The 56,004-nt window shown below is 60.7% G+C and carries 48 protein-coding genes and 3 pseudogenes (1 of these 51 cut by a window edge); 23 read left to right on the top strand and 28 right to left on the bottom strand.

Going from position 1 to position 56,004, the window contains the following annotated elements:
- The 4 genes and pseudogenes from VW35_RS21880 to VW35_RS20320 all read right to left on the bottom strand — a co-directional run.
- A pseudogene (locus tag VW35_RS21880) lies at nt 1-174 on the bottom strand (IS5/IS1182 family transposase); the annotation flags it as partial.
- Between the two features lie 270 nt (nt 175-444).
- On the bottom strand, nt 445-987 hold the full coding sequence (locus VW35_RS00490; RefSeq protein WP_046141061.1) for a hypothetical protein: 543 nt from the start codon (nt 985-987) through the stop codon (nt 445-447).
- Nucleotides 988-1,486: 499 nt separating this feature from the next.
- Nucleotides 1,487-1,927: a hypothetical protein gene (locus VW35_RS00480; RefSeq protein WP_046141059.1), complete on the bottom strand. Its 441-nt coding sequence runs from the start codon at nt 1,925-1,927 to the stop codon at nt 1,487-1,489.
- A gap of 82 nt (nt 1,928-2,009) precedes the next feature.
- Nucleotides 2,010-5,642, bottom strand: a complete 3,633-nt coding sequence (locus tag VW35_RS20320) for a PIN domain-containing protein (RefSeq protein ID WP_161796830.1) — start codon at nt 5,640-5,642, stop codon at nt 2,010-2,012.
- Between VW35_RS20320 and VW35_RS21430 the strand changes: the two genes are divergently transcribed.
- A complete protein-coding gene (locus VW35_RS21430; protein ID WP_161796829.1) occupies nt 5,622-5,990 on the top strand; it encodes a hypothetical protein in 369 nt (122 codons plus the stop codon). The genes VW35_RS20320 and VW35_RS21430 overlap by 21 nt on opposite strands.
- Before the next feature lie 839 nt (nt 5,991-6,829).
- On the top strand, nt 6,830-7,036 hold the full coding sequence (locus tag VW35_RS00470) for an alpha/beta fold hydrolase (protein WP_046141058.1): 207 nt from the start codon (nt 6,830-6,832) through the stop codon (nt 7,034-7,036).
- Between the two features lie 258 nt (nt 7,037-7,294).
- On the opposite strand, the pseudogene VW35_RS20840 reads toward VW35_RS00470, so the two are convergent.
- The 3 genes and pseudogenes from VW35_RS20840 to VW35_RS00460 form a co-directional block, all read right to left on the bottom strand.
- Nucleotides 7,295-7,910 (bottom strand): annotated as a pseudogene (locus VW35_RS20840) (tyrosine-type recombinase/integrase).
- A 145-nt stretch (nt 7,911-8,055) separates the two neighbouring features.
- Nucleotides 8,056-9,360, bottom strand: a complete 1,305-nt coding sequence (gene nuoF, locus VW35_RS00465) for an NADH-quinone oxidoreductase subunit NuoF (protein WP_046141057.1) — start codon at nt 9,358-9,360, stop codon at nt 8,056-8,058.
- 48 nt (nt 9,361-9,408) lie between these two features.
- Nucleotides 9,409-10,293: a hypothetical protein gene (locus VW35_RS00460; protein WP_161796828.1), complete on the bottom strand. Its 885-nt coding sequence runs from the start codon at nt 10,291-10,293 to the stop codon at nt 9,409-9,411.
- A gap of 39 nt (nt 10,294-10,332) precedes the next feature.
- On the opposite strand from VW35_RS00460, the gene VW35_RS00455 reads away from it, so the two are divergent.
- From VW35_RS00455 to VW35_RS00410, 10 genes are all read left to right on the top strand, one after another.
- The gene (locus VW35_RS00455) at nt 10,333-11,448 is read left to right on the top strand and encodes a LysR family transcriptional regulator (protein ID WP_046141055.1); all 1,116 of its coding nucleotides are present in this window, start codon (nt 10,333-10,335) and stop codon (nt 11,446-11,448) included.
- 353 nt (nt 11,449-11,801) lie between these two features.
- Nucleotides 11,802-13,466, top strand: a complete 1,665-nt coding sequence (locus VW35_RS00450; RefSeq protein ID WP_200896851.1) for an ABC transporter substrate-binding protein — start codon at nt 11,802-11,804, stop codon at nt 13,464-13,466.
- Between the two features lie 178 nt (nt 13,467-13,644).
- A complete protein-coding gene (locus VW35_RS00445) occupies nt 13,645-14,472 on the top strand; it encodes a sugar phosphate isomerase/epimerase family protein (RefSeq protein ID WP_046141054.1) in 828 nt (275 codons plus the stop codon).
- Between the two features lie 44 nt (nt 14,473-14,516).
- A complete protein-coding gene (locus VW35_RS20315) occupies nt 14,517-15,821 on the top strand; it encodes an ABC transporter substrate-binding protein (RefSeq protein ID WP_052951399.1) in 1,305 nt (434 codons plus the stop codon).
- A 68-nt stretch (nt 15,822-15,889) separates the two neighbouring features.
- Nucleotides 15,890-16,750, top strand: a complete 861-nt coding sequence (locus tag VW35_RS00435) for a carbohydrate ABC transporter permease (RefSeq protein WP_046141053.1) — start codon at nt 15,890-15,892, stop codon at nt 16,748-16,750.
- The gene (locus VW35_RS00430; RefSeq protein ID WP_046141052.1) at nt 16,747-17,565 is read left to right on the top strand and encodes a carbohydrate ABC transporter permease; all 819 of its coding nucleotides are present in this window, start codon (nt 16,747-16,749) and stop codon (nt 17,563-17,565) included. The genes VW35_RS00435 and VW35_RS00430 overlap by 4 nt, the downstream gene beginning before the upstream one ends.
- Before the next feature lie 22 nt (nt 17,566-17,587).
- Entirely contained in the window at nt 17,588-18,610 is a 1,023-nt protein-coding gene (locus tag VW35_RS00425; protein WP_046141051.1) for a zinc-binding dehydrogenase, read from the top strand.
- 19 nt (nt 18,611-18,629) lie between these two features.
- Nucleotides 18,630-19,643: an ABC transporter ATP-binding protein gene (locus VW35_RS00420; RefSeq protein ID WP_046141050.1), complete on the top strand. Its 1,014-nt coding sequence runs from the start codon at nt 18,630-18,632 to the stop codon at nt 19,641-19,643.
- Nucleotides 19,644-19,954: 311 nt separating this feature from the next.
- Complete coding sequence (locus tag VW35_RS22230; protein WP_425283730.1) at nt 19,955-20,419, top strand: GAF domain-containing protein; 465 nt, start codon at nt 19,955-19,957, stop codon at nt 20,417-20,419.
- A gap of 723 nt (nt 20,420-21,142) precedes the next feature.
- Complete coding sequence (locus VW35_RS00410) at nt 21,143-21,994, top strand: alpha/beta fold hydrolase (protein ID WP_046141079.1); 852 nt, start codon at nt 21,143-21,145, stop codon at nt 21,992-21,994.
- Nucleotides 21,995-22,326: 332 nt separating this feature from the next.
- Here the strand turns inward: VW35_RS00410 and VW35_RS00405 are convergent.
- From VW35_RS00405 to VW35_RS00370, 8 genes and pseudogenes are all read right to left on the bottom strand, one after another.
- Nucleotides 22,327-23,195, bottom strand: a pseudogene (locus VW35_RS00405) (IS110 family RNA-guided transposase); the annotation flags it as partial.
- A gap of 218 nt (nt 23,196-23,413) precedes the next feature.
- Nucleotides 23,414-24,418 carry an ABC transporter ATP-binding protein gene (locus VW35_RS00400; RefSeq protein WP_046141049.1) on the bottom strand — a complete coding sequence of 335 codons (1,005 nt, stop codon included), beginning with the start codon at nt 24,416-24,418 and terminating at the stop codon, nt 23,414-23,416.
- Complete coding sequence (locus VW35_RS00395) at nt 24,411-25,790, bottom strand: glycoside hydrolase family protein (RefSeq protein WP_052951396.1); 1,380 nt, start codon at nt 25,788-25,790, stop codon at nt 24,411-24,413. The genes VW35_RS00400 and VW35_RS00395 overlap by 8 nt, the downstream gene beginning before the upstream one ends.
- Nucleotides 25,783-27,108 (bottom strand): glycoside hydrolase family 32 protein, encoded by a 1,326-nt coding sequence (locus VW35_RS00390; RefSeq protein ID WP_052951395.1) that lies wholly within the window; start codon nt 27,106-27,108, stop codon nt 25,783-25,785. The genes VW35_RS00395 and VW35_RS00390 overlap by 8 nt, the downstream gene beginning before the upstream one ends.
- A gap of 2 nt (nt 27,109-27,110) precedes the next feature.
- Nucleotides 27,111-27,950 (bottom strand): carbohydrate ABC transporter permease, encoded by an 840-nt coding sequence (locus VW35_RS00385; protein ID WP_046141048.1) that lies wholly within the window; start codon nt 27,948-27,950, stop codon nt 27,111-27,113.
- Nucleotides 27,950-28,837 carry a carbohydrate ABC transporter permease gene (locus VW35_RS00380; protein WP_046141047.1) on the bottom strand — a complete coding sequence of 296 codons (888 nt, stop codon included), beginning with the start codon at nt 28,835-28,837 and terminating at the stop codon, nt 27,950-27,952. The genes VW35_RS00385 and VW35_RS00380 overlap by 1 nt, the downstream gene beginning before the upstream one ends.
- Nucleotides 28,838-28,913: 76 nt before the next feature.
- Nucleotides 28,914-30,191 (bottom strand): extracellular solute-binding protein, encoded by a 1,278-nt coding sequence (locus tag VW35_RS00375; RefSeq protein WP_046141046.1) that lies wholly within the window; start codon nt 30,189-30,191, stop codon nt 28,914-28,916.
- A 110-nt stretch (nt 30,192-30,301) separates the two neighbouring features.
- The gene (locus VW35_RS00370) at nt 30,302-31,291 is read right to left on the bottom strand and encodes a LacI family DNA-binding transcriptional regulator (protein WP_046141045.1); all 990 of its coding nucleotides are present in this window, start codon (nt 31,289-31,291) and stop codon (nt 30,302-30,304) included.
- Nucleotides 31,292-31,638: 347 nt separating this feature from the next.
- On the opposite strand from VW35_RS00370, the gene VW35_RS21185 reads away from it, so the two are divergent.
- Nucleotides 31,639-31,821, top strand: coding sequence for an SDR family NAD(P)-dependent oxidoreductase (locus tag VW35_RS21185; protein WP_152662418.1), 183 nt, complete (start codon nt 31,639-31,641; stop codon nt 31,819-31,821).
- A gap of 301 nt (nt 31,822-32,122) precedes the next feature.
- A complete protein-coding gene (locus VW35_RS00365) occupies nt 32,123-35,842 on the top strand; it encodes an SIR2 family protein (protein WP_046141076.1) in 3,720 nt (1,239 codons plus the stop codon).
- A 409-nt stretch (nt 35,843-36,251) separates the two neighbouring features.
- On the opposite strand, the gene VW35_RS00360 is transcribed toward VW35_RS00365, so the two are convergent.
- The 6 genes from VW35_RS00360 to VW35_RS00325 form a co-directional block, all read right to left on the bottom strand.
- Nucleotides 36,252-36,521 carry a DUF2312 domain-containing protein gene (locus tag VW35_RS00360; protein WP_046141044.1) on the bottom strand — a complete coding sequence of 90 codons (270 nt, stop codon included), beginning with the start codon at nt 36,519-36,521 and terminating at the stop codon, nt 36,252-36,254.
- Between the two features lie 921 nt (nt 36,522-37,442).
- On the bottom strand, nt 37,443-38,534 hold the full coding sequence (gene dinB / locus VW35_RS00355) for a DNA polymerase IV (RefSeq protein WP_046141043.1): 1,092 nt from the start codon (nt 38,532-38,534) through the stop codon (nt 37,443-37,445).
- A gap of 34 nt (nt 38,535-38,568) precedes the next feature.
- The gene (locus tag VW35_RS00350) at nt 38,569-38,958 is read right to left on the bottom strand and encodes a hypothetical protein (protein WP_046141042.1); all 390 of its coding nucleotides are present in this window, start codon (nt 38,956-38,958) and stop codon (nt 38,569-38,571) included.
- Nucleotides 38,958-42,281: an error-prone DNA polymerase gene (locus VW35_RS00345; protein ID WP_046141041.1), complete on the bottom strand. Its 3,324-nt coding sequence runs from the start codon at nt 42,279-42,281 to the stop codon at nt 38,958-38,960. Before VW35_RS00345 ends, VW35_RS00350 begins: the two co-directional genes overlap by 1 nt.
- 345 nt (nt 42,282-42,626) lie before the next feature.
- A complete protein-coding gene (locus VW35_RS00335; protein ID WP_046141039.1) occupies nt 42,627-42,947 on the bottom strand; it encodes a hypothetical protein in 321 nt (106 codons plus the stop codon).
- Between the two features lie 312 nt (nt 42,948-43,259).
- Nucleotides 43,260-44,021 carry an SOS response-associated peptidase gene (locus VW35_RS00325; RefSeq protein WP_046141037.1) on the bottom strand — a complete coding sequence of 254 codons (762 nt, stop codon included), beginning with the start codon at nt 44,019-44,021 and terminating at the stop codon, nt 43,260-43,262.
- Between the two features lie 201 nt (nt 44,022-44,222).
- Between VW35_RS00325 and VW35_RS20835 the strand changes: the two genes are divergently transcribed.
- The 5 genes from VW35_RS20835 (at nt 44,223) to VW35_RS00300 (ending at nt 47,682) form a co-directional block, all read left to right on the top strand.
- Nucleotides 44,223-45,038, top strand: coding sequence for an ATP-dependent DNA ligase (locus tag VW35_RS20835; RefSeq protein WP_244465800.1), 816 nt, complete (start codon nt 44,223-44,225; stop codon nt 45,036-45,038).
- Nucleotides 44,932-45,279, top strand: a complete 348-nt coding sequence (locus VW35_RS22225; RefSeq protein WP_161796827.1) for an OmpA family protein — start codon at nt 44,932-44,934, stop codon at nt 45,277-45,279. The genes VW35_RS20835 and VW35_RS22225 overlap by 107 nt, the downstream gene beginning before the upstream one ends.
- Nucleotides 45,280-45,426: 147 nt before the next feature.
- The gene (locus tag VW35_RS00310) at nt 45,427-46,242 is read left to right on the top strand and encodes an AraC family transcriptional regulator (protein ID WP_152662417.1); all 816 of its coding nucleotides are present in this window, start codon (nt 45,427-45,429) and stop codon (nt 46,240-46,242) included.
- 10 nt (nt 46,243-46,252) lie between these two features.
- Nucleotides 46,253-47,068, top strand: a complete 816-nt coding sequence (locus VW35_RS00305) for an alpha/beta fold hydrolase (RefSeq protein WP_052951392.1) — start codon at nt 46,253-46,255, stop codon at nt 47,066-47,068.
- Nucleotides 47,065-47,682, top strand: coding sequence for an SMI1/KNR4 family protein (locus tag VW35_RS00300; protein ID WP_052951391.1), 618 nt, complete (start codon nt 47,065-47,067; stop codon nt 47,680-47,682). Before VW35_RS00305 ends, VW35_RS00300 begins: the two co-directional genes overlap by 4 nt.
- On the opposite strand, the gene VW35_RS00295 is transcribed toward VW35_RS00300, so the two are convergent.
- Nucleotides 47,676-48,293 (bottom strand): class I SAM-dependent methyltransferase, encoded by a 618-nt coding sequence (locus tag VW35_RS00295; protein WP_083982271.1) that lies wholly within the window; start codon nt 48,291-48,293, stop codon nt 47,676-47,678. The two genes, VW35_RS00300 and VW35_RS00295, sit on opposite strands and share 7 nt — an antisense overlap.
- 108 nt (nt 48,294-48,401) lie before the next feature.
- On the opposite strand from VW35_RS00295, the gene VW35_RS00290 reads away from it, so the two are divergent.
- Nucleotides 48,402-49,307 carry a phosphotransferase family protein gene (locus VW35_RS00290; protein ID WP_046141032.1) on the top strand — a complete coding sequence of 302 codons (906 nt, stop codon included), beginning with the start codon at nt 48,402-48,404 and terminating at the stop codon, nt 49,305-49,307.
- Here VW35_RS00290 and VW35_RS20305 read toward each other — a convergent pair.
- Both VW35_RS20305 and VW35_RS00280 read right to left on the bottom strand, forming a co-directional pair.
- Entirely contained in the window at nt 49,300-49,821 is a 522-nt protein-coding gene (locus tag VW35_RS20305; protein WP_152662416.1) for an SRPBCC family protein, read from the bottom strand. The genes VW35_RS00290 and VW35_RS20305 overlap by 8 nt on opposite strands.
- Nucleotides 49,818-50,123: an ArsR/SmtB family transcription factor gene (locus tag VW35_RS00280; RefSeq protein ID WP_342016356.1), complete on the bottom strand. Its 306-nt coding sequence runs from the start codon at nt 50,121-50,123 to the stop codon at nt 49,818-49,820. Before VW35_RS00280 ends, VW35_RS20305 begins: the two co-directional genes overlap by 4 nt.
- A 129-nt stretch (nt 50,124-50,252) precedes the next feature.
- On the opposite strand from VW35_RS00280, the gene VW35_RS21420 reads away from it, so the two are divergent.
- Nucleotides 50,253-50,615: a VOC family protein gene (locus tag VW35_RS21420; protein WP_161796826.1), complete on the top strand. Its 363-nt coding sequence runs from the start codon at nt 50,253-50,255 to the stop codon at nt 50,613-50,615.
- A gap of 1 nt (nt 50,616) precedes the next feature.
- Nucleotides 50,617-50,913, top strand: coding sequence for a YciI family protein (locus VW35_RS00270; RefSeq protein ID WP_046141029.1), 297 nt, complete (start codon nt 50,617-50,619; stop codon nt 50,911-50,913).
- 152 nt (nt 50,914-51,065) lie between these two features.
- Here VW35_RS00270 and VW35_RS00265 read toward each other — a convergent pair whose 3' ends face one another.
- From VW35_RS00265 to VW35_RS00255, 3 genes are all read right to left on the bottom strand, one after another.
- On the bottom strand, nt 51,066-51,677 hold the full coding sequence (locus tag VW35_RS00265; RefSeq protein WP_046141028.1) for a LysE family translocator: 612 nt from the start codon (nt 51,675-51,677) through the stop codon (nt 51,066-51,068).
- On the bottom strand, nt 51,674-52,183 hold the full coding sequence (locus tag VW35_RS00260; RefSeq protein ID WP_244465799.1) for a B3/B4 domain-containing protein: 510 nt from the start codon (nt 52,181-52,183) through the stop codon (nt 51,674-51,676). The genes VW35_RS00265 and VW35_RS00260 overlap by 4 nt, the downstream gene beginning before the upstream one ends.
- A 265-nt stretch (nt 52,184-52,448) precedes the next feature.
- The gene (locus VW35_RS00255) at nt 52,449-53,198 is read right to left on the bottom strand and encodes an AraC family transcriptional regulator (RefSeq protein WP_244465802.1); all 750 of its coding nucleotides are present in this window, start codon (nt 53,196-53,198) and stop codon (nt 52,449-52,451) included.
- A 222-nt stretch (nt 53,199-53,420) separates the two neighbouring features.
- Between VW35_RS00255 and VW35_RS00250 the strand changes: the two genes are divergently transcribed.
- Nucleotides 53,421-53,927, top strand: coding sequence for a hypothetical protein (locus tag VW35_RS00250; protein WP_161796825.1), 507 nt, complete (start codon nt 53,421-53,423; stop codon nt 53,925-53,927).
- A 632-nt stretch (nt 53,928-54,559) separates the two neighbouring features.
- Here the strand turns inward: VW35_RS00250 and VW35_RS00240 are convergent.
- Nucleotides 54,560-56,004, bottom strand: the 3' portion of a protein-coding gene (locus tag VW35_RS00240; protein WP_046141024.1) for a DUF6035 family protein. 13 nt of this gene lie beyond the right edge of the window; 1,445 of the gene's 1,458 nt are visible here — the last part of the coding sequence; its start codon lies off the right edge, out of view; it ends in the stop codon at nt 54,560-54,562.

Below are 56,004 nucleotides of genomic sequence, written 5' to 3'. Positions count from 1 at the left end.
AGGTCTGCCGGTCGCTGCGGGCTGAACACGCTCAAAGCCGAGCTTGGCCAGATCGAGTTCATCGACGAACGCATCGATGATGCGGACCGGATTATCCGCCTCGACATAGTCCTCAAGACACGCCGGCAGGAAGCTCGCCTGATGACGGTCAGCGCCTTCAACGAAACCGCCCATCTGGCACCTCCGAAGCAGTGCCAGATCATACCACAATCGGGGGTTTTCACACAGCCTCGGGCCGGTAGCGGACTGACGGCTTTTGGTGAGGCACATTCAGAAGCAGACACCAGTTCGTCGGCGATACAGGCCAGTGGAGGCCGATCTCCTTTCTGGATTAGTAAGGCAAATATCGTTTTACCCAAAAATTGCTGAACAATCACAAACTGGGCGTCTGAAACTCATTGACGTTAGGCTGCTCCGAACCCTCCGAGATTTTGGGTGGGCGCCCTACCCGAACTGGAGTTCGTCGAGCCTGCATGCGGCTCGGTATATCGCGCTTCTCACTGCCGACCCTTCCACTGTTCGGTCGAGCATCTCCAGCACCACAGGCTTGAGGGCCTCGGCGCGTTCGAACCCATTTGGCAATCCCATGATCGCGTTGCTAAGCGCTACCCTTTCGCTCGGGGTGCTGGCAGCGACGTCCTCGCCAGCCATGATCTTTGCAAGAAGAGCAACGGACTTGCCCGGATGGATCTTGTATGCCGTCGCTGTCTTACGCAGCCTATGGACGACGGCATTGCGACTCGACGGGTGCGTTGCCACCATAGACCGCAGATCTTCGACCAAGTGGTCCGTGGATATGCCGGTGCTGCGCGCATAGTACCAGATAGGCAGCCATTTGCGCTGGAAGTGCGCCTGCGCATGGACGTACTGCAATGGCTCCGCCACCTTCTCGCCCTTGAGGAAGTTTCGGACCACCGCGTCCGGCGTCACTGCGTCGCGAATGATGCGCGCCTTCTCCCTTGGCTTCCCTGTCAATGGGCTGAACATCGCCGACCAGTCGCAAAGCCGGCGCCCCAGGGACCTCGCTGAAGTCCCCTTCCCGTATGAACTGGAGCTGAGGCAATAAAGTCTCGTCGATTACGAAGGCGCCTGCCGATCCCTTCACCTCGCCCGTTTCGAGATCCAGGGTGGCCTGCGCACCCGTTGCTACGCCCATCATGCGTCTTGAGAATTCGGCGACGGCCCGCTGCTCGCGTATGGCGAGAGATGCCTCAACTCGCCCGGCTTGATGGTCCTGGTCTCCCCGACATAGCGATAGTAGATGCAGCCTTCCTTGACGTCCTGCCCTAACATCTTCAGTGCGATAATTGGGGCGTTGGCGTGAGGTTCGACAGTCAAGATGCCCACGTACTTTCCATCGATCCTGATAGCGGATTTCGTGATGTGAGGTACGGGATCAAGCGAACTTGCGAGCGCTCGATTGATGGCCGCGGGATCCGTCTTCTCGAACTCGTAGTCGACCAACCCCTCGACCAGCAGGCTGCCATCACGTACCCCGAAAAGGGATCATGCCGCCCTTGTTGTTGGCCATGCCGGCGATGGACTTTACCACTTCGGCGAAGCGATTGGGGTTCATGCGAAACGACAATTTGCATTCGACCGTGTCGGTCTCGCCGCCACGGACGCGAAAACCTCCACCACCATCGGCTTCGAACGTTTCGCCCCAATCCGGCCCTGACAGCCTGGCGGCCTTGGCGGGCGCACCAGATCGCTGCTGGGACTCTGCAAGAAATTGGTCGAGAGCGGTGTCGTTGGCGATGGCGACATCGCCCCCATACTTTCCGCTCTTGATCTGCGCGATGCGCCCCGGACTGATCAGCCGGTCCTGCCTATTGAAATGGAAATGCGCCTCGTCATTGCGCATACCTCGTTTCAGCATAGCCTTGATCAGGCCGATCTCCTCGTCGGTGATATTGCGCTTTCCCAACTCTGCCCCCGAAATCGCCCCCGAAGACAAAGCTCAGGCATTGAAGGAAATCAAGTTTCGTCAGGAGTTTGGGGCGACGCGATCACTTCCGTCGACGACGGCGGCTGTTGCCGCGGAAGGATCGGGGCGCCTGATTGTCTGGTCGTCCGTCCATTTGCGGAGACACTCGTCTCCGCCGCCGAGGGACGTTTCGAGCTGGCGGCGCGACAGACCTCAAGGCATCCCTGATGAAATGGCCTTCGATGAAATTCTCGGCGTAGTCCTTCCATATTCGAGACAGCAGCCCTTGGGGATATCCCATCGTCTCGATGTTGCGGGCAACCTTCCGAATTATGCCGCCGAAAGCCCGGAACCCGTCCCGTCGGCTGAGCGCCAGGTTCAAAAAGACGCTGGCAAATCTTGGGTCGGCGGGAACGCCGTCCAACCAGGGACGCGCGATGAAATCCGCAACGACCTGGACCAGCGAGACGATGTCGACATTGGGCCGCATCACACTTTCGCAAAGCGTCTGGAAATCGGCAGCGTCGACGCCCAACGCGGCGGCCTGCTCGACATCCTCGGTCCGGATCGCCACGAAACCGATCTTCTGCCGCACCATTCTGGCCAGAAGCTCGACGTACCTATCTCTCGAGAGCGAGCCGTCATGCTGGTATTTTAGCAGCAGCGGTTGCGTCCAGGTCGTCCTGGCCAATCCGATCGATTGCGCAATTTGGCGAGCACGCCGATCTTCCATGACCAACAACACATCCGTGGCCAAAGCGGTGGTCAACGTGTCCAGCGTTGAGTGCGACAATAGTTCGGTGGCAGCTGCCAAAAGCTCGTTCTTGAACGGCTCGGTGGGCACCAGATCCGCGTTCTGCCGAACCCAGTCAAGAACGGCCTGCTGCGCCGCGGCATACTCCTGTCGCTGGGCTCGGGTGGACTCGGTGAAGTAGATCTTGTCGTCCCTGGCCTCGAGGCTGCCACCGGTCTGACCAATGTTAATCTGTGCGTCCTGAACCCGCTGCGCCAAAGCGTCGATCGTCGACTGCACGACGCATGGCCGGACGCCCATGCGGACGAGGTCCTCCAGCACGCCGAGTTCCTCCCATATCGAAATAGTAAGAACGTCGACCAGTATGCGCCCGCCGGCCTCGACCGCGCGCAGAGCAATTTCCCTCTCCTCGAACTCTCCGATGCAGACGTCGAGATCCATGCCGGATCGGAACCTGAGGCCACGCGACGCATCGATTGCATCCGTGCCCAGCATGGCGGCGATGCCATCGATCGGCATGATCGTCGTCCGGTAGAGCTGAACGGCGTTGTCGACCTGCCTGCTTCGCGATCTCGCCTGCTCGAACACCGGCTCGAAGCTGTCCTGATCGTTCGGATCGACATGGAATTTGCCGATGGCCCGGCTGTTCGGAAACAGCGTTCCATGGAGCTCGAAGGCCTGATGGAAGAGATCCAGGTACTTGTGCTTGATCTCCACGATGGTCCAGGAGGTATCCTGTCCGATGCCGGCCTCGAGGACCACGGTGTCGCCGACCGCCTTGCCGAGCAGTTTCCTCGCAAAGGGGTGCTCGGGCGACAGAACCTCCTGCGAAGGGGCCGCACCGGCTTCGATGCGATAGCTTCGAGCGCCGCCATTGTCATCCTTGACGAAAACGACGCAGTCCTCGCCCACAATACTGGGCTGCAGAAACGCTTCCGAACGCGATCGGATTAGGAACAGCCCCATATACCCCATGTGCAACCGCTCGGAGGCTCCCCAGTGCGCCCGAAGGGTCCGATAGCCCAATTGAAGGGCTTTTCTACGCTGCCCAAAATGGTCGAACATCTGCGCGAGCTCCATGAGCTCGAGGGGATCGCCGCTCGCGGGGAAGCTCGCGCGCTTCGCCCACCGCTCGACCACGACCGGATTGCCGCTCCGCGCAGAAAGACGGACCCAGTCGAGCCTAGAGCCGAGATCCTCCCTGTCGAGGCCCATGGCAGTATTCAACTGCTGCAGAGCCTCCTTGAGCATGCCTGAGCGTTCGTAAATGGCGGCGCCGAGGCGAAGCAGCTCGACGGATTCGAGCGCTTGGTCCCGCAAAGTCTCGAAAAGTGCCCGAGCCTCCGGCCTTCGGTCTGCGCGATATAGAGCGAAAAGGCGGCGCTTGAGTATCTCGGAAGGTCTATCGATCGTGTGGAGACCTTCGAGCAGGTCGGCGGCGTAGGTCCAGTTGCCTGCGTCGGCCGAGGCATCGGCAAGGAGGAATCGTTGCAGCGGGTCCAGAGCCTCGATCGGTCCGAACGCCTTCAGTCGGCTCTCGGCGGCAGAAACAGCGGTAGCGTCGCCGCTGCGACGCGCGACTTCTGCGACGCGGCTCTCGAAGCCTATGCTGGCAGAGAACTGCGGCCGCAGCCGGTCGGCGAGCGAAAGCAGATCGGCAAGCGGATCGCCTCGTCGCATCCTGACGTAAATCATCAACTCCGCAGCGTTCGCCTTGTCGTCGTCGTCAACCGCCCGAAATGCCTGTTCCGCCAACCCATCCGCTTTGGGCCAGTCCGCTCGAGATACCGCAACATTGCCTGCGAGAAGCTTGAGGGCCGCATCGGCGTCCGGCAGCACGGCCTCGAGTACGGCCTGCGCCTGCTCAAAATCGGATTTCCTCATGTGAGCCAAGGCAGCGCGCTGAGCTATAGTTGGAGCACGGGGATCGATGGCATAGACCTGCAGAGCCAGATCGTCCGCCTTCTCCTCGAGCGACAGCAACCGGTAGACCGAGCAAAGATTGGCGCCGACGTGGCACCACGTGGCCCTGTCCGACCTCTGGACCACCTTCGACCACGCTCGTTCGAGCAGCACCCTTGCTTCGTCGAGTTGGAGCTGTTGCGCTGCCGTCATCGGGGCCCCGATGCGGATGGCGCTGTTGTCTTCGAACTGAGCGATCAACGCGACGGCCAGGACGCTGTCCTTCTGCCAATCCTGCACCGCTATGCCGCGGGCGACGCGAATGGCGTCTACGTGGCGGCCCTGCGCGGCATAGTGACGGGCCATGGACGAGGCGACATCGACTTCGTCGATGAAGTTCGCCACGTCCTTCTCCAGCGCTTCGGGGTCGACTGGTTCCGGAGCCGATTCGAGATATATCGTGCAGGCCAAACGGTCGGGGCCCAATCGCATGGCCTCGGAGGCTTCACGGAACGCCAGATCTCGGTTCCCGCGCAGGTAGGCCGCCCGAGCCCTGTAGGTATGGCCATCGGCAGTCCCGGCCACCGCCTCGGCAGCACTGTCGAAGGCAATGGCAGCACCCTCGATATCGTCCGACTGAGCCAGTGCAGCGCCAAGGTTGGCATAGGACCTGAATCGCGCCCGGGCGCTGGCGCCCTCGGGCAACCCAGCGACGAAGTCGCGAAGCGGCTGAAGCATCATTCGACCGTTGCCGGCTCGGAGTTGATCGCGGAAAAGGTCGAGTTGGGCGTCGAGGACAGGATCGCCAGTCTTGGCCGGATCGACAGGAACCTCGTTGTTGAACTTGGCGAGCGTGTTGAGCATCGCCGCTTCGAGCTCTTGGCGAATGTCTCCCTTAGGCCTTTTCGGGTCCAGCGCAGTGACCGTTGGCACCTCGTTGTGAACCAGCAGCTTCTGGATGACCTCGGGGTAGTCGAGAGCGCGCGCGATGATGTCGTCCCACGACCAGACGGTCACTTTGAACAGGCCGGTCTTAGCGTGCTCGGCGGTGATCTCCATGGCCTTGCGCTGCAGTTCGGCATCGCGACTGCCGCCATAAGCGACGATGAAGCTATCAAGTTTCGGTACGAACCCCTTGGCCAGCTCTACCTCGTCGATCAGCTCCTGAACGGAGAGCTGCCTGGGGTCGTCGGTCTCGCTCGCCTTGCACTGCACTGCGGCATTCTGGAATCCGTTCCGGTTATCCTGCCCGGTAATATCGGCGCCGTGCTGCCGTTGACCGCTGCGGCCATGCGCCTGAGCCTCGTCGTCCTTCCAATAGCGCCTGAAGAGATCGAGGCAGAAGCTTTGGAAGACCAACTCCCCCTTCAAACGCGTGTGCTGGATCTCTGCTGGCGAAACCATTGAGTTCTCTGAATTTACAATGAGAACAAAGTTAGAATATCTGACACACTCCCGCCAAGTCTTCTTACCCGGTTGCGAATGCTTTCAACGGAATAAGCGGTTTGGCCTACTCGATCTGTTTCAGAGGATCGGCATGAACCGGAACTGGCAGTTTTGGAATTTCTCCATTGCCTACGAAAGGCAGAAATGGGGTGCATTTGCGAAGCGCTGCCCTGGCCCTTGCTACCTGCGATACTGATCCACGAATATCGATGCCACACGCCGTGGAGATCAAATCACAGGAAATGAGCAGTGACTGGCCCCTTTGACGATCCTCGACTTCCTCACTTTTCGGTCGTGATGAACGACGGTCGGCTAGCGTGGCCGGTGGCTGAAGCCAACGGCGTAACGATTGAGGTCTTCTACAGTCGACTCAGCATTCGTTGGTCGGCTGAGAAAGCGGCAACTTATCCGGCTCCACCTCGCCAGAGGAAATCGCCGCCACAACGTCCGTCGCTTAAGCTTTCAACCTACCTTGCTGACGGTCGATTGGCTTGGCCGGTTGCGGCATCAAGAGGCGTGAGCGAGACCGTGTTCTATTTTCGGCTCAAGCAAGGGATGACACCTGACCAAGTGGTGTTTACGCCAGTGCTGCCACGGGGTTGGTCGGGCCGCCGAATGCCCTAGCAAGGATGCCCTGTCTCAGGAGGCCCCTTACGGCAGCTCTCAGGCAATCCAACCCCCATTTGAAATGACTGAAATGGGGCGCATCGAAGCCGCGCACCGCACCTCGCGATGGCAGCCTAGCGAGAGAGATTACGAACCGGGCGGACATAGTCCTCGAACCGCACGCGTCGGCGCTGATGGGCGAGGTGGACCCAATCATCCGTCAACCAGCCCTCATGATCTATGGCGAACGAGACGTGATCCCCCAGGCGGAGAACCTTGCGGACTTCGTGCCCAACGTGGAGGTTATCAGCCTCGATTGTGGTCACTGGATCCAGGAGGAAATGCCGGAGGAAACCAATCTGGCGATCTTAGGTTGGCTGGCGCGGCAGAACGCCATCTGATCCCGGAACGCTCACTCCACCCTGGTACGACTAAGGGTGGAGTGGTCCGCCGCAGGCGACAACTATGAAGGCCAGCCACATAAACAGCTACTGCCATCAGTCCCAAGAGGTCGACCGCCGCATTCTCTGATCCTGATTGGAACTGACTCGCCGTAATCGCAACGGCAGGTTTCGGGTTGTCGAGATCCAACTCTCAACGGCGGAACGGGGGCGCTTCGCCGACGGTCTTGAAACCACCGCCGACGAAGAGGTTGGGAGTCAGATTTCCGTTGCCTCGGAAAGCGATAGGGCGTTGTCGACGTCTACGCCGAGGTAGCGAACTGTGTTCGCGATCTTGCTGTGACCAAGCAGAATTTGAATGGCCCGCAAATTTCCCGTGGCCTTGTAGATGAGCGACGCCTTGGTTCGACGCAGCGAATGGGTCCCATATTCCTCTGGTGCAAGACCGATAGCAGTTACCCACTCTCTGCCGCGTGCTTAGATGGTCGTCGGGATGGACGCGGCTCGGGAATGCGAAATCATCGACACTGCCACCTCGGCGTTCGAGCCAGGCGAATAAACTGGCCCTTGTATCGGCGGTGATCTCAAACTGAACTGGTCTTCCCGTCTTCTGCTGGATCACCATCGACCGCGACCGAATGGTTGGTCCTGCCACAAGACTGCCGATCTTGATTTTCACTAGGTCACAGCCTCGAAGTTTGCTGTCGAGCGCGAGGTCGAACAGCGCTCGATCCCGCATTCGACCTTCCCGATCCAGAAAGAAGCGGATCGACCATATCTGTCTGATTTTCAGAGCACGTTTGGCGCCGACCTGCTTACCGGCGTTCCAAGCAGGCCTCCCTTTAGCGGCAGGGTCATATTTTGAGATACCCATTACATTTCTCCTGTGGCCGAAGCGGCCGAGGAAGAAACGATTGTGGCAGGGTCTCAGATGGCGAATGCCGACTCCAGATCGATATCAGCTTTTACGCAGCGGCGCTCTTAGGCGGACTTGGTCTGGCAGGCAGCCTGGGTGGCCGTTACTCGGCAGCGAAGGTTGGCACCACGTCGTCGTCGGAGCGGAAGGTATAGCTGTCGATCCGATCCTCAATCACATGACGGAAGTTTCTGATCAGGCCTTGCACCGGCCAGGACGCCGCTTCGCCGAGGCCGCAAATTGTGTGACCTTCGATCTGCTTGGTGACCTCGAACAACATGTCGATTTCTCGTTTCTGCGCCCGTCCTTCCACCATCCGCGCCATTATGCGCTCGATCCAGCCTGTCCCCTCCCGGCACGGCGTGCACTGCCCGCAGCTTTCGTGCTTGTAAAAGGCGCTGAGCCGCCAGATCGCCCGAATGATGTCGGTCGACTTATCCATGACGATGGCAGCCGCGCTGCCCAGCGAGGAGCCGACCTCGCGCATGCCGTCATAATCCATATAGGCGTTGCGGATTCTATCCCCGGGGACGCAAGGCATCGATCCGCCCCCAGGGATGACCGCCAGCAGATTGTCCCAGCCGCCACGGACCCCGCCACAATGTTTCTCGATCATCTCCTCGAAGGACACCCCCATTTCCTCCTCGAAGACGGCAGGCCTGTTGATGTGACCGGAAACGCAGAAAAGCTTGGTTCCGGCGTTGTTTGGACGACCAAGCGAACTGAACCATGCGCCCGAGCGGCGAAGAATCTCGGGCACCACCGCGATGGATTCTGCATTGTTGATCGTGGTCGGATTGCCATAGACGCCGACATTGGCTAGAAAGGGTGGCCGTAGGCGTGGCTGGCCCTTCTTGCCTTCGAGCGATTCCATCAGCGCGGTTTCCTCACCACAGATGTAAGCGCCCGCGCCGTGGTGAACGGCAATGTCGAAGTCCCAGCCGTGGAGATTGTTCTTGCCAATAAGTCTGGCGTCATAGGCCTGCTCGACCGTCGCTTCAAATCGCTGTCGCTCGCGCACGAATTCGCCACGAATGTAGACGAAGGCAAGGTGTGCATCGATCGCGCGGCCTGCGAGCAGGCAGCCCTCGACGAGATGGTGCGGATCGTGGCGCAGAATTTCTCGGTCCTTGCAGGTGCCGGGTTCGGATTCGTCGGCATTGACCAACAGATAATTTGGCCGATCAGGGTTTTCGGGTGGCATGAACGTCCATTTGAGGCCGGTGGGGAAGCCGCCGCCGCCACGCCCGCGCAGTCCCGAAGCCTTGACCTCGCTGGTTATCCAATTTCGGCCCGCATCGATGAATTCACGAGTTCCCATCCAGGCGCCACGCTGACGCGCGCCCTCCAGGGTCCAGTCGTGATGGCCATAGAGGTTGGTGAAAATTCGGTCCTCGTCGGCGAGCATATCGGCACCCAATGTTCGATGGTCGGTTGGCGCGGAGATCCGTTGTCGTCAGGTGAAAATCTTGACGAACCAGGTGATTGCCTTGCGGTAGCCGGCCTCTTCGAGCAGCGCGATCTTGGTCCTCCAGGCCGCAGGACAAACGACCAGGACGGCGCTATTTCCGCGCTTCTGGCGGGCCATTTCTGCCGCTTCCAGCAGCGCATGACCGTCTGCCCAACGCGGCGATGGGCCTTCGGGGTTTGCTATGGTCTGGTGAAAATAATCGTCGATCACCCCCGTGGACGAAATGTCATGAGGGCTGGGGAAATGCAGACGCGTTGCCGGTTGCGAGATGGCATAGCCTCGGAACTCACCATCGCCAAGCGAGACGAACATGTCTCGGTCCGATAAGGTCAGGCTGTGCTGCATCCAGCGTCCGAAGCGATCGTCCGCCTCGGGGTGAGGGCGCCAGAAGCGCGGGTTCAGGTGTTGCAAGATCTGGCGGTTGACCGCACTTGCGCTGACAATGTCGGCCACATCGCTCGCATCGGCCTGACGGACATCAGAGCTGCTGGTGGCGTCACGCAGCCCGGCCCTCGAGAAATAAAGAGTTACGGGCTCATAGCCCTGCTGAGCATAGTCCTCTGCCCAGTCGCCGCCTACAACGCTCGTGCCGAGCACCATCCGGGTGCCTGATTGAACTAGGTCGGCCTCTGCTGCCTTCAGTAGGTCAGTTCGAGTTGAGGGTGGCGCGTCGACCGAAATGCAGCAATCTTCCATGAGCAGGCCCGGAACTCCGAAGTCGCCAGCATAAATGGGCGGGACCGGCAGATGCATGGCGTGCGTGACGCCAATGATGTTCGCTCCGGTTTCACCGACCAGCCATCGGTCCTCCCCTGCCTCCATCGAGGTTTGCACTGCCGACAGGATGCTTTGACGCGGTTCGCTTTCCAATTTCTACAGCGCGGGGTCCGCTGCCTCCCGCGCTTTGGCATGGGCGAGCAGCAGGTCCGCTATCGGCTCCAAGTCGTGCATGGCTGCCGGTCGAATGGTCATTGTCACGCTGTCGCCTCCTGCTTCGGACTGTCGTTGCTATCGGTCAACGGCAAGGGTTTGATCGCAGAGCGCGAAGCAATTGACAAAGCAGCAAAACTGTACGAGCCAATAGAAAATCTAACGGCTAGGGCCCATATGTCGCGCAATATCAATCTGAACGCGGTGCGCATCTTCGCCGTCGTCGCGAGACACAGCAGTTTCCAGCGCGCTGCAGAGGCCCTGAGTATCTCCCACGGCGCGGTGTCTCAACGTATAAAGCAGTTGGAAGGCGAACTGGGCGTCGCATTGTTCGAGCGACAGGCCCGGGGGGTGCGCCTCACCGAGAATGGCGAAAGATACCAGGACGCCGTCGATGCGGCGCTTTCTATCCTCACCACCGCCAACGCCAACCTCGAGCGTGGCCAGAGCCAGGTCGTGTTGCACCTCGGGCCGTCATTCGCGTCCCGCTGGTTGATGCCTCGACTGAAACGCTTCACCCGGCAGGTCCCACACGTTGCGATCACGACGGAGGTTCATGAGGGATTCCTCCAGCGCGCCCTCGGTCGGAACGAGATCGCAATATGGCCGGACAGGACGCCTCAACACGCTCCTGGCCAACACGTGGAGCGCCTCACGGCGCTGCAACTGGTTGCTGTTTGCAGTCCGCAACTTCGCAGGCCCGATAGTCCGATGGACTTTGAGGCGATGCTGTCTTTGCCGCTTCTGCAGGACGCGCATCGGCGGTGGGAGCGCCTGATTGGTCCAGGCGCGCACCAGGCAAAAGGTGGCCTGTTGAATTTCGACCGATCGGCTCTGGCATTGGATGCGGCAATCAACGGTCACGGCGTCGCCATCGCTCCGGTGCATATGATGGCGGACGATCTGGAATCAGGTCGATTGTTGGAAATCTGGCGCGAACCAGAAAGCTCGGGGCAGCATCTGTTCATGTCCTGGGCAGAACAGCATCGCGCGGATGGGCCGGTGAACAAGACAGTCAACTGGATATTGGCGGAGTTTGGGTTGCAGGAGGCAGGGCAGCTTTTAGGAAGCCGCCGAGGGCGCTGGAATGACTGAAATGGGGCGTGTTCCTGCCAAGCTGCTCATGACCCCGTTGCGGCTTAGTCGTGGCCACCTCCAATAGCCGTCTGTCTGCTATGGTCTCGATCTGCCCTTTGCCGGTGAGTAACGGTAGGTACACCAGAAGCTGGACCGGAAGCGAAAAGAGGTACGGCGCCTCTTGATTGCGGCCGTACATCGGCGTCAATTTGATAAAGTGGTCGCGGTCGTTATGCATGAATTGACCCGAACTGGTGTAACGCGTGGCTAGACATCCCCGACTCCAGCAACCTGACAGGGCTGACAACCTGCCGGAGGGGCCCTATGAGGCTCAGGATCCTTCCCCAGTCCGGCCGGCCTCGAATATGGGCATGCTGCAGACCATCGAGTTCGTCGACGCCCTGCGCAGCACGAGCAACGATCATCTGGGCATAGACTCCCGCGACCTGGGCATCGTGCTTCATGTCATGCATAACCACGTCGGCGGTCGATTGACGACCATGTCTTCCCTGGCCGCAGCGTCCGGTCTCAGTTATGGCACCGCCTTCAGGACCATCGAGGGACTGATTGCGGAAGGCATTCTGGTCCGGCGGCCGCGGACGACGACGGGCCGTTCCTTTTCGCTGCATCCGTCTTCGGAACTGCTGCGCCGGTGGCAGATCTTTGCCGGGCACACGCGCCGCCTCATCGAACAGGCCAGCGGCGATGGGGCACGGACCCAGGGCAAGCCGGTCGCCGACATCGCGGCCGTCATCCCGCCACCCACAGTGCTGGAAAGCAAGCTGGCCCTGCCGCGCGGACTGCGCTTGTTGGTCCATGCCGATCCGACATTCATGGCCATGAACACGCTCAAGCGCCAGTTCGAAATGATCCTGGGTGTCCCGATCCAGTCCAAGGCCCTGTCGATCGATCGCCTGCGTGCGGAAATTGTCCAGAACGGACAACGCCCGGGCTCTGCCTATGACATAATAGCCTGCGACCTGCCCTGGTTCGGCGACATGGTGCAGCGTGGCCGTCTCCGCCCGCTCGATGATCTGATCGCGCAGTCGGACATGGATATTTCCGATTTCCTGCCCGATGCGATGGCCAGTGCCCGCCGCCGCGACGCTCAATATGGAATCCCTCTTTTGAGCACCGCCGAACTTCTCGTTTACCGCACGGACCTCCTCGAAGCGGCGGGCCTCGCGCCGCCGCGGACGGCCGCGGAGACGCTTGCCGTCGCCAAGGCCATGCATGCGCCGGAGCGCGGCCGGTTCGGCATTGCCTGGAATGGCGGGCGTGGCACCGCCCTTGGCCACACATTCATGGTGACCATGGCGGCCCATGGCCAGCCCATCGTCAACCTGGAGCGGGTGGCCGATGGCTTTCGGCCCGAGGACATGACAGAGGCTCACCTGCGTCCCATGTTCGACAGCGATGCGGCCCACGCAGCGGCCGATTATCTGCAATCCCTCCTGTCGGTATCGCCGCCGGGCATCCTTTCCATGACCTGGTACGATCGCGCGCGCGCCTATGCCAGCGGCAATACGGCACTGGCCTATGCCCACACCCTGCTTGTCAACCTCTTCGAGCGCGACGCAAGCTCGCCAGCCTATGGAAAGACCGGGTACCTGCCTCAGCCCACCGGGCTGACGGGCCGGCCGATTTCTCCTTTGGGCGGCTACGCCCTGGCAATTCCGAGCAATATCGCGCCGGACCGGGTCGCGCCGGCCTGGGCAGCCCTGGCGGCCCTGACATCGGCAAGCGCCGCCAAGTTGTTCATGACCAATGGCAGCCTTGCCAGCCCGCGCTTCAGCGTCAATCGCGACCCCGAAGTCCAGGCGATGTCGCCGGTTATCGGCATCGTCGATACCATTGCTCGCCAGGGTGTGCTGCGCGCCTGGCCGCGCCCACCGGTGCCTGGCATTTCAGCCTTGATCACGATAGCCGGAGAGGAACTCCACGATATGCTCAGCGGCCGCAAGAGCCGCGCCGAAGCCTTGAACAGCGCACAGAACCGCGCCGAAACGGTCATGCGGGGCCTCGATCCCGTCTGACGCCCAATGTCACTGCAATCTGTCCAATCTGGACATTTTTGCGGCTGTTGCGACGCGATGTAGTGCCGTAAGCCATAGGGACAAACGCAAAGCAAATCCGGCGCGCAGAACGCCGGCTCCATCTGAGGAATCGCAGATTCCCGGGACGATACTGCCTTGCCTGAAGGAGGACAGCCTTTTGAAACTGGCATTCAACACCTGGGTCTATTCGAGCTTTCCGGTCTGGGTGCCGGCCTACCCGCTCGAAGAGGTTATCAAGCGCCTTGCACGCATCGGCTATGATGGCATCGAAATCGGCGCCGCCAGCCCCCATGCCTATCCCGAATATCTGACCAAGGAACGCCGCCGCGAAATTCGCCAAGTCCTTGATGACAACGGCCTGGCCGTTTCGAGCATGCTCCCTGCTCCGGGTGGCGGTCCGGGCTTCAATGTCGCTTCCGCCAATCCCCTGGAGCGCGCTGGCGCCATCGATCAGTACAAGCAGGTCGCCGAACTCTGTGCGGAATGGGGTGGCAAGACGCTGCTCTATGTCGCCGGCTGGCAGGTCTATGGCACCAGCCGCGAGCAGGCCTGGGCCTGGAGCCGCGATGCCTTGCGCGAGATCGCCGAATTTGCCCGGCCGCTGGGTATCACCGTTGCGGTCGAACCCACGGCGTCGGACAGCAATCTCGTCGACGATTGCGATGACCTTATCGCGATGCTTGCACAGGTCGACCTGCCAAACGTCAAGGCAATGTTCGACACGTTCCATACGCTCTACCGCAACGAAGTGCCCACCGACTACGTGCATCGCCTGGGCCGGGACCTAACCCATATCCACCTTGCCGACGTGAACCGGGAACCGCCCGGCAGCGGCGTGGTGGATTACCGGAGCCTGCTCGACGCCCTTAAGGCCGAGGGCTTTGACGGCTATCTCACTATGGAGATCGGCTTCAATCGCCGCAATGTGGAGCCGGACGACCTGGCCCGGCGCGCCCATGACTATATCCGGTCTTTGCTGGTCTGAAAGCGCCAACACCCGATCACGACTGCTCATAGAAGGAGGAAACTATGACACTTTTACCCCGAGGCTCGCTGCCCGTCCTGCTTGCCGCCGGTCTTGTTGCCAGCGTTTCGGTCCAGGCCGCCACGGCCCAGACCGTGGTGACCCAATGGGACCAGTTCGCCATGGCCGGTATCACGGCGGCCGGCCCGGCAATGGACGAGTTGATCGGCACCTGCGAGCCCGATCTCGGTGGCGCCACCGTGCTGCGGACCATTGCGCCCTCGATCGGCATCCGTGACAGCTATCGCCTCGCCGTCTCGGCCAACAAGACCCCCGACCTCGCCTACACCTGGCCCGCCGCATCCGTGCTGGCCGGCTATGCGCGGGTCGGCGCACTGGCGCCGCTCGACGACTATTATGAGCAGTATGGCTGGGAGGGCATCAACGACTTCTATCGCGGTCGCAACAGCTTCGAGGGCGCCATCTATGGCGTGCCCATGGAGCAGGACCTGATGGGGGTTTATTACAACCCGGCACTGTTCGAGGAAAACGGCATCGCCGTGCCCACCACCTATGCCGAATTCCAGGCCGCGGCCGAAGCATTCAAGGAAAAGGGTATTACGCCAATCGCCTTCGGCAATCGCGACCGCTGGCCGGCCACCAATACGCTGAGCCTCCTGCTCGGCCTTTCGGCCGGCAAGGCCGTGGAGGAAGAGGTCCTTTTCGGCGACACGCCCTGGGCCAACGAGCAGTTCAAGCTGGCGGCAGAGACCTTCCAGTCCTGGGCCGAGAACGGCTACTTCCCCAACGGCTTCAATGGCATCGGTTATGACGAGGCCAATGCGCTGTTCCTGTCCGGCCGGGCCGCAATGACCATCACCGGCACCTGGGTGCTCCAGGACATGGCCAGGGGCGCCTCCTTCGATCTCGGCGTCTTCATGCTGCCCCCGGTCGCCGATGGCGTAGCGCCCGGCACGATGTGGGGCGAAGGTTCGCAATGGCAGGTCTCGGCCAATGCCAGCCAGGAAGTGAAGGACGCTGCCGCGGCTTACATCGACTGTCTGATTTCGCCGGCCAGCCGCGAAGTCTGGGTTGAAAAGGGCTTCCTTGTCCCCATTGGCACCACCCCCGAGGAACTCGAGCAGTGGGACGCACTGCCCATCGTCAAGTCGTTCTACAGCCAGGGCCTCGCGACGCCGGACGCCAACTTCTACGACCTCCACACGACCCTGCCGGAAAGCGTCACCCAGGTGCTCTATGCCGAATTGCAGCGCCTTATTGGCGGCGATGCCACAGCCGATGAGTTCCTCGGCGCGATGGATACGGCCTGGCAGACGGCCATTGACAACGGCGAGCGCTGGGTGCCCTGACCGCCCTTGCTCCCCGAAGGCGGGCTCTCATGAGAGCCCGCCTCCCCCGTCCATGATGCGAGTGCGCCATGCTGACCACCCGATCCGCTTATCTATTTCTGGCGCCTTCACTGGCCCTCTACTTGCTGTTCGTCGGCCTGCCCATCCTGCAGGTCTTCGGCTTCAGCTTCTTCGACTGGGACAACGGCATTGCCGGCGACTTCATCGGCCTCGCCAACTATGGGCGGCTGCTCGGCGACGGCGTGTTCTGGACCGCGCTTTGGCACAATGCCATCTGGGTGGTACTGACCCTGGCCTTTCCGCTGCTTGCCGGGCTGGTCATCGCGGCCATCCTGGCCGAGCGCAACGCCAATGTCGTGCGCTGGCTGGGCGCGATCTATTTCATCCCTCGGACGATCCCGCTGGTGGTTGCCGGCATCATCTGGGGCTGGATCTACAATCCCATTTTCGGCCTGCTCAATTTCGGGCTCGAGGCGGTTGGACTCGGCGGGCTGGCCGGCGCTTGGCTGGCCCAGGACAATACTGCGCTGCTCTCGCTCAACGTCGTGGGCGCCTGGACCTTCTTCGGTTTCTGCGTGATCATCTACCTCGCCGCCATCCAGTCGATCGATCCTGCCCTTTACGAGGCCGCCTCGATCGATGGAGCCAGCTGGTGGCGCAAGTTCCGCGATCTCACCGTGCCCCTGCTGCGCGGCTCCACCCTGTTTCTCGGGCTCTATGCCGCCATCGAGGCCATGCGCTTCTTCGACCTGGTCTGGGTCACGACCCAGGGCGGGCCGGGATACGCCACCGAAGTGCTCACCACCCACATCTACAAGACCTTCTTCCTCGTCGGTGACTTCGGCTACGCCGCCACGCTTTCGGTCGTGCTGCTCATCATCGTTCTCTCCATCAGTGCCGGCGCCTTCGCCCTCCTGAGGAAGCCATGACCAAAAGTACCCGCCTCGTTCAGAACCTGATCCTCCTGGTCTTCGCGCTCTATGCGCTGGTGCCGGTCTACCTGGTCTTCCTGGCTGCCATCCGTAGCGAGGCGGACCTGTTTTCCGGACCGCTGACCCTGAGCTGGCCGATCAACTTCGCCAATTTTGCCCGCATCTGGAGCGAAGCGGGTTTTGCCACCTACTTCATGAACAGCGTCATCACCGCGGTCAGCGTCACCGTTCTGGTGGTGTTGACGGCGCCCTTGGCGGGCTTTGCCTTCGCCAAGATGAATTTTCGGGGCCGCGAAGTGCTCTTCGGCCTGTTCCTCGCCGGCCTCGTTGTCCCGGCACCTTCGGTGATCGTGGCGCTCTACGGGAATTTGCAGGCCCTTGGCCTCATCGACAACCGCATCGGCGTGATCCTGCCTCAGGCCGCGCTGCTGATGCCGTTCTCGGTCTTCATGATGCGCACTGTCATGCAGGACGTGCCAGACGAACTCATCGAAGCGGCGGTGATGGATGGCGCGAGCCTGTTCAAGATTTTCCTCACCATCGTCGTACCGGTGGTCAAGCCCGGCCTCATGTCCCTGGGGCTGATCACCTTCCTCTTCGCCTGGCAGGAATACCTGCTGCCGCTGGTGGTTTTCCAGACCGAAAGTCTCAAGCCGCTGACGGTGGGGGCGGCCAGCCTCCAGGGCCGCTACGGCGTCGACTATGGCGGAATTGCCGCTGCAGGTCTGATCGCCTTTGCGCCCCTCGTCGTGCTGTTCCTCGCCATGCAGCGATCCTTTGTGCGCGGCCTCACCGCCGGCGCCGTCAAGTAACAGGAGAAATTCCGTGTCCCAGATGCAAGCCGTCTTCCTGCCCGGCAACAAGCAGGTAGAAATCCGCTCTATCCCCGTGCCCGAGGTTGGCCCGGACGACGTGCTGCTCGAAATGCATGCCTCCTGCATCTGCCGCAGCGATCTCAGCCTCTATTACGGCAATGCCGTCGTCGGGGGAGGGGATGCGACCGGGGGCTTCGTCTGCGGGCATGAACCGGCAGGCACCGTTGTCGCCACGGGCGAAGCGGTGACCGAATTTGCCGTGGGCGATCGCGTCGCCGTCTACCTCGCCATTGGCTGCGGCGTCTGCGCCCATTGCCGGCGCGGCGACATGCACCTCTGTCCCAAATGGAAGTGCCTCGGCTTCACTTATGATGGCGGCAATGCCGAGTTCATCAAGGTGCCGGCGCGCAACCTGCTGAAAGTGCCGGACCATATGTCCGCTGTGGCTGCGGCCATCTCCACCGACGCATTCGGCACGCTGTTCTCCGCGTGCCGCAAGGTCGGTGTCAACGGCCTCTCGCGCATCGGTATCTGGGGTCTTGGTCCCATGGGCTCAGCCGGCGTGCTCGCGGCAAAGGCACTGGGAGGGCAGGTCGTGGCTCTCGATCCCATCGCCGAACGGCGGGAATTTGCCAGAAAGCTCGGCGCTGACCTCGTACTCGACCCCACCGACCCACAGGCAGCCGAAGCCATCAGAGAATTTTCCGGCGAAGGACTCACAGGCGCCATTGACTGCTCGGGCAACACCGCCGCGCACAACATGGCGCTCGACGCGCTGGCCCCGCTCGGCCGCATGGCCTTTGTCGGCGAAAATGCCCAGACCACCATCCGTCCCAGCGACCAGCTGATCCGCAAGCAGCTGACCGTGTTGGGTTCCTGGTATTTCGGCATCAACGAATACCAGGACATCCTGTCCACCCTGTCGACCCACAAGATCGACCTCGAACGCCTCGCGACCCACACGTTCCGGCTCGACGAAGCCGAGACCGCCTTCCGCCTCTTCGATCAACGCGAAACCGAAAAGGCCGTGTTCGTCCGCTAGGCCGACCCGGAGAAGCCCCATGGCCAAACTCATGATCCGCAATCTCGACAAGCGCTTCGGCGCCTTCGACATCCTCAAGAATGTGAACTTGGAGATCCCATCCGGTGAATTCGTGGTATTTGTCGGACCTTCGGGTTGCGGCAAGTCGACTCTGCTGCGGTGCATCTCGGGGCTGGAGACGGTCAGCGGCGGCACTCTGCAGATCGATGGCATGGATGTGACCAATGTGGCGCCGTCCCGTCGCGGCATTGCCATGGTATTCCAGTCTTACGCGCTCTATCCCCATATGAGCGTGTTCGACAACATGGCCTATGCGCTCAAGATCCAGAAGCTGAGCAAAGAGGAAATCGATGCCAAGGTGCGCGATGCGGCCCGCAAACTGCAGCTGGAGTCCCTGCTGGACCGATTGCCGCGACAGCTTTCCGGCGGCCAGCGCCAGCGCGTCGCCATCGGCCGCGCCATCGTGCGGGATCCAAAGGTCTTCTTGTTCGACGAACCGTTGAGCAATCTGGACGCGGCCCTGCGTGTGCAGACCCGCCTTGAAATTGCGACTCTGAAGCAATCGCTCCCCGACACTACGATGATCTATGTGACGCACGATCAGGTCGAAGCCATGACCCTGGCCGACCGAATCGTCGTACTCAATGCTGGCCGGATCGAGCAGGTGGGCAAGCCACTGGAGCTCTACGAACGCCCCGCGTCATTGTTCGTCGCAGGGTTCATCGGGTCGCCGAAGATGAACCTTCTCACTGGCAAACATGCGGCAGGATTTGCTGCCACCACGATCGGCGTGCGTCCTGAACAACTTACGGTCGCCACCAGTGGAAATGGTTGGGCGGGAACGGTACTGCGCACGGAACACCTAGGCTCGGAGTCCTATGTTTATGTGGACATCGGCTTGGAAGAGCCGATGATCGCCCGCTTACCGGGCACTGCAGCGTTCGAGCATGGCGACGCCGTCGTGCTTCAGGCGAGCGAGCAGGTCATCCTCCGGTTTGATGCGAAAGGCGCCAGGATCGATCCGGCTCGCTAGTGGCCAAGGCCCTCTCAATCGTCTTGTCAGAAGCGATTTCCAAGCGACGGAGTCGGATTCACGGCGACCAATCAGCTGGAGTTTGTTAGTCGGATCGGACTATGTCTGGAACGCGGGACAGGAGCTAGAGGGTGTGGCGGCGCCTTTGAATCCAGATGAGGCCGAACGCCTCCAGATCTAGCGAAAGCACGATATTCTCGACACGGACGCGGAGGATTCCTCGATCGGCTGACGAGAATTATTGCCGCGCCCTGAACGTTCCCATTGTAGTAGTCACCCTCGTCGACGAAGAGCGCCAGTAGTTTAAGTCGCTGGTTCGGCTAAGGGTTGGAGAGACGCCACGCTCGGCCTCTTTCTGCGCCCACACGATGCTGGAGGAAAGCGCAATGGTGGTCCCCGAGGCGGCCCGGGACCTGCGGTTCTCTAGCAACCCGCTGGTCACTGGTGATCCCCATATCAGGTTTTTTGCGGGCTATCCCTTGGTCTCTTCAGAGGGATACACTTTGGGCCCGGTATGCGCCATCGATACGTCACCGCGAACCATGACCGCGCGGGAATTGGGCCTGCTGGAGGACTTGACGGCGCTAGCACATTGCCATCCCCTAGACTTGAACGGCACGTCCGCTTTCAGGAAGTTTGAAAGGCGGCCCAAACGTCCAAAATGGGGCGCACAGCCGACCGTCGACTCACAACCATCTTGGTCATTGGCGAGAGCCCGCGAGTTCCAAAAAGCACAAGTAATCGGGCTTGCTCTGAGTGTGAGGCAAGCTCGCTGAGGAGACGGTGGTTGTAAGGACCACCGAGAGACAGGGATCCTCTTCCAGGATATAGAGGGATGCCGAAACCATAGAGGGCGCCCGCCAGCAGGTCGGCGGCGTTGAACACCGGCCTGCGGCCTGGCGCCACCGGCACCGTGTGGTTATTGCGCTTAAACGATCTAGGGAGACATCCCGCCACGGCCTCGCCATACCATACAGCAATGCGCAGTAAGCTCGGCATACTCCATCGGCGCCGGGTGGCCGTCCAGGTTGCCGGAAGAGGTCGCGACGGCAGTGTAAGTCCGACCGCCAACTTGGTGGTCAGGTCCGATACGAGGCCGGCTTTGTCCTGGGCATCCGCCCCCGGTTTAGCCTTGCGGGGCCGGCCGCTAGCTGGCGGGCACACCATGCTTCTGTTGATTCACAGTCATTCCAGGTCAGCTTCGCGCGACCGTTGCGGCCGGCATCTTAGCCAGCCCCATCTCAAGTCAGCAGTTATGGCGCGGCTTTAGAGCCATCCGGAAAACGGACCATCGTCCACGGATCGGGCGATATACAGCAGCGTTCAAAGGACTTGCGGCTATTGCGGGCCTCGACTGCCTTTCAGCCCGCCTTGCCGGCCACCTAAATCTTGTGGTTGCGGGCTGATATCACGCGGTGGTGCCTGATCGATGGACTAATATCACTGCCGCGACAATGGCTGTCGCTGCTGCCTTTCCCATTACCGCCCAGGAGGCTGCAATGTCAGACGTGCCGGAACCAACCGAAAGCGGCTATGCCGCCGTGAACGGCGTGCAGGTGTGGTACCAGATCTATGGGGAAGGCGAGCCGCTCATCCTGCTCCACGGCGGCCTGAGCTGGCTGGAAGCATTCGGTCCCAACATCGCCCGCCTTGCCCAGCATCGGCAGGTGATCGGAGTCGACCTACAAGGCCACGGCGGAACCGGTGCGCTCGGCCGCCCGATGACCTTCGAAGCTATGGCGACCGACATCGCCGAGTTGATCAAGGCTCTCGGACACGAGAAGGCCGATGTGATGGGCTATTCGCTTGGCGCCACCGCCCTGCGGCTCGCCATCGACCACCCGGACGTCGTCGATCGACTGGTGATCGTCTCAGCCGCCTTCGCTTTTTCGAACTGGCATGACTATAATTTCGACGGCATGAGAGGCATTGGCGCCGACCCTGACACTGCCGCCGAGAGCTTGGTCGGCACGCCGGTTCACGAGACCTATGTGAGAAAAGCTCAAGCAGGCGCGGATACCTGGGTAGAGGCGGTGAGAGAAATCGGCGGTCTCTTGTCTCAAGACTACGACTGGAGTGCGGAAATACCCGAGGTCAAGGCACCGACACTGCTCATCTACGCCGACTGGGATTCCATCCGCATAGCCAAGGCCGTGGAGTTCTTCGAGCTGCTCGGGGGCGGAGCGGATGAGGGGGGCTGGCGGCGCGAGAATGTCGGCGCCAGCCGTTTGGCCGTTATCCCGAACCAAACCCACTACGAGATTGTGGGCTCACCGCTGGTCAGTGACTTTGCTATACCCTTCCTGGAAGGGTATGCAGACGAAACCACGATCAGTTCGGTGTCGGAGTAGTGTTGTCCGGCGCGCAGCGCTCCTCGAGCGGCATGGGGCAGTTGAAGCTATCCGCGGAGACGTCATCGCGGTCAATCCTGGCGAGGTCCAAATCGGAGCACCCCTTTGATGGCAAAACACGCGCATGGGCCATGCTCTATCTGGACACAAGTCGCTTCGCAGAGATCGCATTGGATTTGAGTGAGAGGCGCAGCACTCAACTCGAGCTTGCTTACCCGGTTCAAACCGATTGGGTTGATGCAATGCGGCTGCATAGACGCCGTTGGACAAATCGTAAAAGTTCGCCGCGCCATCAGTTGCACGAGCCACGGCCTCTTGGTGCCGTTGCGCTCAGCAAAGCGGATGACCGCCATTGCTCCGACCACCAGCATTTGGCGCAAGTAGCAATTGCCGGCTTTGGATATGCTGCCGAGCTTTTCCTTGCCGCCACTGGAGTTTTGCTTGGGCACTAACCCGATCCAGGCAGAGAGGCAACGCCCAGATCTGAACGCATGCGGATCGGCGACGGTGGCGACAAACGCGCTCGCCAGCAGCGGGCCTACACCCGGGATCTCCATCAACCGCCGACCAAGCTCGGTCTCACGTGCGCTCGCACGCACGCGGCGATCGTTCTCGAGAATCTGCTCCTTCACGACCCGGAGCTGCGCCTCGAGCATGCGCAAGCACTGCCGTGCGTCAGACGGCACCCTGGTTTCGTTCTCGTCATTGACGACGAGGAGCAGTTGCTCGACACCATTGCGGCCGATCGGCGCAACGACCCCGACTCCGCCAGGTGAGACCGCAACGCATTCGATATCTGCGTGCGCTGACGGTTGAGCATCAACCGCACCCGGTGCAACATCATCACGCTTTGCTGCTCGGGCGACTTTATCGGCACGAAGCGCATGGTGGGCCTAGTCACTGCCTCACAGATGGCCTCAGCATCGGCTGCATCGTTCTTCTGCCGCTTCAGATACGGCTTCACGTACTGTGCCGGCAGCAGTCGAACATCATGTCCTCGGGCGGTGAGCTCTCTCGCCCAATAATGTGAGGAGCTGCAGGCTTCGATCCCCACTAGGCATCGCGGGAGCTTCTCGAAAAACGCCAACACACGCCCACGCGTCAGCTTCCGCCGGACGACAATCTCGCCCGCTGCATCCACCCCGTGTACTTGAAACACTGACTTCGCGATATCCAGACCAATCGTCGTAATGTTGCCCATCACAGCTCTCCTCAGCTCTAGCCCCGCGATCTTACCGCAGGGGGGAGGAGAGCCGTCCATCGCATCAGTAGCGGACAGGCAGCTTTTGTCGAATGCCGGTATGGATGCGGCCAGTTGAGGTTGGGGGGTCGATGGTGCGTGATGGGCAAGCGAGCAAATGCAAATTCCGACAGTCACCGAGGCGCAGGGGTTGTACGCTCGCAGGCGGATTGGGCAGGTCAGGTGTAGACTTCCGCTCTCGCGCCGGACTTAAATCGGTGCAGATCGGCGGAGTCATATCCAACCCGAACCTGTTGCCCCGGATCTATGCCGATATCGCCCTCGGTCTTGATCGTAAGCGGCCCCAGAGAATCCGAAGTCACATAGATTAGAGTCTCGCTGCCCAGGTGTTCGACGTGGCGGACCGTAACCTGCCACTGAGCGTCCGCGGTGATACGCAAGTGCTCGGGACGAATGCCCACCGTGTCGCCGCCCAGTTTCCTGGCTTCCTCTCCGGTGATGAAGTTCATCTTCGGGGAGCCGATGAAGCCGGCGACGAATGGCGTGGCGGGCTTGCGGTACAGCTCCATCGGCGCGCCGGCCTGCTCGATATGGCCATCCTTGAGCACCACGATCCGGTCGGCCATGGTCATGGCTTCCACCTGGTCATGGGTGACGTACACCATCGTGGCGCCGATGCGACTGTGCAGTTCGGCCAGTTCGACGCGCATCTGGGCACGCAGGGCCGCGTCGAGATTGGACAGCGGTTCGTCGAACAGGAACACCTTTGGCTTGCGCACGATGGCGCGGCCAATGGCGACGCGCTGGCGCTGGCCGCCGGACAATTGTTTAGGTTTGCGATCGAGCAGATGAGTGAGCTGCAGCGTGTCTGCCGCATCCTGCACCCGCGTCGCGATCTCTGCCTTTGGCATGTCCGAGAGTTTGAGGCCGAAGCCGATATTGTCGGCGACACTCATATGCGGGTAGAGCGCGTAGGACTGGAACACCATGGCGATGCCACGCTGGGAGGGATCGCGGGTGGTGACGTCTTCGCCTCCGATATGGATCGAGCCGCCCGAGACCTCTTCGAGGCCGGCAATCATGCGCAACAGGGTGGACTTGCCGCAGCCGGACGGCCCGACCAAGACGGTGAAGGAGCCATCGGGGATGGTGAGATCGAGACCGGGAATGATCTCGACGGCGCCGTAGCGTTTCTGGACGGCGGTAAAGACGACATCAGCCATTGGGCTTCTCCTCGGTGCGATCGGTGCTGCGCAGGGAAACGGTGCCATCGAGCGTGGCGAAACCGGCATCGGCGAACAGCGAAACAGTGGTGGCGCCCACCCGATAGTAGCGGAAGCTCAGGGCGCGAGAATCGTTGATATAGAGGACGCCCAGCCCCAGTTCGGGATCGACCACCAGGTCGAGCGTGAAGGCCCCGTCAGCGCTGGGCGGAAAGGCGACGCGCGGCGCGCCATTGGGGTCGTTATTGTGGAGAAAAGCCGCTTCGCCCTTGGCCGTGTCGATTTCCAGCGTGCTGACTCGGCCCGAATTGGTGGCGGTGAAACTGAGGCCGAAGCGGGTACCGGGTTCGACCGAAAGCGCGGCGCGAGCGCGCAAGGCCGTGTCGGGTATGCCGATCTCGAGGTTTTCCCGCGACAGCGTCGCGCGCGCGGTATCGAACTGGTTGGCGAGGCCCTCGGGAAGGCTGACCGCGAGGGCACCATCATCGGTGCGCTTGAGCGCGTGCATGATGAGATCGCCACCCCAGACGAGGTTCATCGCGTCCTTGCGCAGGTTTTTGTGTGCCACCCAGCCGAACAGCAGGCGGTCATCGCCCGTGCCTGCGGACTTGCCGGCGTAGAAGCTGCGGCCATCCAGGGCATCGTAGGGACCATAGGCATAGGGCCCGACGCTGGTCGCAGCCGTGAGATAGCGGACCTGGCGGGAACTGTCGCGCTGGTCGGAATAGAGCAGGAACCAGTCATCGCCCTCACTGAACAGGTCGGGCACTTCGAGATTGAGGGGCGACTCTTCGGCGTAGATCGGGTCAGCGGGGGTCCAGCTGCCCAGGTCGGGAGAGGTGTATAGGCCGATGGCGGCCTTGCCGTCATGCCGCGTCGTCAGCAGCATCCACCAGGCGTCGGCATCCTCGTTCCAGAACACGAAGGGATCGCGAAAATCCCATTCGTCATAAATGGGAAGGCCGGCGAAGGTTGTTTTGGGGATCTTGGTCCAGGGCCCGACCAGCGTTGCGGCGCGGGCCTCCATGGTGACTTCCTTCGGCCTGCCTTCCGGATCGTGGCCGGTGTAGTAAAGGCGATAGCCGCCCGTGGGGTCGGCAATGACACTGCCGCTGCCGGTCCAGTAATCGGGCGCGCCCGGTTCGCCAACCGGGACAGCTTTGACGGGCTTGGACCAGTTCTGGAGATCGGATGTCTGCGACACGAACCAAGGGTGGCGGCCCTGGTTCTGCAGGTAGAACACCGAATAGGTGCCGTCTTCGAAAAAGGGATTGGGATCGCCAACGCCGGCCACTTCGCCGGCGAAATAGAGCGGCGCCGCCTGAACGGTGGTGCACGTGCCCAGGAGCAATGCGGCGAGAAGGCTACGCATTGGCCGGCTCCAGCAGGCGCACGGCAAGCGGGGCTTCCGGATCGGCCGGGAAGAACAGATTGGTGATCCACACCAGTCCATCGGCAGCGCTGAGTTCAACCAGGCCGCGATCAACATAGACAGTGAGATCGAGCACGCCGTTTTCGGGCCAGGGCAGATCGACCGCATAGTCATGAGCGAAGTGGTCGAGCCCGTCGAGCGCATGGCGAATGGTGCGGATGCGGCCTCGGTTCTTGCTGGCGCGGTGGACGATGAAGCTCGGTTCACGCTCACCAAACAGGGTGATCACCAGTTCATCGCCGATTTTGAGATCGGCCATGAGGTCGGTGCGGTTGGTGCCCGGCAGCACGGCTTCGGCAATACCGGCTTCCGCAATGGCCGGAACGTGGCAAGCGACGCGCAGGCCATCCGGCGTATCGACCAGTCGCAATTCGCGCGGCAGCGACATGACCCCACGGAACGCTTCGGTACGGGTCTGGCGGGCATAAAGCCAGTTGCTGGCCCAGGCGATGGCGGTGGGTGTCTCGGTGCCGTTGCGCTCGAAGAAGGACTGGGCGGCGTAGTAGTCGCGGCCATAGTCGAGCCAGAGCTCAGTATCGGGCCCATTGGCATTGGTGAAGGTGGTGCCGTCGAACTGGCCAAGGAAATACTGGGTACCCGAACCCAGCGCATAGCCGCCGGGATTGAGGCCGACGATCAGCACCCAGACCACGCTGCCATCGGGCGCCGTCAGCGGCACCATGTCGGGGCATTCCCATGGGCCCTCGCTATGGCGGCCATGGGTTTCACCGAAGCTGGAGAGATGGGTCCAGTTCTTGAGATCGGCAGAGCCATAAAAGCCGATGGACTGGCCTTCAGTGACCAGCATCACCCATTTGCCGCTGGCGGCGTGCCAGATGACCTTGGGGTCGCGGAACGCCGTCAGGCCGGGATTGGGCACCACCGGATTGGCGGCATCGCTCTCGAAAACGCCGACATCGGCATCGGCATGGACAAGACACTGGACCTGGTAGTCCGCACCCGCAGGGGTGCGGCTATGGGCGGTGTAGAAGAGTTTCACCCCGTCATCAGTCTCGATGGCGCTGCCGGAAAAGCAGGTGCCCAGATCGGTGGGATAGAGCGCGACGGGCTGTTCGTCCCAATGGGCGAGATCGGTGCTGGTGGCGTGGCCCCAATGCATCGGCCCGTGGGCAATGCTGTCGGGATCATGCTGGAAGAACAGGTGCCAGACGCCGTCTTTGCGGATCATGCCATTTGGATCGTTCATCCAGCCGGAGCGCGGGGAAAAATGCAGGTTGGGGCGGAATTTTTCAGTCATGGCTAGCCCTTGACGCCCGAGGACATCACCGAGGCGATGAACTGGCGCTGGAGAATGAGGAAGAATAGAATGACGGGCACGGCCATGGAGACGGCAAAGGCCATGATATTGCCCCAGGCGGCTTGGTTGGTGCCGAAATATGCGGACATGGCGACAGACAGGGGCCGATATTCGGGGCCGCGCGTGACCATGACCGGCCAAAGATAGGCATTCCAGATTTCGAGGAATTGCAGCACGGCGATTGCCGATATGACGGGCTTGGAGAGCGGCATGGCGACATGCCGGTAAATCTGGAAAAAGGAGAAGCCGTCGATGCGCGCCGCCTCGATCAGCTCCTTGGGCAGTCGCGAGAAGAATTGGTAGAAGAGGAAGATCGACATGGCATTGGCCACGCCCGGCACGATCTGCACCTGGTAGCTATCGATCTGGCCCAGCCAGCCTGCCATCATCAATTGCGGCAGGACAAGGCTTTCGCCGGGCACGGCGAGCGTGGCCAGGATCAGGATCATCACCGGCTTGCGGATGGCCAGTGTTCCCTGCGCCAGCACGAAGGCGGCCATGGAATTGAACAAGATCGAAAGGATCAGCGTCGAGAAGGTAATCAGCGCAGTATTAGCGAGGTAACGGCCGAAGGGATGGACCGGGTCGGTCCAGACTTCGATATAGTTCTGGAGGCTGAAGACCTGCGGGATGAATGAGCGTATGGAGCCCATGGAAACCATGATGTCCTGCTCGTTGGGGTTAAGGCTGATGGTCACCATCATGAGGAGCGGCAGCAGCACGCCCAGCGCCAGGACCAGCGCGAACAGGGACGGCAGGATAGCGTCGCGGGGGATGCGCATCAGGCTTCTCCCTCATTCTTGAGGAAGCGGCGCTGCAGCAGCGCGATGGCGGTAACGGCGAGGAAGAAGAACACGGCGACCGCCGAGGCATAGCCGACCTTCTGCGTCGCGTATCCCTGCTTGAAAAGGTAGTGGATGATCGTCGTCGTGGCGCCGTTAGGTCCGCCCTTGGTGAGGATATCGACCTGGGTGAAGAGCTTGAGCGCGCCCACTGTCGTGATGATGATCAGGAAGATGTTGACGTTACGCAGCCCGGGCCACGTGACGTAGCGGAAGCGCTGCCAGGCCTTGGCGCCGTCGAGCTTGGAAGCCTCATAGAGGTCCTGCGGGATATCCTGCAAACCGGCGAGATAGATCAGCATCTGGTAAGGGAAGGTCGCCCAGGCGGAAAGCGCCACGACCGAGAGCATGGCCGTGGAGGGATTGCCGAGGAAATCGACATAGGCGCCCTGTCCCGCAAACCACTGATAAACCGCGTTAAACGGGCCGGAGGGAATGCGGAACAGCACCGCCCAGATCGAGACGATGACGGTCATCGGCAGGAGCAGCGGGAGGATGGCCACCGAGCGGAAGAAGCCGCGGAAGGGAATGGCTGAGTTCAGGATCAGCGCGGCGCCCAGCGACATGGCGAGTTGCACCGGCGTCACGATCAGCGCGAACAGCACCGTGTTCCAGATCGCCTGCCAAAACAGGGGATCGACGAGCATGCGTTCATAGTTGGTTGCGCCGATGAACTTGGTAGGGATCGGGCGCGGCACCAGGCGCTGGTCGGTGAAGGAGAACCACACCGAGAGCAGGAAGGGTACGACAATGAGGGCGGTGATGAAGATCAGCGCCGGCAGCAGCATGGCCAGCTCCTGGCCCTGCCCCTTGGTCCTGATACGCATGGGAAATCCTCCGGCCTTGGTTCGGCCCCAGAAAAGAATACGGGCGCGCCGTGAGGAAGCGCGCCCGTGATGCGGCCTACTGCCCGAAAGGCGGATAGCCGTTGTTATCGGCAATGTCCTGGTCGATGGTCTGGGCGGCGCGATCGAGCTCGGCCTTCACATCGACATCACCGGACAAGACGTTGACCACTGCGGTAGCCCAGGCATTGGTGATGACAGGATAGGCAGGGTGCACCGGACGGACCACGGCACAGCAGCCGGCCAGCTTGGCGAATATCTCGCCATCGCCGCCTGCACCGTAGGTCTTGGACAGCGGAATGGCCGAGGCGCGCGATGGCACATAGCCAGTGGTGTCGGCATAGGCCGCGACCTGTTCACTGGACATGGCATAATTGAGGAAGACCTTGATATCCTCGAGATTGGTCGAGGAGGTGGGCACGGCCCAGCCCCACCCGCCATTGGCCGAGATCGGCCCGGCTTCGCCGAAGGCCGGCGGGGGGATTAGGACGAGATCGTCGCCCAGGCCTTCGCGGTGCGCCGGCCACATCCAATTGCCAACCCACGAAAGAGCCGCGGTCTTTTCGCCGTAGAACTTGTTGTCGCCTGCGCTGGCCGGAACGATGTAGCCGGCCTTGTTCCAGTCCTGCAACGTGGTCAGGGTGGCGACATTGGCGTCGGAATTGATCGTACCCTCGGCGACCCAGGTTTCACGGTCGATGATGTCGCCGCCGTTGGACTGGGCGAAAGGCGAGAAGCCGTAGGTCATCCACTCGCCGGCACCGTAGTTCATTTTGACGTCGAGCGGCCATTCGATGCCCGGCAGTGCCTTGAGCTTGGCCAGGGCATCGGCGAACTCCTCGCGCGTCCAAGCATCTTCGACCGTGGTCGGGATACGTACGCCCGCCTGTTCGAGCAGCGCCTTATTGCCCCACAGGATGGTGCCGGAGTCATAGGGACTGATGAAGTAGAATTCTTCTTCCGGACCATAAGTGCCCTGCGCCTTGATGGCGGGGAGGAGGTCGGCAATGATTTCGGGATCGAGCAGGTCGCCGATGGGCTGGATGGTGCCGGCCCAAGCCACGGAGGCCATGTTCGGGCCGTCGAGCATAATCACGTCGGGCAGACCGCCGGACAGGGTAGCGGCCTGGATCGCCTCGTTATAGCTGGGGATCGGCACGACATCGAGGGTGATGCCTTCGGCGCCGTACGTGGCGTTGAAGCTCTCTTCGAGCTGAGTGAAATAGGGTTTTTCGCTATCGCCATCGATCACCCAGGCGGTGAGCTGGCCGGCAAAGGCGTGCGAGGACATGGCGCAGGCGGCCACAGCCACCCCTGCGTAAAGGGCATGCTTCATCGATTATCTCCTCCGAAAGCGGCGTCATCGCGATATGACAACGTGAGACAATTGCTATGCAGATTGTCTCACGTTGTCAATGGCGCATGGCTGCTGTGCAAAATTGTGCGCTACAGCGAATGTCGCTCAATAAATTTCCCTTTGAGGCGAAGTACTTGCACTTCGTCCTGACCATCGATAGCAAGCGTCATCGCTGCCCGTCCCATGTCGTAATAGGGCAGTTCCATGGTGGACAATCCTGGCTTGAGCAGGCTCACGATGGGCTCGAGATTGTCGAAACTGGCCACGGCAATGTCGCGACCGACTTTGAGGCCCAATTCGCCCAGTTCGAAATACACATTCATGGCCATGGTGTCTTGGCCGCACAGTACCAGGTCGGGCGTTTCCTCGCCTGCAAAGAGCGGCGGCAGGATATCGTGCGTGGCTAGTCGCGGCGTGGTTCCTGCGCGCGAAATAACGGCAGTGTAGATGGCGTTGCTGACATCGTGGCCCAAGGCCGCCGCGGCATCGACAAAACCGTCGGCGCGCAGGTGGCTGGCGACGATATCGGAATTGAGGTTCAGGAAAACCGGCCGCTTGTAGCCCCGCTCGAAAATAACGCGTGTCAGGTCGTAGGCCAGTTGATAATCGTCAGGGACGATGGCTGTATGGCGATGTCTCTTGTCAAAGCAGTTCAGTAGAACATGCGGCACACCAGTGTTCGGAATGTCGACTTCCTGGTGAAATACTGCGGCATAGATGATTGCCTCGGCACGAAAGGCCGTCAGTTGGCTATCCGCATTGGCGGCGCTTGCCGTGCCACGCTCGATGTTGAACAGCATCATCTGCTTGCCGCGTTCCCAGGCCACGTCCTGGGCGCCGCGAATGAGATCGATGGAAGAGCTGGACGTGGCAACGCCATCGGCAAGGAAGCCGATGACATTGGAGCGCTGCGAACGCATCATCCGTGCTGCCTGTGATGGCTCGTAGCCGATCTCTGCTATGATGGCTTCGATGCGCGCACGCGTCTCGGCATTGACCAGCGGGTCCCGATTGATGACGCGCGACACCGTCTTGAGGGAGGTTTTGGCCCGCCGGGCGATTTCACGTTGAGTCGACACGGCACTGGCTCTCGTTGGACAACGTCAGATACGTGCCACAGGCAATCGGCCGGGATCAACCAACATATGGATGCTCCTCGCCCGCGGCTCGGCCGAACGGAACGGAACGGCAACCATGAGGACATGATCCAAGCTGCGTCTATGGCCGGACTCGGCGTATTGCTGACTAACAGTACACAACCCCACTCGGTGTTCAGGGCTGCCTTGCGGCCGCCTTGTTCATTTCAGGCGAAGCAGTCCCGGCAGCGCGCATTTCAGCTATCGCTCCAGCCCACCAACATGACGAGTGGCAAATGCCGGCCCCGGCAGTTGGTGAGATCGCGACGCTGCGCTGACTGGGGCACCCGTTGTGTTCTGGCCAAGGGCTAAGAGGGCGCGTCGACCAACAATCTGTCTCTCTACCGATCCATGGCAAGCGCGCCATCGTCACCGGCGGCTCGCGCGGCATTGGCGCAGCCATTGTTCGCAAGTGTGCGGAGCAAGGCGCAACCATTGCCTTCACCTATTCGGCAGATGCCGAAGTGGCGTAAAGTCTGGCCGCTGAAATCAGGGGAAGTAGCACCCAAGGCACCTTTTGGGCCCTTGGTTGAATTGGTCGATGGCGGTTGGCGCTGAGGTGCGAGCGCTGCTCGACATTAAAACTCGGCAGCTTTTGGGGGATCGCAATGCCCGCCTGAATGACTGATTTGGGGCGCTTGTTTGCCACGCTCTCTTCGACGCTAAGCATTTGGCCGCTTCCCATAACCGGCGGCCTTGCTTCATCCCGATCGGCGCGTTCTGATATCAGTCTCCCATCCGCGATTGGGCATTGCGACCATCAGGAGAAACTTCGTGAAATTCATCGAGAACGGCCCGGATATTCCTGATGACCTTCTGGTGGCTCGGGACGAAGGAAGAGTGCTGTTCTTCTGCGGTGCGGGGGTGTCCCTCGCTTTTGCCGGTCTGTCGGATTTTCTGAAGTTGGCTGGGGACGTGATCAATGATCTGGGCTCATTGACGGGAAGCCCGGCTCGGCGCCTCCACGCTGCCGCCAACACAAAACTCCCTTCCGGGGAGAAGCCATTCGTCCCGGTCGATCGCATGTTCACCTTGCTCGATCTGGAGTTCGACCCGCAGGAGGTGCGCGACTCGGTGGCGCGGGTACTGAAGCCGCAGAGCAATGTGGAGCTGCATGGCCACAAGGCGCTCATCGACCTCTCCCGTGGATCAGATGGCCGCCCCAGACTGGTCACCACGAACTTCGACCGACTGTTCGAAGCGTGCAATCCTGCGCTGACGAGCTGGGGGCCTGACAATCTGCCGGTTCCTGAGCGACCGGCTGACTTCGAGGGTATCATCCACATCCACGGACGAGTGGACGAAGACTATGACGCGATGTCCGAACCTGTCGTCCTTTCCAGCAGCGAGTTCGGCAGGGCCTATCTCTCGGATGGATGGGCCACGCATTACATCCGCCGCCTAATGGACCGGTTCAAGATCGTCTTCGTCGGGTATTCCGCGGACGACCCTCCGGTCCAGTACCTCCTCGAGGCCCTTCGCGAGGAGCAATCGCCCGTCGAGAACATTTATGCCTTCCAGCACGGCGACGAGCAGCACGCGAACGAGCAGTGGCTGCAGAAAGGCGTCGTGCCGGTGGCGTTCGGCGACGACTACTCCAATCTCTGGGATACGCTCATGGCGTGGTCAGAGCGGGCCGCCGATCCGGATGCCTGGTTCCAGCGCACGGTCCTGGAAGCCAGCGCCGGCCCATCAATATGTTCGCCTATCTTCAGGGGGCGCATCGCGCACCTGGCCTCGACCCTGGTCGGGATGAACAAGGTGATCGCCAGCGATCCTCCCATGCCTTCCACTTGGCTGTATGTGCTCGACCCGCAAGTTCGCTACCTCGACCCGGCGCCGGTCAAACGACGAGACCCGACCAGCGATGAGTTCGACCCGTTCCAACATCTCGGCCTTGATCGCGACGAGGCGCCTCCACCCGTGGATCCGGACGATCATTTCGAGCGGCGGAAGGTTCCGTCTGGCGCGTGGACCGCGTTCGAACCGACCCCGCGCGACGTGAAATCGGCAACCGTCAAGGATGTCGGAAGCATCTTCGGCGAATCGTCGCCGCTTCCGCGCACATGGAGGCTGATGCTGTTTATCGTGCGGCGGATGGACGAGGCGCCTACTCTCTGGTGGGCGGCCGGCCTGCGATCGGCGCATCCGCAGTTGATCCAGCAACTGGAGCATGAGCTTCGGTATCGTTTAAGGGATAGCGGCAGCGTGCTGCTTCCATACTGGAGGTACCTTATCACTCAATGGCGCAGGCCCCCGGTGGAGGCGACACAAGCGGCGATCGAGATAGCTCACAGAGCTGCAAGTGGCTGGACTGCTTCATTGGTCCGCGAGGCGATCGAACTCGCCAGGCCCAGGGTCAAGGTCGAAAGAATGTTCCGCGTTGCCCCGCCAATGACGGTCGATGCCGACCCGACCGAGTTCATGAACTTGGACGTCGAGTACGCGGATCTCCATCAGGACTTCAAGTTCGACGATGCCCACCTTCCATTGGCGGTGTCGTTGTGGCGTAGCCTTCTGGTCGAAGCCGAGCAGCTGGAGACCGACATCGGTGCATGGCTCAGCATCGACACCACGCGTCCTGATGATGGCGAGCGTTTGGGCGGCGGATACGGTCTGACGGGTCCCGTCGTCAAGTTCACCCATCTGGTCGAAGCCTTGGAGGCCGCGAATCCCGCTGCTGCTGCCCAGGAGGTCCAAGCCTGGAATGGGCAGGATGGCCTCGTCTTCGAACGTCTTCGGATATGGGCGGCCGGTCGCCCGTTGCTCACGACGATCGATCAAGCCCAAGCCTTGTTCGCGGGCATGGACGACGAGACCTTCTGGTCCTACCGCCATGAACGGGACCTCCTGTTCGCGATCCGGGATCGCTGGGCCGAACTGCCCGATGCCGGGCGGCGGGCGATCGAAACGAGGATACTCAGATCGCCGATCCCCTACCTGGCCGACCATGCGCCGACAGAGGCGGAGGAGCGAGCCGCGGTTCACAGGTTGAACGCGATCCATTGGTTCACCCGACAGGGCATCGCATTCGGCTTCGACGTCGCGAAGGAGCGGGCCCGGTTGCTCGAAGCAGCTCCATCGTGGCAGGAGCGATGGGCCGATCACACGGCTCAACCACAAGTAGGGAAGGTCCGGTCGATAACGACCGACACCGATCCAGCAAGCATTCTCGACGTCCCTGTCAATAAGCTGCTGCCCATCGAGGTGCCGGAGGAAGGCTTCCGGGACTTCAAGGAGCACGACCCGTTCGCAGGCTATGCCCTGGAAAGGCCGGCGCATTCGGTCCTAGCGCTCCACAGTGCGATGCGGCGCGGCGTCGAGACGGCCTGGCACTATTGGTCGACGTTCTTGAGGACGACCGCCAAGCAAAAGACCTCGGCGCGGCTCGATACGGTGGTGGTGAGATTGGTCGGCAGTCTTCCATCGGACGAGATCGCAAAGCTTTGGTATCCGCTCGTGGAATGGTTGACCGAGCGCGGCCCGAGGTTCGAGAACGGCGAGGGCGGCGAGTTCGACGCGATATGGGATCTCGTTGTTGCCGCTGCCGCCCTGCATCCCTCCGGTTACAAGCAGAAGCCTGGTCGCGACTGGTCCTTCGAGTCCCTGAATTCCGTGATCGGAAGGCTGGTGCTCGCGCTGCTCGAACTGCCGCTCCCTGACGGCAGCCACGCTGTACCTGCGGCGTGGCTCGAACGGTTGGACAAGGTCTTGGCTTTGCCCGGCGACCACGCCCGACATGCCCTTCACCTGGTCGCTCAGCGAACTCCATGGTTCCAGTTCCATGAGCCCGCGTGGACCGAGGACCGCGTCTTGGCCAAAGCAATCGTAGATGGTCCAGATGCCGATGCATTCTGGTCCGGCTTTGCCAGGATGGTCAGGGTGCCTCCTCCGGATCTCGTTGCCCAGCTCAAGGCTCCGATGCTCGCCCGAGTGGGGCGTGGTGGCAGGGAAGAGAGCAACCTGATCGGCTACCTCTTGAGCGCGTGGGCATCAGAGGGACCCCAGCAGATCGTGTTCGACGCCGAACTGCGCGATGCACTGGTGCTCGGTGGGGACGACGTGCGTCGAACGATGCTTCGTTTCGTGAGCGATTGGGCCGAGGACAACGATCGATGGCGGGCGCTCGTTATGCCCTTCATCACCAAGGTGTGGCCCAAGCAGCGGACCTTGAGGAGGCCTCAGATGTCGTCGGCCCTTGTTCGCTTCGCGTCGTCCGTCCCTCAACAATTTGCGGCAGTCATGCAAGCCGTGATGCCGGGTCTGGTGCCTCTGTCGATTGGGCACGACCTGCACCTCGACTGCGAGGTCGCCGATCTCGATGTTGTTGGAATCGCCGCGTTGGTGACGGCGCTGCAAAGGCTGTTGCCCTCGGAGCGCGGGGACTGGCCGTATGAGGGCAAGAGGCTGGTGGACGCCATTGTCGCTACCGGCGCCGCCCAGGGCCCCGAGTTGGACGAGTTGTCCCGACGCGCGGCCGAGCGCGACTTTTGATCAATTCCGGTTCCGATGACGTCCTGGTTCGTGCCGGCTACCCCTTCGACAGACGAGAATGCACCCGATGAATTACCAGCTGCGGTAGAGACGGTACCGGTGGCCATTTCGAGCCCGGCAGATACACGCTCGACGCTGCCCGCCAGGTCACCGTGGCGACGTCCGGCGAGCCCGGCGGCATGGAGCCCTTGTGTTGCTTAAGGACGGCGAGCGTAAGCTGATGTTCAACTTCGAGGAAGGAGAGCAGTGGACACCGGCAAAGCCTTGCCCCTTTTGAAGAGACTCAAATGGGCTCAGACCCCAACGCGATGTCTTCGCGCCCCGCTGACGACAGCTTTCAGGAAAGAGCGACAGTGCTCCGAACGGCAGGATTGGTGCGCTGCGCTGCTACCAGCTCAGCGCAGTTAGATCATGCCGCCTGAGCGTCCTCGGCGACGGAGGCGCTATCCATCGCCTTCATGTAAAGATCGAGGAGAGTTTCCTGCTCGTCGCGTTCGTCCTGGTCCTGCTTGCGCAGCTTGATGATTTCTTTGATCACCTTGATGTCGAAGCCTTCGCCCTTTGCTTCTGCAAAGACTTCCTTTTTGCCTTCGTTCAGTTCGGCGATCTCAGCTTCAATGTGCTCGATACGCTCGACGAACGAGCGGATGCGCCCGCCTGCAATCCCAACCTCACTCATGGTGGCTCCTTAAGCTCAAGATGCGGGCAATGTCCAAGGGGCGAGTTAATGAAGCCTAAACCATCTGGCCAGCTCACCAGTACTCCACACCTATGAAGCCGGAGCTTGTGGGCTGCTCAACCCAGCCTTACCCGGAACGACAGGGCAGCATGCGCCTGTCCGAGCTCTCATAGTGTCTTTGAGGGATGGCAGCTTTGATGAACTGTCAGATCGGTGCAGATGTCTTGAATGAGACGCGAACTGCCCGCCGGAAGCCAAAATAATTCGTCCGGTGTAGCGCCAACGTGTCGAACCTCTATCGGTAACGCAGCTATGGCGTATGATTTACTTTCACGAAGCTTATTGCGCGACTTGTCGTGAAATTATTTCTCACACACCACGCACCTTCGATGCACAGAATAGAGCCACGGCGGCGCCTAAGTCGTTGTTCTACAAGAAATCTTCACATCCAATAACGCTCTGTTTGGCCGAAGAGTGAGTTTTTCGTGATTGCGCGTCCTTTCGCAATGCACTCTCGCAAACAACCTTCAAATGCACCCACCAATATTCGCTCGCTAAGAGACAGTATAATAGGTGTCGATAACCCCCGGTTATCGACACCTATCAAGACCACCTAGCCGCCAATAATCCATTCGCGCGCCGATGCGTTATCGGGCGAGCGCTACTGGCAGGAATGCAGGTCGAAAGCTGCTTTGATCCAGGAGACTGCATCTTAGCGGCACCCGCCGGCTGGGGAAGCATGGGCAATCTCTACGTCCCTACCCCAAACGGCCCGCTACCCTCTGAATTGTGCCGGTGCCGATGTGGCTCACTCTACCCGTGGGACCAGTCTGCAGCACCCCTGCCATGCAGAAAGCTAAAAATCGTCCCGGTTGGAATACGAAAACCCAGCTGTGTCCTCAGCCGGAACCAGGTGCATGGTCATAAAGCTAGCTCAATCTGGTCCTCGTGTTCAGTCTCGGTCTCAGCCAAGTTCGATAGCGTCACGCCAAGGAGGCGGACTGGACGCGGAGGCGGAAACTCCCGAACAAGCAGATCGTCGATAAGGAGCTCCATGTCGCTTCTCGAGCGCAGCGGGCCCGCATTACTCTTCGAACGCGTGATCTGCTCAAAGTCGGCGAATTTGATCTTAAGAGTGACAGTGCGTCCGGCAAGCCGCCGTTTTGCTCCCGCGATCCAGACTTTGTCGATCAACGGCGCGGTTAAGCGGCGGGCCTGGTCGATGGTGGTGATGTCTTCTGGAAATGTATCCTCGGCACCAATGGATTTCCGCTCTCGGTTGGGCGTCACTGGGCGCTCGTCGATTCCGCGGCCCAGCTTCCACCAATAATCGGCCGAGCTGCCGAAGTGCTCTATGAGGTAATCCATTGGAATACGCGCCAAATCCGCTCCTGTCCTGATGCCGAAGCGGTGCATCTTCTCGGAGGTCGCCGGCCCAACCCCATGAAACTTCTCAATCGGCAGATGGGCGACAAACGCCTCTCCCTTTCCTGGTGGAATGACGAAGAAATTGTTTGGCTTGCGATGTCCCGAGGCCATCTTGGCAAGGAACTTGTTGTAGCTGATGCCAGCGGATGAGTTCAGCCCAGTCACTTCCTTGATGCGGGCACGGATGGTGTTGGCGACGTCTGTGGCGAGCGCAATGTTCTGTTTGTTCTCCGTGACGTCGAGGTAAGCTTCGTCCAGTGACAGGGGCTCGATGAGATCGGTGTGCTCCGCAAAAATCTCGCGAATTTGGGCCGAGACGGCGCGGTAGACTTCGAACCGGGGCGGGACAAAGATGAGGTCTGGGCATTTGCGCATCGCCGTGATGGACGGCATGGCGGAACGAACCCCATAACTTCGGGCCTCATAGCTCGCGGCGGCGACAACACCCCGCTTGGCGCCATGGCCGACGGCAACGGGCTTGCCGCGCAACTCTGGGTTATCGCGCTGTTCAACGGACGCGTAAAAAGCGTCCATGTCGACGTGGATGATTTTTCGAACCGTCATCGCCCGCTCCTTCCGAGCCATACTGCAGCACGCCTGCGTCGCCCTTTGTCAGCAGTCATCGACCGAACTTCCTGCCCCCCTTGCGCTTGCCGACCCAAGGCATTTCGCGCGCCATATTGGCTTCGCGCGCCCGTTGTAGGGCAATCAGTTCCTCGGCTGACACTGGCACTGTCCCCGCACCATGCGTCCCCGAGAACTCGGGCCGTTTGCCGGCATGCCCGAGAGCGAAAGTGGGATGGTACCAGCCGCAGATCGAGCATCTGAGCCGGCCCGCCAGATAATCCCGGCCCGCATAGAAGTCGAAACTCCACCCGAGGTGGATTGCCAACAGGTCAAGCGCGAGCTGGGCATCGTGACTGCAAACCCAATAGTGCGAACAGTAGGCATGGATCGCCCTTTGGGTGTCATGGAAGTCCTGAAGCGTTCTGATCGGCCGCGTCGGCATCAGTGAAAATTCCGACCGATGGGCAAGGCCTCGAGCAGGCGTTTGGCGACGGCCGCCTCATATTGCTCCTGCTCGCGATTGCGGCCTTTGGGACCCCCGGTTTTGCCCTCGTCGGCTCGTGCTATCGTACGGTCGCCAATCGACACACCGCCCGCGATAGCAGCCATATTCGGCGTCAGGTCGACAAACCTCTCCGCGATGACATGAATGACGATGCCTTCTCGCTGCAGCTTGCCTTGCACGCCAAGCACGCGTGCACCCAGGACGACTCTGCGATTTGCCTCGAAAACCTTGGGCCAGACGATGATGTTCACGACACCGGTTTCGTCCTCGAGCGTTGCAAAGATCACCCCACTTGCAGTACCGGGCCTTTGCCGAACCAGCACTAGCCCCGCGACATTGACGCGACGGCCCGGTTCGGCCGTGCGCAAATCGTCGGCTACCGTTACGCGGCGTGCCGTGAGGTTTTCGCGGAGAAAGCTCATCGGATGAGCCCTCAGAGATATCGAAAGTGCGCGATAGTCGTGGATGACCTCTTCGCCCAGGAGCATCGGTGGAAGATGGCTCTCCTCGTCTTTCACGGCAGTTGGAGGGCCCGCGGCCACAAAGAGCGGCAGCGTCTCGGCGCCATGGTCTCCAATGAGACCCTGGATGACCCATGTAGCGTCGCGTCGAGACAGTCCCAGAGACTGGAAGGCATCCGCTTCGGCAATAACGGCGAGGATTTTCGGCGATAATCCTGTCCGCAACCAAAGATCGCGAATGCTGTCGTAGCCGCCGCGGCGTCTCGCAATGATGAGGTTGGCATGATCAGTTCTGAGCCCGCCCACGAGGTTGAAGCCCAGGCGGATGGCCATGTTGCCCCAAATGTCGTCCGCCATCTCGGCATGCCGTGGTGCCAGCGTCAGGCCGGCCTGATTGGTGCGCTCCATGACGACTTCGAGGTCGCTGAGGTTGATGTCGACAGGTCGGACATCAACTCCGTGTGCTTGTGCATCGCTGATGATCTGCGCAGGGGCGTAGAACCCCATGGGCTGGGAGTTGAGAAGCGCGGCTCCAAACACATCGGGATAGTGGCACTTGAGCCAGCAGGAGACGTAGACCAGCAGCGCGAAGCTGGCGGCATGGCTTTCGGGAAAGCCATAGGAGCCGAACCCTTCGATTTGGCGGAAGCAAGCCTCGGCGAACTCCTTCTCATAGCCGCGCTCGAGCATGCCGTTGATGAACTTGTCCTTGAAGATGCCGACGCCGCCCGTGCGCTTGAAGGTCGCCATGGCGCGGCGGAGCTTGTCGGCCTCTCCTGGGGTGAAGCCGCCAGCAACGATGGCGATCTTCATGGCCTGTTCCTGGAACAGGGGAACGCCATAAGTCTTTTTCAAGACCTGCTCGAGCTCGGGCGATGGATAGACGGTAGGTTCTAGCCCCTGCCGACGCTTGAGATAGGGATGCACCATGTCGCCCTGGATCGGACCGGGCCGGACGATCGCAACCTCGATGATGAGATCGTAGAACTCGGAGGGTTTGAGGCGCGGCAGCATCGACATCTGCGCCCGGCTCTCAATCTGGAAGACGCCGATGGTATCAGCGCGATGCGTCATGCGATAAACACGCGGATCTTCCTGGGGCACGGTCGCGAGCGTCAGGCTTTGCCCATAGTGCTGCCGAATGAGGTTGAAGGCGCGTCTAATGCAGCTGAGCATGCCGAGCGCGAGAACGTCGACCTTGAGGATACCAAGTTCGTCGAGGTCGTCCTTATTCCACTCGATGACTGTGCGATCTTCCATGGCTGCATTGGAGATCGGGACAAGATGGTCTAGGCGATCTCTCGTAATGACAAAACCACCGACATGCTGACCGAGGTGGCGTGGAAAACCGTAGAGCTCTTCGGCGAGGGCCATGATGGTGGCGATGGTATGATCGTTGGGATTAATGCCGATCTGGCGCATACGCTCTTCGGGAATGTCGATGCTGCCCCAACCCCAATTGAGGCCACTGATCATCGAGATCGCGTCGTCGCTTAACCCAAAGACCTTGCCGACGTCGCGAATGGCGCCTTTAGCCCGGTAAGTAATTACATTGGCGGTCAGCCCGGCGCGATGGCGGCCATACTTCTGGTAGATGTACTGCATCACCTCTTCGCGCCGCTCGTGCTCGAAGTCGACGTCGATATCGGGAGGCTCATCCCGTTCTGTCGACACGAAGCGCTCGAACAGCAGATCGACGAGCATGGGATCGACCTCCGTGATCCCAAGGCAGAAGCAAACTGCCGAGTTCGCGGCAGAGCCCCTGCCCTGACAAAGGATACCGCGCTCTTGCCGGGCGAACCGCACGATGTCCTGCACGGTGAGGAAATAGGGCGCGTAGCCCATCTCGGCGATTAGGGCGAGTTCGTGCGAAAGGCCCTTCTCAACCTTTTCGGGAACACCATCCGGATATCGCGAACGAGCGCCTTCGTAAGCCAATCGCTCGAGTGTCTGTTGGGCCGTCTCGTCGTTGCCAACCGTCTCTTCTGGATAGATGTACCTGAGCTGATCGAGGGTGAAGGAGATCATGGAGAGGAAGCGGTTCGTCTCCGAAAGTGCCGAGGGAAAGCGTCGGAAGAGACCTTTCATCTCGAGAGGCGTTTTGATGTGCCGCTCGGCGTTCGCACTAAGACGAAACCCAGCCTCTTCGATGGTGACATGCTCTCGAATGCAGGTGAGTACATCCTGCAAGATTTGCCGGCCTGGCTCGTGGTAGAGCGGATCCATGCTGGCGAGGAGAGGTATACTGGCGGCGCGCGCCGCTTGGGCGAGCTGGTTGAGCCTTGCCGCATCGACCCCGTCATAGCGGTGATAGGCTGCGAGCCAGACGCGGCCGGGCGCTGCTTGCTGCAACAGACCTGCGACGTCACCGTCTTCATCGATTCGGTCCTGACGCGGCACGACGATCATGAGCTGTCCTTCCGCGTGTGCAATCAGGTCGTCTTTGGTAAGAATGCACTCTCCTTTCGGAGCCCGTCTGTTGCCCAAGGTCAAAAGAGCGCTCAACCGGCCATATGCTTCGCGATCCGTAGGGTAGACGGCGATGTCCGGCGTATCGTCCGAAAAGACGATGCGAGCGCCGACAACCAAGCGGAACTGAGGATGATCTTTTGCTAGATCGCGTGCAGCAGCATACGCGCGGACTACGCCCGAAAGGCTGTTGCGATCGCAGATGCCGATCCCCGAAAGCCCAAGCCCCGCAGCCTGTCCCACCATCTCGAATGGGTGCGATGCTCCTCTGAGAAACGAAAAGTTCGTTGCTGCCAGGAGCTCAGCATAAGGTTCGAAATGGCCGGGCATAAAAGAAAGACCCGCTGACTCAGCTGAGGGGTTGTTCTCTCTTTGTTCTCATTCTGGCTGCGATCCAGTCAAGGTCGTTTCTGACTTCGGCAGGTCAACGTGGAAAACGCGTGGACAAGTTCACTGCCGACTACGGGTCTACTCAAGCGGGAGGCCTGATCTCGCTAGCGCGAAGGTCGCGGCAATCCTCGCCCAGATCTAAGAGTAGGTGCAGAATGATCAGTGCGCGATCGTCCGCGCACTCCGCGTCGCGGCGATGTTCAGGTATTCGCTGCACGCCAGCAAAGAGTCCGCGGAGACGACGGATCTCTCGTTCTTTCTCCACGCCCAAGCGATCCGGCAGCATCAGTTCAACTCCAGCAGATTCGAGGATATCGCTTCGTCGAGCTGGTCCTCGATCTCGAGGAACACCGCATCTATCACCGCTCGGCGCTCCGCGGGAGTGATAGCCTCCTCGGCACCCACCTTGAGTGTGAAGCCGTGCAGCTTGTGCTCACTCCGGAGGGCAAAGCCGACCCTGAACTCGATCATGCCGGCCGAGCTCCAAAGATCGACCATGAAGGTCTCGAGGTGGAGCTTGTATCGCGCGATCAGCTCCTCGCTTAGAGTGTCGACATAGTCTCTCACCTGGACGCCGCCTCCGCCTGATCTGGCGAAGTTATCCACGAAATCCCCGCCCTGTCACGCGGTGCTAATCCTAGAGCAACGGAGGAAGCACTATGCGGAAGAACAATAGAGCATCCATCTTCAGTCAGTTCCTGGTGGGGCTTGCAGTCGCGCTCATTGCCGGGACCGTCATAGGGCCACTCGGAGCCGGTACGTTAAGCCCAGTCCTCTCCCTCATGGGTGCCGCTGGCGCTTTGGCGATTGTCGCGATCGCGATCAGTGTTCTCAGTGACTGAGAGCCTCGAGTAGGTTCTGTCCCATGTGCTTTGAGCAGCACAACTCTCGGCGGCGGACAGTCGGATCAAGCCACTCTCAAGCGGCTTGATCAGTTTTTGTGCCGACGGAGACGATCTCAAGCACACCATCGGGCAACGGGCGCTGCAGGCTGATCGCTTCATCCTTAGGTGCGGTTAGCCACATCTCCACCTCCGCCTTTGTCGTGAGGATGACCGGCATGGCCTTCATGTGAATGGACCCGACGACATCGTTAGGCTCGCAGGTCAGAAATCCGAAGAGGTCTGTTGTCTCCAGGCCCGTCCGCACCTTGCGGACGCTGGTCCAATCCTTCACCCAGATACCTGCGAAGAATGCGAGCGGCCGCGTCTCATCGAATGCGAACCAGGTGTCTGCATTCTTCGTTCCGTTCACAACGGTATTGTCGAACTCACTAAATGACGTGAAGGGCACGACGCACCGGTTCTCGACGCCCATCCAGCGGTTCCAATGCTGGTTCCACTTACCGGTGGATGTGATGATGTTGCGAACGTTGGTCGTGCCGCTATCGGGCTCCATCTTCAGCAACTCGTCGAAGTTCACGTCCTTACCTTTTTCCCGCAACTTATCTGCACGTTTGCTGGCAGCGTCGAAGAGAGCCTTTTGGCTGGAGGGGAGGCCCCATCGAACCTTTGCCAACTCACGGCCCTCCAGCGTATTGCGCACGATAGGAGCGTCATAATCTGGGAAAATGCCCGGCTGGGGCTCCAGATTACCGACGTTCTCGTGAATGCGCTTTATGTCCTGAACGAAGGCCGCGATCGCATCACGGTTCGATGTGTGGCTGTAGAGATTGCACATGGACGGCCTCCTGGGCTCGATGCGAGCGATATCATATCGGCGTCGCGCAACCGATTCGAAAGACTCGCATTTTCGACTCTCGATGTATCTGAGTTCGACATGGCTGGGCTGACGCCCGACCTCCGCACAAAGCGGCCACGCCGCAGAGACTCAGAATCTACCTATCCTCTCCCGACCTTCCGACCGTTCCAGCTCTGCACGTTGTCGGAGACCATCCCGACCGGCGACGACTGGCTGTTCGAGATGAAGTTCGACGGCTACCGAGCCCAAGTGGCGATCTCGGGCAGCGAGGTCCGGGTCTACACGCGCAATGGCCACGACTGGACCGAGCAGTTCAAGGTCATTCTGCCGCGCCTCAAGACGGTGACGAAAGGATCGGCGCTGCTCGACGGTGAGATCGTCGCCATCGACAACCATGGCCGTAACAACTTCTCCATGCTGAAGACTGGCATCGCCGCCGGCATCCCTCTCAAATTTTACGCTTTCGATATCTTCGAGAAGGACGGCGAGGACCTGACGCGCATGCCGCTCATTGAGCGGAAAGCAATCCTCCAAGAGCTGATCGGCGATCGCGACGCCGGTGACAGCCTTCAATACAGCTATCACGTCATCGACGGCGGCGAGTCGCTCTTCGATACCATGTGCAAGGGCGGCCATGAGGGCGTGATCGCCAAGCGCGTGGACGGCCGGTATGTGGGCGATCGCACCAAGGGCTGGCTCAAGATCAAGTGCACGAAACGGCAGGAGTTCGTCATCGGCGGCTGGCGCCCGAGCGACAACGGCCGAGGCATGGCCAAGCTTCCCATCGGGCGACATCATCGGACTGCCCGTCGTCACGATGCCGGAAGCGCCGTCTACGGACCTCGCCGACGAAGGGGACGAACTCCTTCGTTGGGTGCTTTCAGGAGACGTGCTGTTCGACTTCGATCAGGCTGTGATCAGGCCGGACGGGGAGAAAGATCTGCAGGCACTCCTGGAAGAGCTGAAGCAGTTGGAAGATTTCAGGCTGACGGTTGAAGGTCACACCGACTCAAAGGGCACGGACGCTTACAACAGGGACTTGTCCAGGCGCCGTGCGGATTCGGTGGCTGCCTGGTTGGCTTCCGCCTCTCCCGCTCTGCCGCTGCCTCAGGTACGCGCTTACGGTGAAACTCGTCCAGCGGCTTCCAATGAGAAACCCGATGGTTCGGACGATCCTGCTGGACGGCAACTCAACCGTCGTGTCGAAATCATCGTGCGGGCGACAACGGGTAACTGAGTGGGTTTGCTCTCCCTTTGCGCTGGAAATGGCCAAGGGCTATTCTAGGCCTGTCGAGATCTCGGTGGCCAAGTGCGCGTCGTCCAACTTCAACAGGCTTTTCAAAGACAGTCATCGTCAGAGATTGTGCGTCACACGCACTACGAATTGTTCCGTCGTCACGCCGTGGCCTTTAGACTTCGCACCAGCCGACTGCAGGTGGAGCCCCACGCGGGCAACCTGAGCCTGAAAACCGTCTTCTCCGGTGCCGAGCGCTACGAGTTTTCGGATCGTGTGACCACCGTTACACCGGGGCAAATTTTGTTCGTGAGGCCGGACGTCACATATTCCAGTTCAATTCGAACGGCTGCGACGACCGACAGTTTCTCGCTCTTCCTGCCCGAACCTCTACTCCGCACGCTGGCGACCAGTAATGAGGTGGACGCTTTCCTGGGTTCAGCACTGAGCAGCACTAGCCTCCCCGGACTGCCTGCGGTGGCCACGGGTCTAAAGAGGGTGGCTAACGCCATCGAACTCGGCGATGATCTGGGTTCTGACGCTGCGCTGGTAGACCTCATCGCGGCCAGCGGCGCTGCGATCGAGCACGCCGGCCAAGCCGCGGAAAGGCTCACCGCTTCCGGGGCACGAACAAGGGCAGAACTCATGCGGCGGCTTCTGCTCTGCAGGGATCTTCTGCATGCTCACATCGAGACCGGGATCTCACTAGCTCGACTGGCGGAAGAAACCTGTCTGTCGGAGTTCCACCTCATGCGCTGCTTCCGGCAGTGCTTTGGGGTCTCCGTTGCTCAATATCTAGTTCGCCTGCGAATGGAGCGAGCTGCCGAGTCAATCGAGACTGGCCGTTACAGCATCACCGAGGTAGCGCGACGTTCAGGCTACACGGATCTTTCCGCTTTCGGCCGAGCATTTCGTCGCTACTGGGGTCGATCGGCGACCTCATACCAACGCGGTGGGAACGATTAGCAGGATCGGCATGACGATCGACGTGCACAAAGTCTCTCAATTCTCAGGCGTGGTCAAAATCGTGAACCCATCTATACTTGCCGCGGACGCGCGGATCAGCGGCGTGCCAGTTCGCAGATACACCGCGACCAATCCTTCACCTTGGATCATTGTCTTCGCCCACGGCGGAGGGTTCAGCTGGGGCACGCTCGACAACTATGACCAGATCGCCCAAAACCTATGCACCGCCACGCGTGCAGAGGTCGTCTCCGTCGACTATCGGCTTGCACCAGACCACCCGTTCCCGGCTGGCTTGAACGACGTCTGCGCGGTTCTCCGCACACTCGCCAGCGCCAAGCCACCAGGAATCGAGATCGCCGTCGGTGGGGACAGTGCCGGCGCTTGCCTCGCCGCGGGAGCGGCGCAACGGTCGCACGACGAAGGGGTCGAAGTATCGCGGCAACTCCTGATCTATCCGATGATCGAGTACCACGATCGGACTCCAGCAGCATTCCACACCCTTTCGGACCGCTACCATCCGAGTTTCGATGCGGTGAAGGGCGCATGGGACACCTACCTCCATACGTCCGGTGATCTGCCGGTGTATTCGGTACCTTCAAGGAGAGCCTCGTTGGCCGGCCTGCCTGCTGCTCTCACTGTTGTGGCCGAGAACGACCCCTTGCGCTTCGAAGCCATTTCCTACGCTGAGCAGCTCTCGTCGGCGGGCGTTTCCAGCCACATCAGCAGCTACCAGGGCACCGCTCATGGATTTCTTAACGAAGCACCAGTGGGAACAGTGGCCAAAGCTCTCTCCGATATCGCAGCCTGGTTCGGAAGCGGCCGATGATTTCGGCAGGAGAACAATGGCGCGCAGTCCTCGAGTCATTTTGCCCGCTCATCTTGCGGTCGGAAGACTACGGTCACCTGATCTCCGCCTCGCAGCGTTGCTCCGGATGGCTCGGTCACCACGGCGCCAGCGAAGAGCGTATCGCCGAGTTGGAGAAGAGGCTGGGTGCGCCGCTGCCTCCATCTTACCGGAATTTCCTGATCATCACAGATGGCTGGGGACCTATCTCCCCTTTCATCGACCGCCTCTTTTCGACCGATGAGGTGGATTGGCTGTCGAACTCGGAACCGGACATGCTCAAGGCAATGGCCGCGGTAACGGGCGCGTCGGTCGAGTTGGAGTGGCCCGTACGGGCGGTGCAGTCGATCATGCAGCGACAGGACTACGATGTGCCCCGCGAAACGTACGACTGGTCCGTCGACGAACTCGCCGCAACTTTAAAGATCAGCGAGGAGGGCGATGCGGCCATGCTCCTACTGAACCCTCGCATCCAATGCCACGGAGAATGGGAGGCGTGGTTCTTCGCCCATTGGCTTCCGGGCGCGCAGCGCTATCCATCCTTCTTCGACTTGGTGCAGGATCAGTACCGGCAGATGCGGGATGGCGTCTACTGATCTCCAGACCTGACGGCCAGAACGACGAACCGTTCATCGGTGACCGCTCTGCCCCAGAGCGCGCGCTCGCCACTGATCGAGAAGGATCTCAGAGCCAGCATGTTCGGCGGCAAGGCTGAGAGAACGTGCTTCTTTCGCAGACCCACACCGGTGCTCCAGAAGCCCTCGATCATTACCAAGCGGCCACTGTCGACGAGCAACTCCGCCCAGCGACGCAGCGTAGTGGCCCGATCCGGCACGGCCCAGAGGATGTGCCTGCCTAAGATCGCATCGAACGATCCCAGTGAGGTAGGCGGCGCCCCCGCGTCGCCCTGGATGAAGTCGATCTTGAGGTTAGCGGAAGCCGCCTTCTGTTTCGCGCGTCGCAGCATTTCTGACGAGCTATCCAGCCCCAGCACCTCGTGACCTTGTTCCGCTGCGAGGACGCTGAGGGATCCGGTTCCGCAGCCGATATCGAGCACGCGTCCGGCAGAAGGCAGGAGCTCTCTCAATAGGCTAGCCCACCGATCGCGAATGCCCGGATCAGACAGGCCGTGATCCGGTGCATCGTCATAGACCGACGCCTCCTCATCCCAATAGCTCTTCATACGATGTCCTCGTTTTTCGGCCATTCTGCTGGCCCATCCCTGTGCCGATCCTGCTAGCCTGATTGATACTCCCTGGAAAAACTTTCGGTTCTATATTGGATTAGGCGCTGACTTTTGCCCGTGGAGGCGACGATGACACAGCTAATGCCTCGGGCGGTGATTGAAGCGATTGAGAACGTCGTGCGCTTCGCCACTGGGCAAGGCGCCTCCAATGCAGAGGTTATACACGCCGACGAGGACTACTGGATCGCATCGATCGGTGAACCTAGTGCTCGGTTGATCGTCAAGATCGCGTCGTCCAACCGCGTGCCGTCGTTCGAGAAGGCGAAGGCGAAGCACGACTTCATCACCTCCACTGCACAAGTGCCGATGGCGCGGATGATCGCTGCCGACGATGGCAGGACGCGGATTCCATTCAGGTACAGCATCCAGACCAGAGTGCTCGGCGAAGAGTGGTTCACCCGTCGGAGCCGCCTCGATGACGGCGATCGGGAACGTGCTCTGGCGAATCTGGGCGACGTGGTGGGACGGCTGCACCTGCCTCGGCTCTCCATGTTCGGCACCCTACCCATGGGGCAGGAGACGGAATGCCTCGCCGCGCTTCTGGCCCATTGTCGCGAAATCATCCGAGACCAGTCTATACGCGCCCGGTTCACCGAGCATCTCGAGCAGAACGCGCATCTATGGGCCGACGTCCTGCACCCCGCGATCACTCATGATGATCTGCATGGGTTCAACGTGCTGTTTCATCCCCACCGGCCCGTCGAAGTCTCGGGCATATTGGACTTCGACAAGGCATGGGGTGGTCCTGCGGAGAGCGATCTCGCGCGTATGGAGTTGTGGCGCGGGATGAGCAGCCAATCCTTCCTCGCTGCCTATCGCGACCATGTTCCCGAGCTAGCGGGCTATGGCGAACGTCGTCCCTTCTACCAACTGCTCTGGTGCCTGGAATTCGCTCAGAACACTCAGGATCATTTGGACACGACCAACGTTCTCCTAGCGAGGCTAGGGATGCCGTCGCTCAAGCGCTTCAGCTAGTTGTCTCGGGCTCCCAGCCTTCCGGCACCTTCGCACCGATGCAACCAGGCCCCGTCACAGCAGGCAGATCGCGGTCCAGCGCCGCGAAACTTTCGAACCTAGCGACGATCGGGGTCCAGCCGTTCGCGTAGAGGCTGCGCACGAAGCTACCGCGCTCGCCGAGGCGTTCCCAATGCCGATGCTCGAGCGCGACCATCGTGCCGGTTGCGTGAGCTCGAAAGTGAACCTCGACCTCGGTCGCGCTGGCGGGGGAGAGGCCCGGATGCCAGTCGATGAGGACATCGCTGGCTTCGTTGAACCGGCGGAAGGTGCCCCAATGCTCTTCGGCGCCGTCCGGCCCCTCCTCGATTATCTTTCCGTCGATCCGCGCATCCACTCGGCAACCTAGCGCCTTGTCCAGCCATACCGACCGCGTTGCCAGTGGCCACCATTCGGGCAACCGCCGCACGAACAGGTCGAAGGCCAGTGCCGGCTCCAAAGGCACATGTAGGGACTGGGTGACGGGCGGTATCAACTCGTCTTCCTCCCTTTCGCCTTCTCGATGATCGCTGCCTGCTGGAAGGCTTCGAGCACGTCAACCCAGAAAGAGTCGACATAGGACCGCAGCTCAGCGAGGCCGCTGTGGTCCAATGAATAGAAATTCTGACGCCCCACCCGGTCGAATTTGACGAGGCCAGCTTCGTTTAGCACCCGCAGATGCTGCGAGATGGCGGGGCGGCTAACTGGCTGGCTCTCAGCGATGTCCCCAACGGTCCGGGGTCCCGACCGAAGAGACTCGAGAACCCGCCGCCGCGTAGGGTCGGTAAGCGCAGACATGACTCGATCGATCTCACCCATCTAAAATTGAATACGAATACGCGCCCCAGAAAGCAAGCGAAGCAGCACCATTGACATCTCCCAAAATCTATTAAATGGTAAGTCCTCACTTACCAATGGAGATTGCGAGTGAACAACGCCGTCATGCATTCCGAGCTTATCGCCCAAAACCCGGCAGCTCTGCGGAGGTTCTACGTCGACCTTTTCGGTTGGGATGAGGAAGACTACCCCGAGGCGCAATATACCATCCTTCGTCACGGCGATGGCGCAGGCATCGACCTCGCTATCGGCGCGGCCATGCCCGGACTGAAGGCGGGCCCGACGACCTACGTGTCGGTTGACGACGTCGACGCATATGTCGCCAAGCTCCAACGCATCCCCGGCGTGTCCATTATCCAGGCGCCGTACGACATTGAGGGGATGGGTCGCTTCGCGGTATTCACGGATCCCGAGGGCAACCGAATTGGCCTCTGGCAGCTGCCGAGAGCCTAAGATGGAAACGACCCATTTCCTGTATTTGGCGAAGCCTCCCCGGAGCACTTTCGTCTTCGACGCCACGCCTGCCGAATACGAGATCCTCAATCGACACTTCGCCTTCATGGATGATGTCCGTAGTCGCGGGAAGCTGGTGCTCACAGGTCCGGCGCTAGACGGTTTCGGCGGCGTGGCGATTTTCAAAGTGACGGAGCGCGCTGAAGCCGAGGCACTAGTGGCCTCGGATCCTGCAATCGTCACCGGCCTTTTCACGGCGACGTTGCATCCGCTTTGCGTCGGGCAGGTCACCCCTTGAGCAGGGGCCGAACTAGCTCCCCGGCCACCTTCTTTGCAGTCGTGGCTGGCCAGCGAGATAGCTCAGTATCGGATGGGCAGCCTCCAAGCTGCCCATGGCACTTTCTAAAGGCGACTGGCAGCTTTCTGGTCGAAGATTAGGAAAGGTGGTCGTTACCGACTGGTCAGGGCGAGCTGAAGTGCCAGGAGACCGAAAGCCACTGAGAAGCCGCGTTGCATCCAGCGCTGGACCTTCAAACTCGAGAGAATGTATCGGCGCAACGCTGATGCGAAGGTGCCGTAGGCGGCGAACACCACGAAAGTCGCCGTCATGAACACCAGACTGAGAAGCAGCATCCGGGCAATCGGTGCCGCATCGCCGGACCCGACGAACTGAGGCAGGAAGGCGAGGAAAAAGATTGAGAGCTTGGGGTTCAAGAGGTTGATGAAGATGGCCTTCCCAATCACTCCCCTCGAACTCGGCGCGGCTCCATTTTGCTCTAAGCTTAACGCGCCTTGGGCTCGCAGCATCGACCATGCCATGAAAAGAAGGTAGGCGACGCCGGCGAACTTGAGGGCCTGAAAGGCAAGTTCGCTCGCATGAAACAGGGCCGCCACGCCGCTGATCGCGGCGATCATATGAGGGACGATCCCGAGCGTGCAGCCGAAGGCCGCCACGATGCTTGCCTTTGTTCCGCCGGACAGGCCTGCCGCGAGCGTGTAGATTGCACCGGTGCCGGGAGACGCCACCACAACGAGCGTCGTCAGAAGGAACTCCCAGCTCATGGAGTGCTCCAGTCCTTGACCATCGCTTTCGGCCAAACGGCACGAACAGCTTCGCAGAGGCTGAAACCCAGATGCTCCATGTCAGATGGAGAATGGGGATGCAGAGCCTCCGCGACGATCAGGGCATCCATGGTATGGGTACCAACGGCCGAGATCTGGCCATGGCGATTGGTCCACCGCCTTGCATGAGCTCGCCCGGCATCGTCGGCGAAAATGATCTCGCCCGCCTCCGGTGCCTTGATCGTCCCAGAGAAGGATACGTAGCGCTCGTTGCCTTGAGCCGGACGGACGGACAAACCGCCATCGACCTTTTCAATGTCGAACACGGCAATCGGGATGGCGAAGCCCACAGAAACGGCGTTGCAGACATCAATCAGCGGATGGAGCGACGGCAGGGTGCCTTCCTTCCGAAGGCGGCGCAGAAGGGCTTCGGACGCACAACGGTACTGCGTCGGTTTGAGCCCCATGACGGAAACAACACGTCGCCAAGCTTGGATTTCAGGCAAGTCGCCTTCGCTTTGATGCGCCAGGCGCTCGCGGGCACGATCGACGTGAGGGCGTATGGCGACAGAAGCGTCCGGCGCGGCCGAGATACCGCCGACCTGGACGACACCGCACGCTAGCGTTGGAAAGGCGGAACGGACCACTTCGGCACGTGTTGAGTGGGATATCATTTTGGCAGGTCCGGGTTGTGATCGATCTGCCAAAATTGAGCCGGTTAGCCGGCGCGGTCTTGAACGAAATTGCGCCTGCTGCCGAGAGTTGCCTGTGTCAGTTTCGCGTCTGGGCGTAAGCCCCCGGCGTCGTGTCGTAGCTCCGCGAGAACAAACGCGTCATGTGGCTTTGGTCGGCAAACCCCGCTTCGGCCGAAACGAGCGCGAGCGGCAGCCCGCGTCGAAGCAGCTGGCGGACGACTTGAAGGCGACGCTGAACGATGTAGGCGTGAGGCGTCATTCCCGTATGTGCCGCAAATGCCCGGATCAGGCGGAACCGCCCAATGCTGGCGACGGATGCTAAGTCTTCGAGGCTGTGCCGAGCGGTCGGATCGTCATCGATTGCTTGTTTGGCTCGGCGAAGCCCAAACGGCATATCGTTTTCCATAGAGGGCTTGGCCCCGCGAACCGCCAACAGGTTCGCAAGGAGGATCAACCTCTCGGCGGTCGCTGCCAAATCCTGGCCGCGCAACAGCGACCGAAACAACCCACGGAACAGCGAAGCGGCTGCTGGATCAGTTCGGACGGGATGCGCGAGTTCGAGTTCGGCGCTGCGTCCTTCGCTAAGATCAAGGGCGATCTCAGCAAGCTGATCCGGGTCAATGTACAGCATTGCCCAAGTGCGGACTTGGCCACCGATCGGCGCTCCGTCATGGACTTCGCCAGGATTGACCGTGATGACATCCCCCTGAACCGCTTCCACCGGTCCTCGCCCGCTAGCGGAGCGCTGAGCGCCAGATAAGATAACGCCGATCCCAAATTGGTCGTGGAAATGCCGGGCGAACGTCCGCGCTGATCGGGCAAACATTGGTTCGATACCCGGCATTGAACATGGTAGGGGGCGAATCTCAGTTTGCGGGCGCTTCAGCATGAACGCGAGTCTAACCATATAGCGCGACCAAAGTCCGCTATTGGCGCCGCGGGATCCGTGCGGCAAGGTCGGGAAAGGGGTGGTTTTCAGACTGGCAGCTTTCGGAGCCAACTGTAGACTAAGCAGACATCGGCCTCAGCAACCACGGAGACAGAACAGGTGACAGTGGCGATCCTCGTTTTGGCGGTCAGCTGGGCATTGCCGTTGGGACTGGCTGTGGCACTGGCTTTCCGCGGGCACTTGATGTGGGCGGCTGCCTTGGTAACTGTCTTCGCGATCCCGCACCAGTTGATGGGTCTCACGAGCACCTGCACCCAAGGCGCTGATGGCACTTTCGGCACCGGTGCCATCTTTTCAGGACCATTGCTGCTCATCGCAGTTGGTGTGACCTGGTGGGCTCTAAACCGAAGGAAAGTTGATCCGAGCGCGAGTTGGGTGACACTGGCGGTGCCGTTGATACTGCTGGTCCTGACACAGGGTGCTTGGGTCAATACTCTGCAGCACGGAACACCCTGTGGCGAGGATTTCGCTTGGTACGGGGGTAGCAGCCCAGCCATGGTTATGCTCATTTTGGTTGGGTATCTGGTGCTCCCGCTATGCCTCGCCATCAGTGCTGCTGGCTCTTTGATGATGGCGAGGAGGCTGTCTGCAGTGACCTCCAATTGAGCGACTGCTTTCCGGGGTGATCATAGGCTTTCACGCACAACCGGAATGGGGTCGGAAGCTGCCAGAGCGCTTCAACGAAATCCTCATTCCTAAGGTCATAAATGTCACCATTAACGTGGCGAAAAGGTACGGCATCGGTACCGCACGATGCCTGCCGTGTAGCAAATCATTAACGGAATCGCGGTCCACGTGCCCGAAGGCAAGCCGCAAGAGGTCGTTCTCCTCTCCCATTGTCGAAATGCCGCTGACTTCGTCCAGGCCCGCTACGGCTGGGCCTGGGTGGAATGATGCTTCCGCTTGCGCTGTCGCGCACATTTAGACAACGGGACCTTGAGGAGAACTTGACCCCGGCTTTGCCCGCTCCGCGCCTGCGGCGCTTGCCCCAGCTTCGATGAAGCTGGAGGTGGGAAATTCTAGGCGGGCACGCCGGCGTCAACCTCTGGCTCGATCATTTCCTCTTCAAGATTGGCCGAAGGCTCTTTGTCTTGAACGGACCCTGGTCCGTTCCAGTCCTCGAGAAGGACGGCTTGCCGTCCCTTCCGTGTTTCTTACCCCGAGACCCATTGGTCGAGCGGAGTAAGAAACATGGTCTTCCCGCTGGCCTGGAATGGCCAGCGGGAAGAGGTTGACCGTCAGCTGTCGTTTGAGCGCAGAGCCAGACGCTGGACCGTCTTGCGCTTGGGTGCAGCGGCAAGAAGATCGAAAGCGAGCCAAGGGCAGAGCGCCGACAGCATGCGCCGGTGTCTGAGATGGAGGTTCACGAGCTGCCGATCATCCTGCTTGAGCGCTGTGATTGCAGTGCTGACTTCTGCTGATCCAAAAAGAGCTAGCCTCGGGACAATGCCGGCCACAAGCTCGATCAACGCCAGCCAATGTCGGCCGCTCGAGGTGCGGAGGATCGCCATGATCTGGCGATGCGCCTTTTCCTTCAGGTCGCGAACCTGATCCGGCTGGCAGTGTGCCAGGATCTCAATCCTCAAGAGAAGGAGAAGGATGGCATCGACGCCGTCGGCCATCGCTGTGGTGAAATCCACCCCGCCCAGCATCTCGCTCAGCTTGTTCCAGTCTTTGGACGAAGCACTGTCCGCAAACCCTTTTGCGGCAGCGTGGCGCAGGCGATGGACCAGAGCCGGGTCAAACGAACTGATCTGCTCCTGCAGGCGCTGCCCGTATTTGGCCCGGCCGGCCCAATGCCGCTCGGTCTTGGGCATAAAGATGATGTTTCGTCCCACCGTCTCCGCTTTCCAGACATTGAAGGTAGCGTAAGGCGGCTGCACCTGGGGCTCGATGGTCAACTCCTGGAGATGGAGTTTTCCCATTTCCATAGATCGCTGAGCCGATGCCTCATCGACGGCAAAGATGCGTCCTCCCTCGGCAAAATAAAGATCGCGAAACGCCTGGGCGCCAAGGTTGAAAACATCGTTTGAGGAAGTGACCCAGATCAGATGGATGCCCCGGCTGGCATAAAACGCTTCTCGCTCCACAACGGTCCGGAGGCTGGGGCGTGCCAGTTGCACCTCAAAGGCAACCAACTGGTTCCCGTGTCGAGCCATTAGGTCTGGCTGACGGTAAGTCTCGCCGCTCTCTGTGGGCACACGTTGTTCAACGACGATGTCGGAAAAGCCTGGATCGCTGCGGAGGCTGTTTTCCAGCAATTGCTTGAGCTGGCGATGCCGCTCGCCTTCCTGATTGCCGCCGAACTGTACGCTGCCCTCGGAGCGCAGCGTCTCGCCAGTGCGCCACGAGCAGGCTTTGTCACCGACGTGATGCCGGAAGAAGCCCGTACTGCCATCGCCCCGGGCCCCTTCACCGGCTGTCAGGAACACTGGCTCACAGCATTGTCCGCACTTGAACAGCGCAATGCCTTTGATGTGTGCCGTGGCAACCTGCCGCCGCAGTTGCGCGAAGGCCGGCTGATTGAGGCCATCAAGGAGCTTGCTGACGTCGACGGGTTTGTCGCTTGCGTTCCTCGAGTCATAGACCGCTCGGATGGCGCGCTGCATTGGCTGGCGCTGTGTCGACACGGCAGTGTTGCGGCTCGAAATGATCTGCGATGTGGCGATGGCCTTGGGCTTGG

Origin of the sequence: Devosia soli (genome assembly GCF_000970455.1) — a bacterium.
GTDB lineage: Bacteria > Pseudomonadota > Alphaproteobacteria > Rhizobiales > Devosiaceae > Devosia > Devosia soli.
This window is presented reverse-complemented; position numbering and strand designations above follow the sequence as displayed.

Excerpts from the sequence above, each read along its gene's own strand:
- VW35_RS00295 (WP_083982271.1), bottom strand. The coding sequence starts at position 48,293 with ATGGCCGAAAAACGAGGACATCGTATGAAGAGCTATTGGGATGAGGAG.
- VW35_RS00450 (WP_200896851.1), top strand. The coding sequence starts at position 11,802 with ATGCTGCAGACCATCGAGTTCGTCGACGCCCTGCGCAGCACGAGCAAC.
- VW35_RS00400 (WP_046141049.1), bottom strand. The coding sequence starts at position 24,418 with ATGGCTGATGTCGTCTTTACCGCCGTCCAGAAACGCTACGGCGCCGTC.
- nuoF (WP_046141057.1), bottom strand. The coding sequence starts at position 9,360 with ATGCTCGCCGACGAGGACCGAATTTTCACCAACCTCTATGGCCATCAC.
- VW35_RS00375 (WP_046141046.1), bottom strand. The coding sequence starts at position 30,191 with ATGAAGCATGCCCTTTACGCAGGGGTGGCTGTGGCCGCCTGCGCCATG.
- VW35_RS00350 (WP_046141042.1), bottom strand. The coding sequence starts at position 38,958 with ATGCCGACGCGGCCGATCAGAACGCTTCAGGACTTCCATGACACCCAA.
- VW35_RS00425 (WP_046141051.1), top strand. The coding sequence starts at position 17,588 with ATGCAAGCCGTCTTCCTGCCCGGCAACAAGCAGGTAGAAATCCGCTCT.
- VW35_RS00490 (WP_046141061.1), bottom strand. The coding sequence starts at position 987 with ATGTTCAGCCCATTGACAGGGAAGCCAAGGGAGAAGGCGCGCATCATT.
- VW35_RS00390 (WP_052951395.1), bottom strand. The coding sequence starts at position 27,108 with ATGACTGAAAAATTCCGCCCCAACCTGCATTTTTCCCCGCGCTCCGGC.
- VW35_RS00255 (WP_244465802.1), bottom strand. The coding sequence starts at position 53,198 with ATGTTTGCCCGATCAGCGCGGACGTTCGCCCGGCATTTCCACGACCAA.
- VW35_RS00410 (WP_046141079.1), top strand. The coding sequence starts at position 21,143 with ATGTCAGACGTGCCGGAACCAACCGAAAGCGGCTATGCCGCCGTGAAC.
- VW35_RS00300 (WP_052951391.1), top strand. The coding sequence starts at position 47,065 with ATGATTTCGGCAGGAGAACAATGGCGCGCAGTCCTCGAGTCATTTTGC.
- VW35_RS00345 (WP_046141041.1), bottom strand. The coding sequence starts at position 42,281 with ATGCCCGGCCATTTCGAACCTTATGCTGAGCTCCTGGCAGCAACGAAC.
- VW35_RS00280 (WP_342016356.1), bottom strand. The coding sequence starts at position 50,123 with ATGTCTGCGCTTACCGACCCTACGCGGCGGCGGGTTCTCGAGTCTCTT.
- VW35_RS00325 (WP_046141037.1), bottom strand. The coding sequence starts at position 44,021 with ATGTGCAATCTCTACAGCCACACATCGAACCGTGATGCGATCGCGGCC.
- VW35_RS20315 (WP_052951399.1), top strand. The coding sequence starts at position 14,517 with ATGACACTTTTACCCCGAGGCTCGCTGCCCGTCCTGCTTGCCGCCGGT.
- dinB (WP_046141043.1), bottom strand. The coding sequence starts at position 38,534 with ATGGCTCGGAAGGAGCGGGCGATGACGGTTCGAAAAATCATCCACGTC.
- VW35_RS00270 (WP_046141029.1), top strand. The coding sequence starts at position 50,617 with ATGGAAACGACCCATTTCCTGTATTTGGCGAAGCCTCCCCGGAGCACT.
- VW35_RS00290 (WP_046141032.1), top strand. The coding sequence starts at position 48,402 with ATGACACAGCTAATGCCTCGGGCGGTGATTGAAGCGATTGAGAACGTC.
- VW35_RS00265 (WP_046141028.1), bottom strand. The coding sequence starts at position 51,677 with ATGAGCTGGGAGTTCCTTCTGACGACGCTCGTTGTGGTGGCGTCTCCC.
- VW35_RS00435 (WP_046141053.1), top strand. The coding sequence starts at position 15,890 with ATGCTGACCACCCGATCCGCTTATCTATTTCTGGCGCCTTCACTGGCC.
- VW35_RS00385 (WP_046141048.1), bottom strand. The coding sequence starts at position 27,950 with ATGCGCATCCCCCGCGACGCTATCCTGCCGTCCCTGTTCGCGCTGGTC.
- VW35_RS00420 (WP_046141050.1), top strand. The coding sequence starts at position 18,630 with ATGGCCAAACTCATGATCCGCAATCTCGACAAGCGCTTCGGCGCCTTC.
- VW35_RS00305 (WP_052951392.1), top strand. The coding sequence starts at position 46,253 with ATGACGATCGACGTGCACAAAGTCTCTCAATTCTCAGGCGTGGTCAAA.
- VW35_RS00455 (WP_046141055.1), top strand. The coding sequence starts at position 10,333 with ATGGGCGAGCAGCAGGTCCGCTATCGGCTCCAAGTCGTGCATGGCTGC.
- VW35_RS20320 (WP_161796830.1), bottom strand. The coding sequence starts at position 5,642 with ATGGAGATCACCGCCGAGCACGCTAAGACCGGCCTGTTCAAAGTGACC.
- VW35_RS00430 (WP_046141052.1), top strand. The coding sequence starts at position 16,747 with ATGACCAAAAGTACCCGCCTCGTTCAGAACCTGATCCTCCTGGTCTTC.
- VW35_RS00380 (WP_046141047.1), bottom strand. The coding sequence starts at position 28,837 with ATGCGTATCAGGACCAAGGGGCAGGGCCAGGAGCTGGCCATGCTGCTG.
- VW35_RS00470 (WP_046141058.1), top strand. The coding sequence starts at position 6,830 with ATGGGCGAGGTGGACCCAATCATCCGTCAACCAGCCCTCATGATCTAT.
- VW35_RS00395 (WP_052951396.1), bottom strand. The coding sequence starts at position 25,790 with ATGCGTAGCCTTCTCGCCGCATTGCTCCTGGGCACGTGCACCACCGTT.
- VW35_RS00360 (WP_046141044.1), bottom strand. The coding sequence starts at position 36,521 with ATGAGTGAGGTTGGGATTGCAGGCGGGCGCATCCGCTCGTTCGTCGAG.